We start from the raw sequence: 50,291 nt of genomic DNA on the forward strand, positions 1-50,291 counted from the left end.
CGGCCGGGCGCAGCAGCAGGTCGCGGGGCTCGCCGACGGAGAGGATCGCGACCATCGTGTCCTCCCGGGAGCCCCGGCCGATCCGGTCGCCGTGCCAGGCGACGCTGTCCCGGCCGTCCCGGTAGTAGCACAGCCCGGCGGTGGTGAACGGCTCGCCCAGTTCGTCGGCGTAGTGCCGGGACAGGGCGGTGCGGGCCTCGTCGAGGACGGGGTGGGGGAGGGGGTCCCCGGCCTGGTAGAAGGCGAGCAGGCGCGGCACGGCCACCACGTTGTCGTACATCTTGCGCTGTTCGGCCCGCCACGGGACCTCGGCCGCCAGGTGTTCGAACAGGTCGTCCGCACCGCTCAGCCAGCCCGGCAGGACGTCGATCCAGGCGCCCGATCCCAGTCCGGTCCGGCGCAGGGCGTCGAGCGGGCCGAGCCGCGGCTCGTCGGTCTGGTCGAACAGGGAGCCCTGGAGGTGCGTGGACATGGGTCCAGCGTACTCCTTAATCGAAAACTTGTTCCCCTTGATCGTGTGGCCCGGAGTCAAGGGGATCAAGGGGATCAAGAGGGCGGTCCGCGAGGCTTTCGATACATCGGTGTATCGGATACATTCGCGTATCGAACCGACCGGAGGGGGCAGCCATGGACACGGCCAAGCGCGTCACCCGGCGCCGCGTCCGCACCCGCGCCCGGCTGCTCGAGGCCGCGTTCGCGGTGTTCGCGGCCAAGGGCTTCGGGCGGGTCTCCATCGAGGAGGTCTGCGAGGCGGCCGGGTTCAGCCGGGGCGCCTTCTACTCGAACTTCGCCACCCTGGACGAGCTGTTCTTTGCCCTCTACCAGGAACGCGCCGACCTCATCGCCGGCCAGGTGGCCGACGCCCTCGCCCAGGACGGGCCCGACCTGGACGTGCCCGCCTCCGTGGACCGGGTCACCGAGGTGCTGCTGCTCGACGTCGACTGGCTGCTGGTGAAGACCGACTTCCTGGTGCACGCCGCCCGGGACCCGGCCGTCGGCCGGGCCCTCCTCGACCACCGCGCGCGGCTCCGCCGGGCCATCGCCGACCGGCTCTCCCGGGCCCGCGGCCACACCGAACTGCCCGCCGTGCTCGGCGACGCCGACGGCGCCGCGCACGCCGTGGTCGCCGCGTACGACGGGGTCACCACCCAACTGCTGCTGGACCGGGACGTCGAGGCCGCCCGGGTCTGGCTGGGGCAACTGCTCACGGCGCTGCTCACGGACGGCAGCCGCACCCCCGCCTGAGCACCGGCACGGCCCCCTCCCCGCACCGTCAGGAAGGACACCCTCGCCATGGACGCGGACGTCATCGTCGTAGGAGCCGGACTCGCCGGGCTCGTCGCGGCGCACGAGCTGAACCGCCGGGGCCGCCGGGTCGCCCTGGTCGACCAGGAGAACGCCGCCAACCTCGGCGGCCAGGCGTTCTGGTCCTTCGGCGGCCTCTTCCTCGTCGACTCGCCCGAGCAGCGCCGCCTCGGCATCAAGGACTCCTTCGCCCTCGCCTGGAGCGACTGGCAGGGCAGCGCGCAGTTCGACCGGCGGGCCGACGAGGACGCCTGGGCGGTGCGCTGGGCCCGCGCCTACGTGGAGTGGGCGGCCGGCGAGAAGCGGTCCTGGCTCCAGGGGCACGGCATCGAGCTGCTGCCCACCGTCGGCTGGGCCGAGCGCGGCGACCTGCGCGCGGACGGCCACGGCAACTCGGTGCCCCGCTTCCACGTCGCCTGGGGCACCGGCACCGGCGTGGTCGAACCGTTCGTCCGGTACGCCCGGCAGGCCGCCCGGGACGGGCTGCTGACCTTCCACCACCGCCACCGGGTGGACGAGCTGGTCATCGAGGACGGCACGGCACGCGGCGTACGCGGCACCGTCCTCGCCCCCGACGACTCCCCGCGCGGTGTCGCCTCCAGCCGCGACCGCGCCGGCGACTTCGAACTCACCGCCCAGGCCGTCGTCGTCACCACCGGCGGCATCGGCGCCGACCACGACATCGTCCGCCGCTACTGGCCCGAGCGGCTCGGCACGCCCCCCGCCGAGATGGTCACCGGCGTCCCGGCCTACGTCGACGGCCGCATGCTCGACATCAGCGCCGAGGCCGGCGTACGGCTCGTGAACCGCGACCGCATGTGGCACTACACCGAGGGCCTGCAGAACTGGGACCCGATATGGCCCGGCCACGGCATCCGGGTCCTGCCCGGCCCGTCCTCCATCTGGCTCGACGCCCTCGGCCGCCGGCTGCCCGACCCCTGCCTGCCCGGCTACGACACCCTCAACACACTGAAGTACCTGCGCACCACCGAGGACATCGCCGGGTACGACCACTCCTGGTTCATCCTCACCCGGAAGATCATCGAGAAGGAGTTCGCGCTCTCCGGCTCCGAGCAGAACCCCGACATCACCGCCAAGGACCGGGGGGCCGTGCTGCGCGACCGGCTGCTCGGCAAGGGCGCCCCCGGCCCGGTGCAGGCCTTCCTCGACCACGGCGCCGACTTCGTCACCGCAGGCACCCTGGAGCAGCTGGTCGACAGGATGAACGCGCTGACCGGCAAGCCGCTGCTGGAGGCGGCCGAGGTGCGCCGCCAGATCGAGGCCCGCGACCTGCAGATCGCCAACCCCTACAGCAAGGACGCCCAGGTGCAGGGCATCCGCAACGCCCGCCGCTACATCGGCGACCGCCTCGGCCGGGTCGCCACCCCGCACCGCATCCTCGACCCGGCCGCGGGCCCCCTGATCGGGGTCCGGCTGCACGTGCTGACCCGCAAGACCCTCGGCGGCATCCAGACCGACCTGGACTCCCGCGCCCTCGGCACCGACGGCACGCCGATCGAGGGACTGTACGCGGCCGGTGAGGTCGCCGGGTTCGGCGGCGGCGGTGTCCACGGCTACAACGCCCTGGAGGGCACCTTCCTCGGCGGCTGCCTGTTCTCGGGGCGGGCCGCCGGCCGGCACGCGGCCCGGCACACCGGCTGACCTCAGCCCTCCAACAGCTCCGCGAGGACGTGCGCGTGGCTCTCCTCCGGCTTCTTCGACGCCGTGAGGAGGGTCACCCTGCCCTTGCGGGCCGACTTCCTGAGGCGGTCCAGCAGTTCGGCGGCCCCGGGGGCGTCCAGCTCCTGCTCGTACCGGCTCCTGAACTCCTCGTAGGCGCCCCCGCCGTGATACCACTTCCGCAGCTCGCTGGAGGGGGTCAGTTCCTTCGGCCACTCGTCCACATGGGCCTCGTCCTTGGCGAGGCCGCGCGGCCACAGCCGGTCGACCAGCACGCGCAGGCCGTCGTCGGGCTCGGGCGGTTCGTAGATCCGGCGCACACGCACGCTCACGGTCGGGCCCCTCTCGGGTCGTGGACGGTTCCGCGAGCGTACTGCGCCGGCCCGCGTCCGCCCGGCGGCGACGCGGCACGTCCTGAGCGGACCACACGACTTGACCGGAACAAGGGGGAAACCGGGCCCGCGCGGCGCCTAGTCTGACGGCCAGTCGATCACCGACCGGCCCGAGGAGCGCATGTGACGCCACCCCGCAGACAGCCCGCACGACGCCGTACCGCCACGCTCGCCACCGTCCCCGTCGCCGTGGCGGCGCTCCTCGGCGCCGCCGGACCCACCGCGCCGGGCACCACCGGCGCGCCCGGCGCGGGCGACCCCTACTTCCCGCTCAGCGGCAACGGCGGCTACGACGTCCGCCACTACGACCTGACGCTGCGTTACGACACCGGCTCCCGCCGCCTGGACGGCACGGCCGTGCTCACCGCCCGCGCCACGCAGAAGCTCACCCGGTTCGACCTCGACCTGAAAGGCCTGAAGGTCACCGCCGTCACCGTCGACCGCACCGAGGCGGCCTTCCGGCGCGACGGCCAGGAACTGATCGTCACCCCGCGCCACGCCCTGCGCCGGGGACAGGAGTTCCGCGTCACCGTCGCCTACCACGGCATCCCGAAGCCGGTCACCGACCCCGACGGCTCGGCGGACGGCTGGATCCCCACCGACGACGGCGCCTTCGTCGCGGGCGAGCCGCAGGGCGCCATGACATGGTTCCCCGCCAACGGCCACCCGAAGGACAAGGCGTCGTACGACTTCACGATCACCGTGCCGAAGGGGCGTACCGCCGTCGCCAACGGCGTCCTGCTCGGCGAGCGCACCGCCCACGGGCGGACCACCTTCCGCTGGCGCGAGACCCAGCCCATGGCCGCCTACCTCGCCACCGCCACCATCGGCACGTTCCAGGTCGAGCGGTACACCACCCGCGACGGCCTGCAGGTGTACAACGCCGTGGACGCCCGCGAGGCGCGCGCCGCCGCACCCGTCCTGAAGAAGCTGCCCTCCGTCCTGGAGTGGGAGAGCAAGCTGTTCGGGCCGTACCCGTTCCGGGCCGCCGGCTCGGTCGTCGACCACGCCCCGGACGTCGGCTACGCCCTGGAGACCCAGACCCGGCCGCTGTACGACTCCGCACCCGACCTCGGCACCCTCGTCCACGAGAGCGCCCACCAGTGGTTCGGCGACTCCGTCTCCCTCACCGCCTGGAAGGACATCTGGCTCAACGAGGGCTTCGCCACCTACGCCGAGTGGCTCTACGACGAGCAGCACGGCGGCCGCAGCGCCCAGAAGACCTTCGACGCCCTCTACGCCCGGCCCGTGAGCGATGAGTTGTGGGCCTACCCGCCGGGCGACCCGGGCAGCGGCAAGAACATCTTCGGCACACCCGTCTACGCCCGCGGCGCCATGGCCCTGCACGAGCTGCGCCGGGCCGTCGGCGACCGGGACTTCTTCCGGATCCTGCGCGCCTGGACGGCCGGGCACCGCGGCGGGCACGGGACGACCGCACAGTTCGTGAGGCTTGCCGAGGAGACGTCGGGGAAGCAGCTGAAGGGGCTGTTCCACACCTGGCTGTACGCGCCGGGCAAGCCGAACAGCGCCTGATCCCTGACCAGTTCCAAACAACTACCGGTCACGATCGGCTCATGATCCGACGCAGAACCGCTCTCGCCGTCCTCGCCTCCCCGCCGCTGCTCACCGGCTGCGGCGGCGGAGCCGAGGCGACCGAGCGCCGGCCCGCGGTCCGCCCTCCGGCGCCGGCGCCCACCCCCGGGACCGCCACGCCGCCGGCACCGCGGGGCATACCAGGACTCGGACCCCGGCGGACCGCGGCGATACCGGAACGCTGCGCGCAGGCCGTCGTCGTCACCGGACGCGGCGAGAACTCCCCGCTCTGCACCGTCGTCCTGCACCAGCGGACCGCCACCGGCTGGCAGGCGGGCCCCGCCTGGCCCGCGCACAACGCCCTGCGCGGCTGGAGCGCCCACCACGTGAGCGGCGACCTGCGTTCCCCGCTCGGCGTCCACACCCTCTCCGACGCCGGCGGTCTGCTCCCCGACCCGGGCAGCAGGCTCCCGTACCACCGCTCCGGCGGATTCCGCTCGCCCGGCACCGGCTTCGAGGGCGAGCCGCTGGAGGGCTCCTTCGACTACGTCATCGCCATCGACTACAACCGCAGGCCCGGCACCTCGCCCCTGGACTGGACCCGGCCGCTCGGACCGGAGCGCGGCGGCGGAGTGTGGCTGCACGTCGACCACGGCGGGCCCACCCACGGCTGCGTCAGCGTCGCCAAGGCGCACATGAAGGACCTCCTGCGCACCCTGGACCCCGGGCGCCACCCGGTCGTCGTCATGGGTCACGCCGGCTGGCTCGCGCGCTGAGCCGCCCGGACAGCCCCTAGGATCCGAACTCGTGTGCGCACATGTGCTGGTCGCCGAGGACGACGAGAAGCAGGCCGAACTGATCCGCCGCTCACTGCTGGCCGAGGGCCACACCGCCACGGTGGTGCACGACGGCGCGGCGGCACTGGACGCCGCCCGCCGCCTCAGGCCCGACCTCCTCGTCCTGGACCTGATGCTCCCCGTCGTCGACGGCCTCGACGTGTGCCGGGCACTGCGCGGCGGCGCCGAACAGCCCGACCTCCCGGTGGTGATGCTCACCGCCCGCGCCGCCGAGGACGACGTGCTGCTCGGCCTCGACGCCGGCGCCGACGACTACCTGACCAAGCCGTACAGCCCCCGTGAGCTGATGGCCCGTATCCGCACGGTCCTGCGGCGCAGCGGGCGGGGCGTCGGAGCCCGGGGCGAGGATCCCGTCGTACGGGCGGCCGGGATCAGCGTCGACCCGGTACGGCACGAGGTGCGCCGCGACGGCGCACCGGTGGAGTGCACCCCGGCCGAGTTCCAGATCCTGCTGGCCATGGCCGGCGAACCGGAGCGGGTCTTCACGCGGCGCCAGCTGCTGCACTGCACCCGCGGCTTCGACCGGGCCTCCACCGAGCGGGCCGTCGACGTCCACATCATGAACCTGCGCCGCAAGATCGAGCCCGACCCACGGCGTCCGGTACGGCTGGTCACCGTGTTCGGCGTCGGCTACAAGCTGACCGGCACCCGGCCGTGAGGCGCCGCATCCCGGTGCGCAAGCGGCTGGTCGTCCGGCTGCTGTTCGTCTCCGCGCTGATCGCCGTCTGTTCGGTGGCGGCCACCGCCTGGCTCGCGGTGACCACCACCACCCGCGCCCTGCAGGAGGAACAGGGCCAGGACCTCGCGGCCGACAACCGCATCCTCGCCCAGCTCAGCGGGTACGCCGCCACCCACCCGGACTGGACGGGGGTCCGGCACGCCCTGCGGGAGCTGGCCGCCCGCACCGGACGCCGGATCGCGCTCACCACCGCCGACCGCACCCCGCTCGCCGACTCCGCGCCCCGCGGCACCCCGCTGCCGCCCCGGCCCGCCGCCACCGTCGACCCGCTGCGCACCGACACCTACACCGAGACCGGCGCCCAGCTCAGCGGCATCGACCCGCGCGTGGTGGGCCCCTACCGGCTCCCGGCGAGGGAACGCGCCGAGCTGGACGCGCTGGCCGCACGGCGCCGGCAGTGCTACGAGCGCTACGGCCTGCAGGCCGACGTCACCCGGACCGCGAGCGGGCGGCCGGTGGTCACCACGGCGGACGGCGCCGACCCCTCCGGCTACGGCGCCACGGTCTGCGAGGACGGTCGGCTCGACACACCCACGCCGACCGAGCAGAAGGCCCTGGACACTCTGGCCGACCTGACCCGGCCCTGCCTGCGCCAGGCCGGCCTGGACCTCGGCGGGCGCCTCCTCCTCACCTTCGACCCCAGCGGCAAGGACCCCTTCGGCGGCGGCCGCCTCCTCGCCAAGTACGCCAAGCTCGGTACCGGCGAGGCCGCGCGGGCGGCCCAGCGCTGCGTCCAGACCGCCCGCCGCACCCAGCTGGAGCCCTATGCCGCCCCGCCGGCCGAGCTGTTCCTCGGCATCGGCGACCGGAACCCGGCCCGCTTCGACATGTCACCGGCCAACAAGGCCAAGGTGGTCGGCGTGGCCGGGCTGGTCCTCGCCGTCACCGTCGCCGTGACCGCCGTCGTCGCCGTACGGCTGGTACGGCCGCTGCGCGCGCTCACCCTGGCCGCGCAAGCGCCGCCCGAGCGGCATGTGCGGGTGCCGGTGACCACTCGCGACGAGACCGGCATCCTCGCCGAGGCCTTCAACGACCTGACCGAGCGCCGCGAGCGCCTGGAGGCGCAGCGCAAGGCCATGGTCAGCGACATCGCGCACGAGCTGCGCAGCCCGCTCACCAACATCCGGGGCTGGCTGGAGGTGGTCCGGGACGGTGTGGTCGAACCCGACCCGGCGCTGCTGGGCTCGCTGCACGAGGAGGCGCTGGTCCTCCAGCGGATCATCGACGACCTGCAGGACCTCGCGGCGGCCGACGCCGGCACCCTGCGCCTGCACCGCGAGCCGCTCAGGGCCGGCGACCTACTGGACCAGGTCGCCGCGGCCCACCGGGTCGCCGCCGACGCGGCCGGGGTCACCCTGCGCACCGGGGCCGACGGCACCGCCTGGCTGGACGCCGACCCGGTGCGGATGCGGCAGGCTCTCGGGAACCTGGTCTCCAACGGGCTGCGGCACACCCCGGCCGGCGGCACCGTCACGCTCGCCGCCCGCCGGGACGGCGACGACGTCGTGCTCACCGTCACCGACACCGGCGCGGGCATCGCGCCCGAGGACCTGCCGCACGTCTTCGAGCGGTTCTGGCGCGCGGAGAAGTCCCGCAGCCGCCGCACCGGCGGCAGCGGCCTCGGCCTGCCGATCGTCCGCCACCTGGTCGCCGCCCACGGCGGCACGGCCGGGGTGGCGAGCGAGCCGGGGGCGGGCGCGGTGTTCACCCTGCGGCTGCCCGCCGTGCCGCCGCCCGGCGACGAGCCCTGAGCGCCCTGGAGCCCTGGGAGCAATGTGAGCCCGGAGAGCGGAACACCGAGATCCGATTTCCGGCGCGCGCCGGGGGTACTCCGGTCGCGCGACACGCAGCACAGGGAGGTCATGCCATGAGCGCACCGGAGGACCTGCCGGTCGTCTCCACGCTCGCCGAAGCGGCCCGCCTGGTCGAACGGCAGCGGGGCCTGTACGTGCGCTGGTCCAAGGGGCCGGGCGCCGACCTCCAGAAGGTCTCCAGCACCGACGAGCTGACCGGCGTCCCCATGCCGGGGCTGTCCGCGAACCCGCTCGACGTGGAGGACTGGTGGGAGGGCCGGTCGGTCGAGCTGTGGGTGGCGCGCCGGCTCTACGACTACGCGCACCTGCCGCACGACAAGGGCCCCGGCGTCCGCCCCTGGGTCCTGCGGGGCCGGGAGACCGGCCGGGGCCCCGACAACGAGCCGCTCGTGGCCGACGTCGAGCCGCTGTGCTGGATCGCCGACGAGGTGATCGAGGCGGCCCGCAAGGAGGTGGCCCGGCAGGAGCGGGAGTGGGGGACCCTGCGCCGCGGCGGCCGCTGAGCCCCTGCCCGCCGCCGAGCCCCTGCCCGCCGCTGAGCCCCTGCCCGCCGCCGAGCCCCTGCGTGCCGGTCAGCCGGAGCGCGGCCGGGAGCGGGCGCGGCGGCGGAGGGCCCGGCGTTCCAGCTCGGTCGTACCGCCCCAGATGCCGATGATCTGCTCCGTACCCAGCGCCCACTCCAGGCACTGCTCCCGGACCGGGCAGCGCCCGCACACCGCCTTGGCCTGCTCGCTCTGCACCTGCGCCGGCCCGGTGGTGCCGATCGGGAAGAACAGATCGGGGTCCTCGTGACGGCACGCGGCATGGTCGCGCCAATTCTCCATCGGAGTCTCCTGCTCGGATCGAAGTCGTCCGTGCCCTGTCGCATCGCGTTCCGACCGCGTTCCGCACGCGTTCCGGACGCGTTCTCCGGGTTCGGGTCACCGGTCGGGACGGCGTGAAACGGCAGAACCGGTGGGGAATCGGAACGGGCACGCGATGACCCCACCCGTCCAACAGCCCGGCAGACGGGGCACGGAGGACACCGCGTCCCCAACTGGATTGTGCCCCTGGGGAGTTCGAGCAGACTGACGTCACTGCCGGACCACAGCGCCACTGTCCGGCTCAGCCGCGCAGCGCTCGCTTCGCCGTTGTCGTCACCGCGTCGGCCAAGGCCGCCAGTGCGGGCGAGTCGAGTTTCCACTGCTGCCAGTGGAGCGTGACATCCATCCACTCGCCGGGCGCGAGTACGACCAGCCGCCCCCGCTCCAGCAGTGGTTCCGCCTGTACCTCCGGGACCATGCCCCAGCCGAGCCCGGCCGCGACCGTGTCCAGGAACCCCTCCGAGGTGGGCACATGGTGCCGGAACGGGCCGGCGGATCCGCGGCCGAGCCGGCGCGCGAAGGCGTCCTGGAAGTCGTCCTTGCGGTCGAAGGCCACCACGGGCGCCCGGGACAGCGCCTCCGGCAGGAGCCGCCCGTCCAGGTGGGCCGCGGCGAACTCGGGCGCGGCCACCGGCAGATACCGCATCCTGCCGAGGGCACGCACCGTACAGCCGGGCACCGGGTCGGGCGAGGAGGTCACCGCCGCCATCACCAGGCCCTCGCGCAGCAGCGCCGCCGTGTGGTCCTCGTCCTCCCGGTGCAGCTCGAAGCAGAGGCCCGGGGCGAGGCCGAGCGCCGGCAGGAACCAGGTCGCCAGCGAGTCCGCGTTCACCGCGACCGAGACCCGCCTGGGCTCCCCGCTGCCGCTCAGCCCCAGTTCGCCCCAGGCGTCCCGCTCCAGCCGGGCGAGCTGCCGGGCGAACCGGACCAGCACCGCGCCGGACTCCGTGGGCCGCACCGGTTTGGTGCGCTGGAGCAGCACCCGGCCGGTGCGCTGTTCGAGCGCCTTGACCCGCTGGCTGACCGCCGAGGGCGTCACGTGCAGCGCAGCGGCCGCCGCGTCGAACGTGCCCTCGTCCACCACGGCCAGCAGCGTCCGTACCTGTTCCAGGGGCAGCTCTGACATCACGAGCACTAAGGATACGTAAAAATCTTTAGCTGTACTTGAGAGCGGCGTTTTCCTAGCGTCGACGGCATGAACCACGCCCTGACCGCCGCGGCCGCCGGATTCGGCACCGGCCTCTCCCTGATCGTCGCCATCGGCGCCCAGAACGCCTTCGTCCTCAGGCAGGGGGTGCGCCGGGACGCCGTCCTCGCCGTCGTCGGCATCTGCGCCCTGTCCGACGCGGTGCTCATCGCGCTGGGCGTCGGCGGGGTCGGCGCCGTGGTGGTGGCCTGGCCGGGCGCGGTGCGGGCGGTCGGGATCGTCGGCGGTGTCTTCCTGCTCTGCTACGGCGCCCTGGCCGCCCGCCGGGTGCTCAGGCCCGGCACCGGGCTGCGCGCGGAGGGCGAGGCGGCCGGGTCGCGCCGCCGGGCGGTGCTCACCTGCCTGGCGATGACGTGGCTGAACCCGCACGTCTACCTGGACACCGTGTTCCTGCTGGGCTCCCTGGCCGCCGACCGGGGCCCGCTGCGCTGGACCTTCGGGCTCGGTGCCGCGCTCGCCAGCCTGTGCTGGTTCGCCGCCCTCGGCTTCGGCGCCCGGCTGCTCGGCCGCCACCTGGCCCGCCCGGGTGCCTGGCGGGTGCTGGACGGCCTGGTCGCCGTCACCATGCTCGCCCTGGGCGCCACCCTGATCGCCGGCTCCTGAGGCACACTCGTTCGTCGCGCACAGCAGATCCTGGGACAGTTAGGCTCTCGAAAAGAAAAGATGTAACGAGCAACCAGGACATCCGTGGACACGAGCGAGAGCAGCAGCACCGAGATCACGACCGGCGCGCCGGCGGCCGAGGACCCGCCGCACCGCGGCTGGCGCCGCTGGGCGATGGACACCCGCCCGCTGCGGATCCCCGCCTACCGGCGCCTGTGGTCGTCGACCATCGTCACCGCCGTCGGCAGCCAGCTCACCGCCGTCGCCGTACCCAAGCAGATCTACGACATCACGCACTCCTCCGCCTGGGTCGGCTACGCGAGCCTCGCCGGCCTGCTGCCGATGGTGGCCTTCGCGCTGTGGGGCGGGGCGGTCGCCGACACCGTGGACCGGCGCAAGCTGCTGCTGGTCACCAACACCGGCATCGCGGTGACCTCGCTGCTGTTCTGGGCGCAGGCCGTCACCGGTACGGAGTCGGTCGTCGTCCTCATGGTCCTGCTCGCGCTGCAACAGGCGTTCTTCGGGCTCAACTCGCCCGCCCGCACCGCCTCCATCGCCCGGCTGGTCCCCGCGGAGCAGCTGCCGGCCGCCAACGCCCTCGGCTCGACGGTGATGCAGACCGGTCTGGTGGCCGGCCCGCTGCTCGCCGGCGCGCTCATCCCGGTCATCGGGCTGCCCGAGCTGTACCTGATCGACGCGCTGGCGCTGTGCGTGACGGTGTGGGCCGTCTTCCGGCTGCCCGCGCTGCCGCCGCTCGGCGCCACCGCCCGCCGGGCCGGACTGCGCGAGATAGCGGCCGGCTTCCGGTACATCTCCCGGCACAAGGTGCTGCTGCTGTCCTTCCTCGCCGATATCGTCGCCATGGTGTTCGGCATGCCCCGCGCCCTGTTCCCGGAGCTGGCCGCGCACACCTACGGCTCCTGGGGCGAGGGTCTCGCGCTCGGTGTGCTGTTCGCCGGCATCCCGGTCGGCGCGGTGCTCGGCGGACTGTTCTCCGGCGTGTTCTCGCGGGCCCGCCGGCACGGCTGGATGGTGATCGGGGCGGTCGTCGGCTGGGGTGCGGCCGTCGCCGGGTCCGGGCTGAGCGGGAACCTGTGGGTCGCCGTGGCCTTCCTCGCGGCGGCCGGTGTCGCCGACATGGTCTCGATGGTCTTCCGCGGCGCCATCCTGCTGTCGGCCGCGACCGACGAGATGCGCGGCCGGATGCAGGGGGTGTTCACGGTGGTCGTCGCGGGCGGGCCGCGCCTGGCCGACGTGCTGCACGGCACCGCCGGCTCGGCGTTCGGCCCGCGGGCCGCCGTCGCGGGCGGCGGTGCCCTGGTCGTCGTGGTGATGCTGGCCCTGGCCGCCGCCGTCCCGGCACTGCGCCGCTACCGCATCTGACGGGACGGCCTAGGGGTTTCGTTCGGATCGGCCCGGGTCCGCGACGCCCGGCACGGCACCTCGCCGCGTTGTCGGATCACCCGAGTACGCCCCGTACGCGGGTCGTCCTCCGCCTTGCGACGCACCGCACCGGACGCCGCGGCCTGATCCGACCTGATCCAAACGAAACCCCCTAGAGCGGGCCGCTGCGCCGTCGCATCGTGTACTGCTCCATCAGCTTTCCCCGGGTCGTCTCCAGCCGGTGGGCGAGGACCTCGGCCACCGTCCGCACCAGCGACAGCCCGAGCAGCGGGTCCTCCACGCACAGCCCGAGCACCGACGGCCCGTCGAACTCGTAGGCGCGTACGTCGGTGAAGGCCACCGCGCCGAAGTCCCACTGGTACGGCGGGAAGAGCCAGGACCAGCCGAGCATGTCCCCCGCGCCGAGCGAGGCCACGGTGACCCGCTGCCGGGAGGTGACCTGCGTGTCCAGGTGGACCGCGCCCGAGCGGATCACCCAGAACCGGTCAGCGGTGCCGCCCGCCTCGAAGATGCGGGTGTCCTCCGGGAAGGAGACCTCCTTCGCCAGCTCCATCAGGCGCTCGCGCTGCGCCTGGGGGAGGGCGGTGAGCAGTTTGATCGCTTTGGTCATGGCGCATGGCTCCTCGCCGGCGGCGGTTGCGGTTCGGGTGCTGTGCTCTCAGGCAGGCCCATTTCGGACTCTCAAGCCCATTTCAGCCGCTGTGACCGCCCGGAGCACGTCGAGGGGAGCGGATCTTTGCCCGCGTGTCGCGCTCGGGACAGCAAAAAGCCCTGGCTGGACGGGGGAAACCAGCCAGGGCCGTATGCGGTGACGCGGGGAGGGGGGGAAGGACGGTTCCGCGCCGCTCCGGCATCACGTATGTGTGAACGATAAACCACCTGCCGTACTTTTGGGTAACCGAAAACCGGGTCAGGTGACCTGTTTCACTCCTTCCGCCTGCGCCGGACTCCTGCCCGGGCAGACGATCTCGTCCAGGACCCGCAGTACCGCCTCGAAGGCCCGGGCCCGGTCCGCCGCCTCCCGGGCGCCCTCCGGATCCGTCGCGGTCAGACTCAGGGCCCGCTCCCGCCAGGCCCGCTCCTCCTCGGCCGCGCGTTCGCAGCCCCGCCGGATCCTCCGCAACAACTCGTCCGCGTCCACGACATCGGTCATGCCCGTCGGGTACCCGCCCGGTCCGCCGTGATGACACCGGCACCGAGGGTGTTTGAGGGCGCCCGGAAGGGTCAGCCGAAAGAAGGAGAAACCCCTGTCATCCGGGCACCGCTCAGGGAGGAAGGGATGCTCGACAAGCACCGGACCCGCTCCGCCACGACCCTGCCGGAAGCCTGCCGCCGGATACCGAGCCGGCCGGCCGACGCCCGCAGAACGGTGGAGCGGGTCATGACCGAACGGTGCCGGGCCCGCGCCCTGCCGTGCCCGGCCGAGGCCGTCGAGGACGCCCTGCTGGTGACCTCGGAACTCACCACCAACGCCCTGCTGCACGGCGGCGGCATCACCGGATTCGACGTCGACGTCGACTCCGGCGGCGTCCGCGTCTCGGTGAGCGACCGCAGCGACGAACTCCCCGTGGCCCACCGGTCCGGCGACGAGCGCGGCGGCCGCCCCGGCGGCCGGGGCTGGCCCATCGTCTGCCGGCTGTCCCGGGACGTCCGGGTGGCCGAGCTGCCCTGCGGCGGCAAGTGCATCACGGCCGTCGTGCCGCTGCGCTGAAGCGGTTTTCGAAGTTCCGCCCAGCCGCGTTTGCCCGCTGGGCCGAGGGGCAGACGGAATCTCGTGCTTCGGACCGGAGGCGCGCGTCCCGCGGGTGACACCACCGCTGCCTGGGCCCCTCCCGGCGGGCCCCGGAGGCTCATCCGCGGCGAACCCTGACACCACCGTTCGGGCCAGGACCCGGAACCGACGTTCCGGCCGTGCCCTGAAACCACGTTCAGGAGCGATTCCGCATGCTGACCGACATGTCGACAAGCCGTCCCGGCACGACCGCCACCGCCGCAGCGGCGCCCACCCGGCGCAACCATGACGACGCCCCGGACACCGCGGAGCTGTTCGCCCGGCTGGCGGAGCTGGACGACGGCCCCGAGCGGGACGCCGTACGCGACGAACTCGTCACCGCCTGGCTGCCCATGGCCCACCGGATCGCCGGCCGGTTCCGCGACCGCGGCGAGTCCGTCGAGGACCTGCGCCAGGTGGCCGCGCTCGGTCTGGTCAAGGCCATCGACCGCTTCGACCCCTCCCGGGGCGCCTTCGAGAGCTACGCCGTGCCGACCATCACCGGAGAGGTCAAGCGGCACTTCCGCGACCGGATGTGGGCCCTCAGGGTGCCGCGCCGGGTGCAGGAACTGCGCAACCGGGTCCGGGTGGCGCGGCGGGAACTCACCCAGAACCCCGGCAGCCCCGAGCCCACCGTCGCCGACATCGCCGCCCACACCGGCCTCAGCGAGGAGGAGGTGACCGCAGGCCTGGAGGCGCTGGAGAGCTTCAGCACCCTCTCGCTGGACGCCGAACTCTCCGCCGGCGACGACGGCTACAGCCTCGCCGACACCCTCGGCGCCACGGACACCTCCTACGATGTCGTGGTCGACCGCGAGGCCGCCAAGGAGGGACTGCGCCGGCTGCCCGAACGCGAGCGGGCCATCCTCTACATGCGCTTCTTCGAGGACATGACCCAGAGCCGCATCGCCGACCGGCTCGGCATCTCCCAGATGCACGTCTCCCGGCTGATCAGCCGCAGCTGCGCCCGGGTCCGCGACGAGGTGCTCGGCAGCCACCGCCCCGGCCCCGCCGACCAGCGGTGAACCAGCGGTGAGGGGTCACCTCGGCGGCTGGGCCGGCCCGCCGGCGACGCCCAGCGGCCGGGCCAGACCGGAGACGGCCTCGTCCAGGCGCTGCAGATGGCGCAGCACCCGGTCGGTCACGCGGCCGTAGCGCGGGGTGCGCAGGGTGCCCGGCTCCAGCATCGACGCGATGCTGGGGCCGGTCTCGATCTCCGCGTCGGCCCGCGGGTCCGTGACATGCGCGGCGATCGCCTCGATGTTGTGCACGATCCGCCCGCACGCCCCGCGCAGCCGCGGGTCCGCCGCGATCGACGGATGCGTCGGCAGCAGCTCGGCCGTGGCCGCGAGGGACCGCCCGTGGTAGGCGCAGGTCTCCAGCAGCGCCACCACGTACCGGGCCGTGTTCCGGCGTGAGCGCAGCGGCGTGATCGGATGCGTCAGCGGCTGGGTCGCCGCGCGCAGGTCGGCCAGCGCCTGGTCCAGCTCGCGCGCCTGCTCCACCAGGTCACCGCCCGCCCCGCCGCTCAGCTGGTCGACGGCGCCCCGCGTCACCTCGGCGAGCCGGTCGAGGACCGCCACGAGAAGGTCGTTGGTCCGGCGGTCGGTGTGGATCGGCAGCACGACGGCCGCCGCGATCACCCCGCAGGCCGCACCCAGCGCCGTCTCCTCGATCCGCAGCACCAGCACCGACATGCTGTAGGTGTTCAGCAGGGTGTACAGCAGCCCGAGCATGGCCGTCACGAAGAACGACATCAGCGTGTACGACAGGGGAGCGGTGTAGAACATCGCGAAGATGAACAGCAGCACCAGCGCGAACGCCGTCCACGTGTGGTGCCCGACCAGCGCGGCCAGCCCGATGCCGGCCACCACTCCCAGCACCGTGCCCAGCAGCCGCCGGTAGCCCTTCACCAGGATCTCGCCGGTGGAGGCGGTGTTGAGGAACACGATCCAGCAGGTCAACACCGCCCAGTACCAGCGTTGGGTGGACAGCAGCTCGCCGCCGGCGATGGCCAGCGAGGAGCCGACGGCGACCTGGACGGCGGCCCGGGTGGTGGGCCGTTGCAGACCGGCCGGCTCCGGCTCCTCCGGTTCGTTCTCCTCGCTGCTCTCGATCGCGGCGTCCTCCGCGTCCAGCTCCTCGCGCGAGCGGGCGGTCGCCGGGGTGTCGTCGGACTCGTCCTGCGGCCCCTCCAGGGCGACCCGCAGGCCGAGCGCGGCCCGGGCGGCCTCGCCGAGGCCCCGGAAGACGTCCTGCACGGCCGGGGAGGCCGGGGGCAGGTTCTCCTCCTCCCGGTAGCCGAGGAGCCGGTTGCGCACCTGGGCGAGCGCTGTTCCCGACGCCTCCCCGGCCGGCCGCAGCATCAGCAGCCGCAGCGCCCCCAGATCCCGGCGCAGCGCGTCCGTCGCCTCGTCCCGTACCGGCAGCTCGCCGCCGGAGGGCAGCGGGGCGCCCGGCAGATGCAGGGTGAGGGTGTCGGTCCGCCGGGCGCTGCGCGCGGTGAGCAGCAGCAGACCGAGCCGCTCGGCGGCGATCTCGGCGTCCGCGATCCGCCGCTGGAGCAGCCGGGCCGCCGCCGGGTCCGAGACGCCGTCCTCCAGCCGGCCCTGGATCATCAGCGCCGCCTCGTGCAGCCGCGCGGTGCCCTCGCGCAGGTCCTCCAGCACCTTCTCCGCGTCCTCGGGACCGGCGTCCGGCAACTCGGCCTGGGTGGCGAGCAGCTGGGCGAGCCGGGCGCGGAAGGCCCGCCGCAGCCGGTCCAGGGTGCCCGCCGGGGTCTGCGGCAGCAGCGCGAACCGGGCGGTGGCGCTGCACGCGAACGCCACGCAGATCACGCCGTACAGCGCGGGCAGCGCGGACGGGGCCGCGCCCACGAACAGCGACAGGAAGTAGATCTGGAAGCCGATCAGCCCCAGCGCCGTACCGCGGTCGCCGAACCGGCGGCCGTAGACGGCGCAGAAGATGAGGACGACGAAGAACAGGTCGCCTGCGACCACCCGCTGGTTGAGCAGCGCGCCCAGCGACACCGAGGCCAGCGCCACCGGCAGGCCGAGCGCGAGGGTGACGGCCTGCGGTCCGCGCTGCTTCTCCCGGACGGCGAAGGTGGCGACCATCGCCGCCATGGCCCCGGCGACCAGCTGGGGCACCGGGACGCGCAGCGCGGCCAGGACGGCGAGGGTCAGGGCGATCGCGGTGACCGTGCGCAGGCCCGCGGTGAGCCGGAGCAGCCCGGGGTCCGACGCCGCGAGCCGGTCCCACATCCGTACCCGTCCCGACCGTCCCGCTGCCCTCACGCCGCCGTGCTCTCTCCCGTGTCGGAAATCGATCTACGACCCAGCATCGCACGCCGGTGCGGACTACCGGCTCTCGGCAAGGGTGGCGGCCACCAGCGCGTTCGCGTGCCCGTGGCCGAGCCCGTGCTCCGACTTGAGCCAGGCGACGAGTTCCATGTGCTTCGTCAGCGGCGAGCAGCGGATCAGCTCCTGCCACTCGCCGACGGGGCGGCCGTACTTCTTCTCGATCGACGGGAAGTAGCTCGCCGGGCCCTTCACGGCCTTCTCGGTCATACCGGGTGTCCTTCCGTGTGACGTTTCCTGGTCACCGGAGAAGACCGCCGATCGGATGCGGAATGATCGACGGTCTTCCGGTGATCCGCGTCACATCAGGAGGGGGTGGCGTTCGTGCCCTCCACCCGGGCCCGTACCTGTTCCGGCGTCAGATACGCGTCCGTGAACTCGAAGTCCTTCAGCCGGGCCGGCTTGCGGGCCTGGAAGCCGGTGCGGACGAAATCGTCGCCCGCGACCGCGTTCAGCAGCCAGTTGGTCATCACCCGGGTCTTGGCGACGTTGGTGCGCAGCGCCGACCAGTGGTAGCCGCGGGCCACCGCCTGCGCGGGCACCCCGCGCAGCTCGACCCCCAGCGGCTTGGACACCGCGTCCTTGCCGCCGAGGTCGACGACGAGTCCCAGGTCCTTGTGCACGTACGGCTGCATGGGCTGCCCCCGCAGCGTCGCGATGACGTTGTCGGCGACCTTCTTCCCCTGCCGCATGGCGTGCTGCGCGGTGGGCGGGCAGACCGCGCCCTCCTGCCCCTTGGCCAGGTCCGGCACGGCCGCCGAGTCGCCGAGTGCGAACACCCCGTCGTTGCCCGGCAGGCACATCTCCGGGGTGACCGCCAGCCGGCCCTTGACCGTCTCCGCGCCGAGCGTGGCGATCAGCGGGCTGGCGACCACACCGGCCGTCCAGATCAGGGTGTGCGTGGGCACCACCCGGCCGTCGGTGAAGGTGACCTCCTCCGGGCCGGCCTTGTCGATCGACACGCCCAGCGAGACCTCGATGCCGCGCCGCTTCAGGATCTCCTGCGCGCTGCGGCCCAGCTTGTCGCCCAGCTCCGGCATGAGCTTGGGTGCGATGTCGATCAGATGCCACTTGATCAGGCCCGGGTCCAGCCGCGGATAACGCTGCACGGCCGCGTGCGTCAGCCGCTGCAGGCAGGCCGCCGTCTCGGTGCCCGCGTAGCCGCCGCCGACCACCACGAACTGCAGCCGCGCGGCCCGCTCGGCCGGGTCGTCGCTGGCGTCCGCCAGGTCGAGCTGCGAGATGACGTGGTCGCGGATGTAGGCGGCCTCGGCGAGGGTCTTCATCCCGAAGGCGTGCTCGGTCAGCCCCGGGATGTCGAAGGTCCGGGTCACGCTGCCCGGTGCCAGCACGATGTAGTCGTAGCGCTCGTTGACGATCTTGTCGGTGATGGTGCGGATGACGCACACCTTCGCCTTGAGGTCCACGCCGATCGCGCCGCCCGGGATGATCCGGGTGCGGTACTTCTTGCTGCGGCGCAGGGACAGGGCGATCGACTGCGGCGTCAGCACGCCGGAGGCGACCTGGGGCAGCAACGGCAGATAGAGCTGATAGGCGAACGGCGTCACCAGCGTGACGTCGGCCTCGTCCGGGGCGAGTTTCCGCTCCAGGCGGCGGACGCACTCGACTCCGGCGAAGCCGGCGCCCACCACCAGGATCCTGGGTCGTGTCACGGTGTCCATCCCTTTCTGCGGCTCCAGGCGGTCCGGCTCCACGCCGTTCGCCTGCCCCGGATCTCTGTGCCGACTCCGATCCCACCGCGCCGCCGGCCGTTGCGCCAGCCGGGTACGGCAGGAAGACGAACCTGGGGGGACCAGCATGCCCCCACCGCGGCGCGGACCGACCGGTCGCCACACACCTGTACGTCGAACATGGTCACCAGGGCAGGAACGCGTGGATGTCCTTGCCGCGCTCGTGCACGACGACGCTGACCTGCGTGCACAGCGTGTGCACCAGATGCCAGCCGATACCGCCACCACCCGTGCGCGGATGGAACGGCCGCGGCTCCGGCCTGGTCGTGCTCGTGTCCCGCATCGTCACGTGCACCCCGTCGAAGGTGCGGCGCATCCGCAGGTCGAACGGGCCGGGCGCGTACTGGATCGCGTTCGCGGCCAGCTCGGTCACGACCAGCAGGATGTCGTCCCAGTACTCGTGCGCGCCCGGCGGTGCCTCCCGGGCGAGCGCACAGAGGAACTCCTCCGCCGCGAGCCGCGCCCCCGTGACATTGCGCAGCTCCCCCGGGAAGGAGAACGTACGCTCGTACCTCTCCTCCGAGGGCGGTGTGTCGTCCCAGCGCGGCTCCGTCACCATCTCGCATTCCCCGGCCCCGACTGGCGAGGGACCGGGTGCGGTCCCTACGACCAGGACGGTCGTCGTTGCTGATCTCTCTCGCTGCGCTGCGGGTTCCCCCAGCCGCGCAGGCTATCCGTCTCCCCTCGGCCCGGCCGCCCGAACGGCGCGCCTCCTCAGCGGAAGACGTCGTCCGGTTCGTCCCACTCGGCCGGCTCCTGCAGGGCCGGCCGCGACCGGGACCGCGCCTGGTACATCGCCTCGATCTCGGCGGCGTAGTGCCGCACGACGGCGTCCCGGCGCAGTTTCAAGGACGGGGTGAGCAGCCCGTTGTCCGGTGCGAACGGTTCCTGGAGGACACGGTAGACCCTGATGGACTCCGCACGGGACACCGCGCTGTTGGCGGATGCCACGGCCCGTGCGATCTCCTCCCGCAGCGCGTTCTCCTCCCGGGTCTCCCGGGCCCGGGCGTCGCCCGGCACCGCCAGGGTGCCCCGCCAGTGCGCGAGGAACTCCGGGTCCAGGGTGAGCAGGGCGCCGACGCAGGGCCGGTCGTCGCCGATCACCACCGCCTGGTGGATGAGCGGATGCATGCGCAGCCGCTGCTCCAGCAGGGCCGGCGCCACGCTCTTGCCGCCGCTGGTGACGATGATGTCCTTCTTGCGCCCGGTGATCGTCAGATAGCCCTCGGAGTCCAGCCGCCCGATGTCCCCGGTGGCCAGCCAGCCGCCGCGCAGCGCGGCCCGGGTCGCCCGCTCGTCGCTGATGTAGCCCTGGAACACCGACGGCCCGCGCACCAGGATCTCCCCGTCGTCGGCCACCTGGACCTCGGTGCCCGGCAGCGGCAGCCCCACGCTCCCGGACTTCTCCCGGCCCAGCGGCTGCATGGTGATCCCGCCGGAGGACTCGGTGAGTCCGTAGCCGTCGTGCACGAACACGCCGATGCCCTCGTAGAACAGGCACAGTTCGCGGCCCAGCGCACTGCCGCCGGAGGTGCCGCGCACCACCCGGCCACCGAGGGCGGCCCGCAGCCTGCGGTACACCGTCCGCTCGTACAGGGCGTGCTGCAGCCTCAGTTCGAGCCCGGGGCCCGGTCCGGTGCCCAGCCGCCGGCGCTCCTCGGCCGCGGCGAACTCCCGCGCGGTCTGCGCGGCCCGCTCGAACAGGGCGTCCCGGCCCGCCTGTCGGGCGGTGCGCAGAAACGTCTTGTAGAGCCTCTCGAACACCGACGGCACCCCGTACAGGTACGTCGGCCGGAAGGTGGCCAGGGCGGAGGCCAGCGCCGCCTCGGTCAGCTCCGGCTCGTGCGCCATCAGCACCCCGCCGCGCACGCACATCAACATGATCATGATGCCGTAGACGTGGGAGAACGGCAGGAAGGCCAGCACGGACGGCTGTTCGCCCGGCGGCGCCGCGGTGTGCCCCCAGCCGGCCAGCAGGGTGTCACAGGGGTAGGCCAGGCCGCGATGGCTGAGCGCGCAGCCCATCGGCCGGCCCGAGGTGCCGGAGGTGTACACGACGGCCGCCGTGGAGTCCGGCAGCACGATCCGCCGCAGTGACTCCACGGTGGTGTACGAGACGACCGCGCCCCGTTCCACGAGGTCCGGCAGCGCGCCCGCGTCCAGCTGCCAGACGTGCCGCAGCCGCGGCAGCCGGGTGCACACGGTGCCGACGGTCATCACGCCCTGCTCGTCCTCCACGACCACGGCCACACAGCCGGCGTCCCGCAGGATCCACTCCACCTGCTCGCGCGAGGAGGCCGGATGGATCGGCACGACCTCGGCGCCCACGGCCCACAGCGCGAGGGCGAGCACCGTCCACTCGTAGCGGGTCCGGGCCATCACGGCCACCCGGTGGCCGGGCGAGATCCCGGCGGCGACCAGGCCCTTGGCCAGGTCCACCACCTCGTCCCGCAGCTCGACCGCCGTCACCTCCTCCCATCCGGCCGCGGGCGGACCGGCACGGCGCGCCAGCACCGGCAGCGCCGGATCGCGCTCCGCCCGCTCGAAGACGCTGTCGGCGAGACCGCCGGTGAGCGGCGGGGTAACGGCTGGAGCGAGGGCGACGTCCCGCATGCGCTGCTCCTGGAGTACGGAGGGTCACTCCGCCGACCGGCTCGGTGTCGGCGGTGCTCGAATGTAGCCCAGGGAACCGCGTTCGGTGACGGGAACGGGGAAGTCGTGATCGGCTGATGATGTGGCCGTGTCCTGGGGACTCGGGAGGCATGAGCCATGTGAACCCCGATCCGGAACCCGAGCGCACGACCGGTCTGGAACCAGGTGGGGGAGTTCCGCCCGGAGAGACCCCGCCCGCCGAGAGCAGCATGCCCGAGGCCGGGCCCCGCGAGCCGCAAGCCCGCAGCAGAGGCTGGGCCAAGGCGCCGCTGACCCTGATCCTGCTGCTGGTCGTGGTGATCGCGGCCTTCTTCCTGGTGTACGCCCTGATACTGATCCTCTGACCGGACCGCTCACCCCTGCGTGCGCCGCACGCACTCGGTGACGACCTCCCGCAGGCTGCCGGTGCGCTCCAGCAGCCCGCGCTGCTCGCGTGCGCCGTTGCCCGTCCGCAGCAGGTCTTCGACGGCCCGCTCGGTCCGGGCCGCGTCACCGCTCTCTTCGAGCGCGTCCCCGGCGTACTCCAGCAGGGAGCGCAGCACCCGCGGGGCGGGCCGGGGCCGCAGGGTGAAGGGGTCGAGGAGGTCCGTCTCCAGACCGAACCGGGCGGCCTGCCAGTCGGCCAGCCGCAGCAGGCTCACCCCGGGCTCGGGCGCCGGCCGGCCCGCCCGCCACTCCCGGGCGGCCGTCTCCACGAGGGCACGGCAGAGCGTCGCGATCAGTACGGCGCTCTCCGCGGACAGGCACACGTCCGCGACCCGGATCTCCACCGTCGGGTAGTGCGCGGACAGCCGCGCGTCGAAGTAGGCCATGCCCTCGTCCAGGATGACCCCGGTGGCCACCATGTCGGCCACCCGCCGGTGGTACCGCTCGGCGGACCCGAAGGGCTCGGTCGGCCCGGCCGACGGCCACCGGTTCCACACCCGGCTGCGGTAGCTGGCGTACTCGGTGTCCCTGCCCTGCCAGAACGGGGAGTTCCCGCTGATCGCCCGCAGCACCGGCAGCCACGGAGCGAGCCGGTCGAGGACCGCGACGCCCTCCTCGTCGGAGTCCACGGATACATGGACATGACAGCCACACACCAGTTGGTCCCAGGTGGGTATCCCGAACCGGTCGGCGAGCCACTGGTACCGGTCGTTCACGCTGAGGGAGGGGCTGATCGGCAGGGGAGAGGTGGCCAGCGCCGCGACCCCGCAGCCGATCTGCCCGGCGTGCCGGGCCGCCTCCTTGCGGCAGCGCACGATCTCGTCGCCGAGAGCCGTCATGTCCGACTGCGGATGTGTGGCGAACTCCAGCATCTGCCCGAACAGTTCCTTCTCGAACACGTCCTGCCCGGGATCGTCCTGGGCGGCACGGGCGAGGACGGCCGCCGCCAGCGCCCTCGGGTCGCCGGTGTCCGGATCGACCAGAAGGAGTTCCTCCTCCACTCCGACGGTGCGCACCTGGTGCCGCCCTTCTGTCCGTGCCACATGGGGCAGTCGCGGGTCTGTACGACCCCGACTGCCCCCCGGACGGCCGCCGACACCTGCGGCCTTCAGGTCAGCTCTCGGGCACCAGCCAGACGGTGGCGAGCGGCGGCAGGGCAAGCCTCAGGTACCCGTCCTCGGGCTTGACCGGCCCCTCGGTGCGCACGCCGCTGCCGCCGTAGCGGACGTCGTCGGTGTTCAGCTCCTCCCGCCAGGCGGCGATCCCGTCCGGGACCCACAGCCGGTAGTCGTGCCGGACGACCGGGGAGAAGTTCGACACGGCCAGCAGCGGGCCGCCGTCGGCGGCGAACCGCAGGAACGCCAGGACGTTGTCGTCCGCCGCGTCGCACAGCACCCACTGGAAACCGCCCGGGTCGGTGTCCCGTTGCCACAGCGCAGGCGTCGCCCGGTACACCGTGTTCAGCTCCCGTACCAGCTCCTGGACGCCCCGGTGATCGCCGGCCGAGTGGTAGTCGTCGCCGAGCAGCCACCACTCCGGGCCGTGCGCATGGGACCACTCCGCCCCCTGGGCGAACTCCTGCCCCATGAACAACAGCTGTTTGCCCGGGTGGGCCCACATGAAGCCGAGATAGGCCCGGTGGTTGGCCCGCCGCTGCCACCAGTCGCCGGGCATCTTCGACACCAGCGCCTGCTTGCCGTGCACCACCTCGTCGTGGGAGATCGGCAGGACGTAGTTCTCGCTGTAGGCGTACACCATCGAGAAGGTCATCTCGTTGTGGTGGTACTTGCGGTGCACCGGCTCCTTCTGGATGTACTGGAGCGAGTCGTGCATCCAGCCCATGTTCCACTTCAGCCCGAACCCGAGCCCGCCGCTGTCCGTCGGCCGGGTGACCCCGTCCCACGCGGTGGACTCCTCGGCGATGGTGACCACGCCCGGGCAGCGCCGGTACACGGTGGCGTTCATCTCCTGCAGGAAGGCCACCGCGTCCAGGTCCTCCCGGCCGCCGAACACGTTCGGCTCCCACTGCCCGGAGTCTCGCGAGTAGTCCAGGTAGAGCATGGAGGCGACGGCATCCACGCGCAGCCCGTCGATGTGGAACTCCTCGCACCAGTACACCGCGTTGGCGACGAGGAAGTTGCGCACCTCGGTGCGGCCGTAGTCGAACTCGTACGTCCCCCAGTCCGGGTGCTCCGCGCGCAGGGCGTTCCCGGGCTCGTACAGCGGGTCCCCGTCGAACCGGGCCAGCGCCCAGTCGTCCTTGGGGAAGTGCGCCGGCACCCAGTCCATGATCACCCCGAGGCCCGCCCGGTGACAGGCGTCCACGAAGTACCGGAAGTCGTCCGGGGAACCGAGCCGGGGCATCGGCGCGTAGTAGGAGGTGACCTGGTACCCCCACGAGCCGCTGAAGGGGTGCCCGGCCACCGGCATCAGCTCCACGTGCGTGAAGCCCATCCCCTTGGCGTACGCGGGAAGCTCCTCCGCCAGCTCGCGGTAGGTCGCCCCCGGCCGCCAGGACGGCAGGTGCACCTCGTACACCGAGAACGGCGCCCGGTGCACGGGGGTGTCGCCGCGGTGCGCCATCCACTGGGCGTCACCCCACTCGTACCGCGAGGCCGTCACGACCGACGCCGTGTCCGGCGGCACCTCCGTGCACCGGGCCATCGGGTCGGCCTTCAGGAACCGGTGGCCGTACCGGGAGGTGATCTCGAACTTGTACCGGGTGCCCTCGCCGATCCCGGGCAGGAACAGCTCCCACACCCCGGACGCGCCGAGCGAGCGCATCGGGTACTGGGTGCCGTCCCAGTAGGTGAAGTCCCCGGCCACCCGCACCCCCTGGGCGTTGGGCGCCCACACGGTGAAGCGGGTGCCGGCCACGCCCTGGTGGACCATCGGCTCGGCCCCGAGCGCCCGCCACAGCTGCTCGTGCCGGCCCTCCCGGATCAGATGCAGGTCCAGCTCGCCGAGGGCGGGCAGGAACCGGTACGGGTCGTGCACCTCCTGCTCGCCGTCGTCGTACGCCACCAGCAGCGTGTACGACGGGATCTGAGCGCAGGGCAGCACGCCGGCGAACAGACCGTCGCCCTCCGAGCGCAGCTCGGTGCGCGCCCCGTCGATCACGACGCTCACCGCCCGCGCGTTCGGGCGCAGCGCCCGGAACAGGGTGCCGCCCGGCACCGGGTGGGCGCCCAGCAGGGCGTGTGGATCATGGTGCGCGCCGGCCAGCAGCCGGCCGCGGTCGGCGGGGTCCAGGGTGACGGCCGCGGGGAGCTTGGGTCCCGCGGCCTCGGGACGCGTGGTGCGCAGTGCCATGGGTCAGCCTCCCCACACCGCGAGCCGCTTGATCGCCGCCATCGGAACCGGCAGCCAGTCCGGCCGGTGTCTCGCCTCGTACAGCACCTCGTAGACCGCCCTGTCCGTCTCGTGCGCGCGCAGCAGCGCGTGCTTCTTGCGTGGATCCCAGCCCGCGCGGGCCGCGTAGCCCGCGCAGAACGCCTCCCGGCAGCGGCGCGCCCATTCGGGTCGCCAGGGGCGGCGCTGCCGGGCCGCGTAGTCGAAGGAGCGCAGCATCCCGGCGACGTCCCGCACCGGGGACTGCGGGGCGCACCGCTCGGCGAGCGGACGGGACGGCTCGCCCTCGAAGTCGATCACGAACCAGTCGCGGCCGGCCCGCAGCACCTGCCCCAGGTGCAGATCGCCGTGGATGCGCTGGGCGGGCGGCCCGGTGTCGCACGTGGCGAGCGCCCCGAACGCGGCCCGCAGGCCGGGCACGAAGGGCAACAGCCCCGGTACGGCGTGCGCGGCGGCGTCCAGCCGCGCGCACATCGCCTCGGCCGTACGGCCGTTCTCGCCCGGCCCGGCCGGCGGGAAGGCCTCGGCCAGCGCCAGGTGCACCTCGGCCATGGCCCGGCCCAGCGCGCGGGCCTCGGCGGTGAAGTGGTCGCCCGCGGCGAGCGCCCGCAGCGCCAGCGTCCAGCCGTCGGTGGCGTCCGGCAGGAACGGCTGCAGCACCCCGAGGGTGGCCGGGCGGGGGGCGGTCGTGGTGAACCAGGCCACCGGCGCGGGCACCCGGGCGCAGCCCTGCGCGGCCAGCGCCGCCGGCACCTCCAGGTCCGGGTTGACGCCCGGCTGGATCCGGCGGAACAGCTTCAGGATGTACGCGTCGCCGTACACGATCGAGGAGTTGGACTGCTCGGCGTCCAGCAGCCGCGGCGGCAGCCCGCCGGGCACATGGGCGCCCGGGTCCGCCTCGAAGCGCAGCGGGCCCGCCGCGCCGGGCTGCCGCAGCCGCTCCAGCAGCAGATGCGCCGACCGCGGGTCGTGCAGCGCGTCGTACACCGCGAGCCCGGCCAGCGGACCCTCCTCGGCGCGCCCGATGAACGCCCGCTCCAGCCGCGGGGCGAGGTGCGGGCGCAGACCCAGCAGCAGCTGGTAGCAGTCCCCGGCCGGTGCGGTGCCACCGGGGGTGGGCACCGGCACGTGCGAGGCGTGGACCAGCAGGTGCAGACACCCCGGGAACAGTTCCGTCACGGACAGCACCGTCAGATCGGTGACGGGCCGGTCCTTGCCCGCGAACCAGCGTTGCCTCGGCAGCCAGTCGCGCAGCAGCCCGCCCAGTGAGGCCAGGGGCCCGTCGAGGCCGGCCGCGGTGCGCGGTCGGGGGGTGATGGTCTTCGGCATGGTGACGCGTCCTTTCCTCGGCGCCGGGCGGGTCAGCGGCGGCGGCCGATGCGGGATGCGACTCGGGTGAGCCGGAACCAGTAGAAGCCGTGGCCCTGCAGGGTGAGCAGGTACGGCAGTTCACCGATGGCGGGGAAGCGGACCCCGCCGATCAGCTCGACCGGGTGCCGTCCGTCATAGGCCCTGAGGTCGAGTTCGGTGGGCTGGGCGAAGCGGGAGAAGTTGTTGACGCACAGCACGAGGTCGTCGCCGTACTCGCGCAGGAACGCGAGCACCGCCGGGTTGGAGGAGGTCAGTTCCGTGAACGAGCCGAGTCCGAAGGCCGGGTTCTGCTTGCGGATCTCGATCATGCGGCGGGTCCAGTGCAGCAGGCTGGACGGGGAGGACATGGAGGCTTCCACGTTGGTGACCTGGTAGCCGTAGACCGGGTCCATGATGGTGGGGAGGTAGAGGCGTCCCGGGTCGCACGTGGAGAAGCCGGCGTTGCGGTCGGGGGTCCACTGCATGGGGGTGCGGACGGCGTCGCGGTCGCCGAGCCAGATGTTGTCGCCCATGCCGATCTCGTCGCCGTAGTAGAGGATCGGCGAGCCGGGCAGGGACAGCAGCAGGGCCGTGAACAGCTCGATCTGGTTGCGGTCGTTGTCGAGCAGGGGCGCCAGGCGCCGGCGGATGCCGATGTTCGCGCGCATCCGCGGGTCCTTGGCGTACTCGGCCCACATGTAGTCGCGTTCCTCGTCGGTGACCATTTCGAGGGTCAGCTCGTCGTGGTTGCGCAGGAAGATGCCCCACTGGCAGCCGGACGGGATCGCGGGGGTCTTGGCGAGGATCTCGGAGACCGGGTGACGGGATTCCCGCCGTACGGCCATGAAGATGCGCGGCATCACCGGGAAGTGGAACGCCATGTGGCACTCGTCGCCGCCGGTGCGGAAGTCACCGAAGTAGTCGACCACGTCCTCGGGCCACTGGTTGGCCTCCGCCAGCAGCACGGTGTCCGGGTACATCGCGTCGATCTCGCGGCGGACCCGCTTCAGGAAGGCGTGGGTGGCGGGCAGGTTCTCGCAGTTGGTGCCCTCCTCGGCGTAGAGGTAGGGGACCGCGTCCAGGCGGTAGCCGTCGATGCCCAGGTCGAGCCAGAAGCGCAGGGCGGCCAGGATCTCCTCCTGCACGGCCGGGTTCTCGTAGTTGAGGTCCGGCTGGTGCGAGAAGAAGCGGTGGAAGTAGTACTGGCCGCGGACCGGGTCGAAGGTCCAGTTGGAGGCCTCGGTGTCGACGAAGATGATCCGCGCGTCCTCGTACTGCTTGTCGTCGTCGGCCCACATGTAGTAGTCCCCGTACGGGCCGTCGGGGTTCTTGCGGGACTCCTGGAACCACGGGTGCTGGTCGCTGGTGTGGTTCATGACGAAGTCGATGATGACCCGCATGCCGCGCTGGTGGGCGGCGTCCACGAACTCCACGAAGTCGGCGAGGTCACCGAACTCCGGGAGGACGGCGGTGTAGTCGGAGACGTCGTAACCGCCGTCCCGCAGGGGCGACTTGAAGAACGGCGGCAGCCACAGGCAGTCGACTCCCAGCCACTGGAGATAGTCGAGCTTGGCGGTCAGGCCCTTCAGGTCGCCGATGCCGTCGCCGTTGCTGTCCTGGAAGGAGCGGACCAGGACCTCGTAGAAGACGGCGCGTTTGAACCACTCCGGGTCCCGGTCCCTGGCGGGGGTGTCCTCGAAGGTGTCCAGTACGGGGTCGTTGACGGTCATGACGCTGCGGGCCCTCCGATCTGGGGCGTCGATCGCCCGACGTGGAGCACGTGCGCCGGCGTCCGGCCGGGCGTGAGGCGCACGTAGTTGGTCCTGCCCCAGTGGTACGTCTCGCCCGTCAGTTCGTCGTGCACGGACAGGGCGGCGTGCCAGTCCAGGCCGAGTTGCGGCATGTCCAACGAGACCGTGGCCTCCTGGGTGTGGTGCGGGTCGAGGTTGACGACCACGATGACCGTGTCCGTACCCGTGCTCTTGCTGTAGGCGAGCACGGCATCGTTGTCGGTCTGATGGAAGCGGAGGTTCCGCAGGCGCTGTAGCGCCGGGTGCTGCCGTCGGATGGTGTTGAGCCGGGTGATGAGCGGAGCGATGGTCCGCCCGTCACGCTCGGCGGCCGCCCAGTCCCGCGGCCGGAGCTGGTACTTCTCCGAGTTCAGGTACTCCTCGCCGCCCTGGCGCAGCGGGGTGTTCTCGCACAGCTCGTAGCCGCTGTAGATGCCCCACGCGGGGGAGAGGGTGGCGGCCAGCACGGCCCGGACCTCGAAGGCGGGCCGCCCGCCGTGCTGGAGGTAGGCGTGCAGGATGTCCGGGGTGTTGGCGAAGAGGTTGGGCCGCATGTAGGCCGCCGCCTCGCCCGACAGCTCGGTCAGGTACTCGGTCAGCTCCTGCTTGCTGTTGCGCCAGGTGAAGTACGTGTACGACTGCTGGAAACCGATCTGGGCGAGGGTGTGCATCATCGCGGGCCGGGTGAACGCCTCCGCCAGGAAGATCACGTCCGGGTCCTTGCGGTTGACCTCGGCGATGACCCGCTCCCAGAACACGACCGGCTTGGTGTGCGGGTTGTCCACGCGGAAGATGCGGACGCCATGGCTCATCCAGTGCCGCAGGACGCGAACCGTTTCCGCGACCAGGCCGTCCATGTCGGCGTCGAAGGCGATCGGGTAGATGTCCTGGTACTTCTTCGGCGGGTTCTCGGCGTAGGCGATGCTCCCGTCCGGGCGATGGCGGAACCACTCCGGGTGCTTCTGCACCCAGGGATGGTCGGGGGAGCACTGCAACGCGAAGTCCAGGGCCACTTCCAGGCCCAGCTTCTCCGCCTCGGCCACGAAGAAGTCGAAGTCCTCGATCGTGCCCAGCTCCGGGTGGACGGCGTCGTGGCCGCCCTCGGGGGAACCGATCGCCCAGGGCACGCCGACGTCGTCCGGACCGGCCGAGAGCGTGTTGTCGGGGCCCTTGCGGAAGGTCGTACCGATGGGGTGGATCGGCGGCAGGTAGACGACGTCGAAGCCCATGTCCGCGATCGGCTTCAGCCGGCGGGCGGCCGTCCGGAACGTGCCGTGCGGCTGCTGTGCGGTCCCCTCCGAGCGGGGGAAGAACTCGTACCAGGAGCCGTACAGGGCGCGTTCGCGTTCCACCAGCAGCGGCATCGGGTCCGAGGCGGTGACCAGCTCCCGCAGCGGGTACCGGGCGAGCAGCGCCTCCACCTCCGGGGCCAGCGCCGCCTTCAGCCGGTCGTGCACGGACAGGGAGTCGTCGCCGAGGGCGTGCGCGGCGGCCAGGACCAGATTGCGCTCCGGGCCCTTCGGCACTCCGGCGGCGGCCCGCTCGTACAGCTCGGCGCCCTCCTCCAGCACCAGACCGGTGTCGATCCCGGCCGGCACCTTCACGGACGCGGTGTGCCGCCAGGTCGCCAGCGGATGGCTCCACGCCTCCACCCGGAACGTCCAACGGCCCGTCGAGTCCGGGGTGATCTCGGCACCCCAGCGGTCGCTGCCCGGGGACATCTCCCGCATCGGTGTCCAGGGGCCGCGGCGGCCCTTGGGATCGCGCAGGACCACGTTGGCGCCCACGGCGTCGTGCCCTTCGCGGAACACGGTGGCGGTGACCTCGAAGGTCTCCCCGGCCACCGCCTTCGCCGGGCGCCTGCCGCACTCCACGGCCGGCCGGACGTCGCGTACCGGTACACGGCCGATGGCCGGGGTCCTGCGCATGTATCTCACCTCCGCCGTGCGCGAAGCCGGGCACCCGGCCCGGCTTCGCGATCCAAGAGTCGGGCCGGCGAGTGCCGGTCCGAGAGGAACGCCTTGTACGGTGCCAGGTCAGGGGCTTGGCGCCGTGGAACGCCGCTCCGGTGGCGGCGCTCTTCTGGCCGCCCGGCGCGGCTGCGGCCGTCCGTCCTGCTCGCGCAGGTAGGTGACCAGGTTGGTGCGGAGATAGCGCTCGGCTGCGTCCGCGGCCTCGCGGGCGCAGCGTTTGCCCATCAGAACGCACAGCGTGTACCCCGAGTCCTCGAAGGTGGCCCGGACCGTGCGGTCGTAGGGCGAGGCGAGCATGACGCGCTCCCACGCCCGGTAACGCCGCAACTGCCGGGCCACTTCGGCCTTGGCGGGTAGCAGCATGGCCCTCATTCACCTTCCACGCTCTCGACTGGGCGCGTTCCCGACGGTCGGGTGGTGTCCGCGCAGGGGAAAGCACGGCACCGTTACGGCGATCGAGGCTTTCACTTATGGTGCACGCGCGACGACGCAGCGTCTTGTTGGAGCTTCAACCAGTGGGGTTGTCGGCCGCTCCTGTTGCACGAATGGCGTAGTGCCCGCACCGTGGAGGTGACTCAGAAGCGATGAACGCTCACGCTAGGTGTCCGGGATCCCTCCCGGACGGGGCGAGGGGAGCGAGAGCTTCGCCGGTGAGGAGCAAGCGACGATGAAGACCGCAGTGCCCTGCTACTACCACCTCGACGTGGAAGTCAGCCCGGAACGGGTGGGACAGGTCAGCCGCATCCTGGCCGCCCATCTCCGCTACTGGGACCTCGAGAACCTCGTGGACCCCGTCTGCCGCGGCGCCGAACTGCTGCTGCGGGCGATCGACGAGCACGCGACGGACAAGCACACCTCGATCGAGATGTGGTGGAACGGCCAGCACCTCATCACCGCCTTCGGCGACGACGACCCGGATCTGCGCCCGGACCAGGACCTGCGGGCCTGCCTGGCGGACATCGCCGCCATGAGCGACGGCTGGGGCTGCTGCGCCTCCGACACCGGCAGCAAGATCATCTGGTTCTCGCAGCGTGCCCGCGCCGGCCAGCGCGTCCCACTGGTGCCCGTCGCCCCCGCCCCCACCCTGCGGACGGGTCTCAAGGTGCCCCGCGAAGAACCCGTGGCCGTACTGGCCGCGCCGGCGCCCGCCGGTGACGACGCCCTGGAGGGCCGCCTGTGAGCCGCCGCAAGACCCGCAAAGGGGTGCCCGTGTGGAGCGGGCACCCCTACCCGTTGGGTGCCTCCTTCGACGGCCAGGGCACCAACTTCGCCCTGTTCAGCGAGGTCGCCGAGCGTGTCGAGCTGATCCTGGTGGACGACGCCGGCACCGCGACCCCCGTCCCGCTGCACGAGGTCGACGGCTTCGTCTGGCACGCGTACCTCCCCGGCATCGGCCCCGGACAGCGCTACGGCTACCGGGTGCACGGCCCCTGGCAGCCGGCGCTCGGCCACCGCTGCAACCCGGCCAAGCTGCTGCTCGATCCGTACGCCCGCGCCGTCGACGGCCAGATCGACAACCACCCCTCGCTGTACGAACGCGCCCCGGACGGACCCGCCCCGGCGGACAGCGCCGGCCACTCCATGCTGGGCGTGGTCACCGACCCCTTCTTCGACTGGGGCGACGACCGTCCGCCCAGGACGCCGTACGCGGACTCGGTGATCTACGAGGCCCACGTCCGCGGCCTGACCATGACCCACCCGGACGTCCCCGAACGGCTGCGCGGCACCTACGCCGGCCTCGCGCACCCCGCCGTGATCGAGCACCTCACCTCGCTCGGCGTGACCGCGGTGGAACTGATGCCGGTGCACCAGTTCGTGCACGACGGTGTGCTCCAGGACCGCGGCCTGTCCAACTACTGGGGCTACAACACCATCGGCTTCTTCGCCCCGCACAACGCCTACGCCGCCTTCGGCACCCGCGGCCAGCAGGTCAACGAGTTCAAGGCCATGGTGAAGGCGCTGCACGCGGCCGGCCTCGAAGTCATCCTCGACGTGGTCTACAACCACACCGCCGAGGGCAACGAGCGGGGCCCCACCCTGTCCTTCCGCGGCATCGACAACGCCTCCTACTACCGCCTGGTCGACGGCGACTGGGCGCACTACTACGACACCACCGGCACCGGCAACAGCCTGCTGATGCGCCACCCCTACGTGCTCCAGCTGATCATGGACTCGCTGCGGTACTGGGTCACCGAGATGCACGTCGACGGCTTCCGCTTCGACCTCGCGGCCACCCTGGCCCGGCAGTTCCACGAGGTGGACCGGCTCTCGGCGTTCTTCGACCTGATCCAGCAGGACCCCGTGATCAGCCGCGTCAAGCTCATCGCCGAGCCGTGGGACGTGGGCGAGGGCGGCTACCAGGTGGGCAACTTCCCGCCGCTGTGGTCGGAGTGGAACGGCAAGTACCGGGACGCCGTACGGGACTTCTGGCGCGCCGAGCCCGGCTCGCTCGGCGAGTTCGCCTCCCGGCTCACCGGCTCCTCCGACCTGTACCAGCACAGTAGGCGCCGACCGCGCGCGAGCGTCAACTTCGTCACCGCGCACGACGGTTTCACCCTGCGCGACCTCGTGTCGTACAACGACAAGCACAACGAGGCGAACGGCGAGGACAACCGGGACGGTGAGAGCCACAACCGGTCCTGGAACTGCGGCGTGGAGGGCGAGACCGAGGACCTGGCCGTCCTCGAACTCCGCGCCCGCCAGCAGCGCAACCTGCTGGCCACGCTGCTGCTCTCGCAGGGCATCCCGATGCTCAGCCACGGCGACGAACTCGGGCGCACCCAGCAGGGCAACAACAACGCCTACTGCCAGGACAACGAGACCTCCTGGATCGACTGGGACCTCACCGACGAGCAGCGCTCCCTGGCCGACTTCACCCGGCACCTCATCGCGCTGCGCGCCGCGCATCCGGTGCTGCGCCGGCGCCGCTTCTTCCGCGGCGAGACCCCGACCCACGCCAGGCAGCCGCTGCCCGACCTGATGTGGCTGCGGCCCGACGCCCGCGAGATGACCGCCCGGGACTGGCAGCGCGGCGACGCCCACTCGGTCGGCGTGTTCCTCAACGGCGACGCCATCGCCGAACCCGACCCCTACGGCCGCCGTATGGTCGACGACTCTTTCCTGCTGCTCGTCAACGGCTACTGGGAGCCGGTCGACTTCCGCCTGCCCGACACCTCCTTCGGTGAGCGCTGGACCACCCTGGTCGACACCGCCGACCTCGACGGCATTCCCGACGAACGCGAACGCAAGGCGGGCACGAGGCTCCGTGTGGAGGCCCGGAGTCTCGTCCTCCTGTCACGTCCGTCGCGGACAACGCCCCAGGGACGCGGGGAACCGCGCGAGCGGCCACGACGGACCCGCCGACAAGCACGGTAACGGTGGACGCGCCCCCTCAAAGGCTCCGCCTCGAAGGCCCGCCTCACAAGCTCCGCCTCAAGGGTTCCGGCGTGCCGTCACCGTGAACTGTGCCCCGTCGGCGTCGCGCAGGATCGCCTCCGTCTCGTCCTCGCGCAGCACGCTGCCGCCGTGCTTCTCCGCCGCGCGGGCGCAGCCGGCCACGTCGGTCACCGTGAAGTGGATCTGCCAGTGCGGCCGGACCGAGGGGTCCGGCGCCGCCTCCACCGCGCCCGAGTCGATGCGCGCCACCACGTCACCCCGGCTGCGCAGCACCACCTCGCCGCCCTCGTACTCCACCTGGCAGCAGCCCGGCAGCCCGCTCGCCCAGTCCAGGACCTCGCCGTAGAACAGCGCGGCGTCGAAGGCGTCCCGGGTGTGCAGCCGGACGAAGGTCGGCGCCGCCTGCCGCCACGCCTCCCAGTTGGTGACCAGCTCGCCCTGCCAGATCCCGAACGTCGCCCCGTCCCGGTCGGCGAGCAGCGCCGCCCGGCCCGGCGGGAAGGACAGCGGCCCGACCGCCGCCGTACCGCCGCGCTCCCGGACCCGGGACACGGCCACGTCCGCGTCCGGCACGGCGAAGTACGGCGTCCAGGCCACCGCCATCTGCCACATCGAGGCGACCGCGGCGATCCCGGCCACCGGGACCCCGTTCGCCAGCGCGATCCGGAAGTGCTCGCCGAGCTTCACGCCGCGCCAGCGCCAGCCGAGCACGGCCGAGTAGAAGTCCTGGGTGGCCTCCAGATCGCGGCTGGTCAGACTCACCCAGCACGGCGCGCCGAACACGGAGTGGGTCGAGACGACTTCTTTTCGGCGCGGTCCGCCGCCGGCGGGGGTGTCGTGGTTCATGGCAGTCGCGTCCTGGTCTCGGGGCCGGGCGGCCACCGGTCTGCACCGGTGTCCGGCCGGAACGGGGTGGGATGCCTCCCGAATACCCCGGGTGGCGGGGGTCCAGGCCCCTGCCACCATGGAGGGATGGGAGAGAGTGAGCCGGAGCGGATCGCCGCGCTGCAGGCCGAGGTCGACCAGATGAAGGAGGCCATGGCCTCCCACGCGGTCATCGACCAGGCGATCGGGATGATGGTCGCCCTCGGCCGGGTCGCCCCGGACGAGGGGTGGCAGGTGCTGAGGGACGTCTCCCAGCACACCAACATCAAGCTGCGCCACATCGCGGAGCTGATCCTGATCTGGGGGCGGCGCGGCGACATCCCGGCCGAGATCGGCGCCGCGCTGGAGGACGCCCTGGACCGGTACGGCCCCACGCAGGTCCCGGGGACCGAGGAGAGCTGAGCGGAGGCGGCTTTCAGCGGACCTCCGCGAGCAGCTCCTCGCGCAGCCGGTCGAAACAGCCGCTGAGCAGCCGCGAGACGTGCATCTGCGAGATGCCGAGCTGCTGGGCGATCCGGCTCTGGGTCATACCGCCGAAGAAGCGCAGGTAGAGGATGGTGCGTTCGCGTTCGGGCAGGGCCGCGAGACAGGGCTTGACCGCGGCGCGGTCCACGACGAGGTCGAACCCCGGGTCGGGGCCGCCCAGGGAGTCGCCGAGGGCGTAGCCGTCCGTGCCGGCCACCTCGGCGTCCAGGGACAGCGCGGAGAAGCACTCCAGGGCCTCCATTCCGGCGCGCACCTCGTCCTCGCTGAGCCGCGTGTGCGCGGCGATCTCGGCGACGGTGGGTGCCCGGCCCGGCGTGGTCTGCGCCAGCTCCTTCACGGCGGCGCGGACCCGGTTGCGCAGGTCCTGCACCCGGCGCGGCACGTGCAGGGTCCACATGTGGTCCCGGAAGTGGCGCTTGATCTCGCCGGTGATGGTGGGCACGGCGTACGCCTCGAAGGCGCGGCCGCGGGTGGGGTCGTAGTGGTCGACCGCCTTGACCAGGCCGAGTGCGGCCACCTGGTACAGGTCCTCCAGGGCCTCGCCACGGCCGCGGAACCGTACGGCGATCCGCTCGGCCATGGGCAGCCACAACTGGATCAGCTCGTCCCTGAGCGCCTGACGCTCGGGACCCTCGGGGAGCTGCGCGAGCCGCTCGAAGGAGTCGCCGGTGTCCGGGGCGTCGTCATGGGGATGGGGCTTCGTGCTGCCAGTGACACGCATTGCGCGCACCTCTCTCAGCAGGTGCTGGGTGGACAGACACCGTGGGAGGTGCGCTCGGACCATCGAAAGGACACCGGGGCGTCCGGCGGTGCCGGCTCCCACGGACGTGCCTCCTGTCCGAAGCACTGCTCTGCCCTTTCCCGCTGGCGGGCATATCCAAACAAACAGAACAAACCGACCTTGTCGGATGAGCCCGGGGGCGGGGTGGGACCGATGGCCCGCGGGGGGCCGCTGATCTTGTCGGGGGACGTGATGTGCCACACGCGCGCGCGGCCGGCCGGAAGGCGCGGTGGACGAGTTCTTCCTGGGCAGCGCTTGATCACTGATCAAAGGGGGTGAATTCCCTGGCCACAGCGCATTCTGCTCATTTGACAGTGCACTCGGCCCACAGATAGACAGCAGCTCTCGAAGGTCGAGAGGGGCACTGTGTACGAGCCGAACGTGGTCGGGGACTGGCACGAGTACGAGGAGCATGCCGGTCTGCGGGTTCGCGTCCACCGCCTGGAGCCGGCCGAGCCGCCGCGCGGACGGGACGACGCCGCCGCCGGGCTGACGTACTTCTGTGTCCGGGCCACCGTCGAGAACCGCGGTACGCGGCACTACGGCATCCATCTGGAGGACGGCCAGATCGACGTCCGGGTCGGCCCGGACGGCGAGGGCGCCTTCATCGACTGGCGCAACTCCCAGTTCATCGAGGGCTTCGACGTCTACCCGCTGCGCCGGGCCACCGCCGTGCTGTACGCCGCCGCACCCGAGGCCGCCCTCACCCATGTGGACGTACAGGTGCAGCTGCGGGTGGACGACGAGTGGGCCGGCCGCCGGCTGTGGACGGGCGGCATCGGCGTCCTGGAGCCGGCCCCGGCGGCCGCCCCCACGGCGACCGGGCAGGGCAGTCTGGCCCACCAGGTCAGCGCCTTCCTGAGGGACCAGACGGAGCCCGGTTCCGCCTGAGCGTGGCCCGACGGGCTCAGTGCGGGATGCCGTCGATGATCTCGCGCGCCCCCTGACGGAGCAGCGCCACCGCGACCGACGTGCCGAGCGTGGCCGGATCGAGCCGGCCCGCCCACTCGTGAGCGTTCAGCCGGGTCTTGCCGTCCGGGGTGAAGACGCAGGCCCGCAGGGAGAGTTCACCGCTGCGGTCCACGCGCGCGTACCCGGCGATGGGGCTGTTGCAGTGGCCCTGCAGCACATGCAGGAACATCCGCTCGGCCGTCGCCTCCCGGTGGGTGTCCGGGTCGCCGAGCCCGCTGACCGCGTCGATCAGGTCGGTGTCGTCCTCCCGGCACTGCAGGGCGAGGATGCCCGCGCCGATCGGCGGCATCATCGTCTCGGGCGACAGCACCTCGCTGATCACATCCGTCCGGCCGATGCGCTCCAGGCCGGACACGGCCAGCAGCAGCGCGTCCGCCTCGCCGGCGGCCAGCTTCTCCAGCCGGCGGTTGGCGTTGCCGCGGAACGGGACGCACTCCAGATGCGGGTGGGTGGCGGCCAGTTGGGCGATCCGGCGCACCGAGGAGGTGCCGATGCGGGTGCCGGCCGGCAGCTCGTCCAGGGTGAGCCCGCCCGGGTGCACCAGCGCGTCCCGGATGTCGTCCCGCTTCAGGAACGCGGCGAACACCGTCCCGGCCGGCAGCGGCCGGTCGGCGGGCACGTCCTTGACGCAGTGCACCGCGAGGTCCGCCTCCCCGGCCAGCAGGGCGGCGTCCACCTCCTTGGTGAACGCCCCCTTGCCCTCGACCTGGGACAGATCGCCGAGCCACTTGTCGCCGGTGGTCTTCACCGGTACGACCGTGGTGCGCACGCCCGGGTGCAGCACCGCCAACTCGGCGCGGACCCGCTCGACTTGGGCCAGGGCCATGGGCGAGTCGCGGGAGACGATTCGGATCAGTTCGGGAACCGGCATGCGCACACGATAGACCCCCCGGCGCTCACTCGTAGGCCTCGGGCAGGTCCGCCGCCGACTCCTCCGGGCCGAGATCGGGGCGCAGCCGCAGCCAGGAGGGCTGGCGCAGCATGCCGTTGCGGGTACGGGTGCTGTAGCTGACCTCGCCCACCAGCCTGGGCAGCACCCAGCGGGCGCCGGGGACGCGCGGCACGGGGTCGAAGGGGCACCGGTCGCTCGCCGCGTCCCGCAGCAGCTCCGCCAGTTCGGTGCGCTCGGCCCCGCTCCAGCCGGTGCCCACCCCGCCGACGTACCGCAGCCGGCCCTCCGGGTCGCGCTGGCCGACCAGGACCGCGCCGGGCAGTCCGGTCAGCCGCCCCTTGCCGGGCAGCCAGCCGCCGACGATCACGTCCTCCGCCCGCATGTTCCGGATCTTGATCCAGGCGCGGGAGCGCACCCCGGGCTCGTACACCGAGTCCAGGCGCTTGCACACCAGCCCCTCCAGGCCGTGCTCCCGGGTGGCGCGCAGCGCCTCGGCGCCGTGCCCGGTCACGGCGGCCGGCGTCGACCAGTACGGCCCGGCGAGCCCCAGCTCCTCCAGCCGCGCCCGCCGCCGGACGTACGGCAGCCGCAGCAGCGGTTCCGTCAGGTACGGCACGTCGAACAGGACCAGGTGCACCGGCACCCGGGCGGCCCGGCGCGCCGCCAGGGCGGGGGCGTGCGCGAGGCCCATCCGGCTCTGCAGCAGCTGGAAGTTCGCGCGCCCCCGCTCGTCCAGGGCCAGCACCTCGCCGTCCAGCACAGCGGGTGTGGTGCCCAGCGCCCCGCCGAGCGGCCGGAGTTCGGGGTAGGCCGCGGTGATGTCCTCGCCCGAGCGGGCACGCAGCAGCACGGTGCCGTCGCCGGGCAGGTACACCATCACCCGCTGGCCGTCCTGCTTGGTCTCGTAGGCCCACCGCGCGTCCTGGGCGGCCGGCGGCAGGGTGCCGGGGGTCGCGAGCATCGGCGGGATGAGCGGCAGGGTCACGGCGGTCACGGCAGAAGGTCTCGACCGGGCCCAGCACCCTCACGCGCCTTTCGGCGCGGGTTCCCCTGAACGGGCCCGCCGTACCCGGGGATTCCCCGAGGAGGCGGGGACGAAGGAGGCGAGGACGAAGGCGAGGGCCGCCGCGACCGCGCGCTCATCAGCACGATGTCGCCGTCAGGAGGTGCGTGGGGGTCTGATCCAGCCCAGGGAGCGTTCGACCGCCCGTTGCCAGTTCTCGTACTCCGTCGCCCGGCGCTCGGGGTCCATCGCGGGGAGCCACTGGGCGGCTCGGTGCCAGTTGCGGCGCAGGACCTCCAGGCCGGGCCAGTAGCCGGCGGCGAGCCCGGCCGCGTAGGCCGCGCCGAGGGAGACCGTCTCGGCGACCATGGGCCGTACCACGGGCACGTCGAGGACGTCGGCCACGAACTGCATGAGCAGGTTGTCCGCGGTCATGCCGCCGTCCACCTTGAGCTGCTGGAGGGTGATGGAGGAGTCGGCGTTCATGGCGTCGACGACCTCGCGGGTCTGCCATCCGGTGGCCTCCAGGACGGCACGCGCCAGGTGTCCCTTGGTGATGTACGAGGTGAGGCCGACGATCACCCCGCGCGCGTCGCTCCGCCAGCGCGGGGCGAACAGGCCCGAGAAGGCGGGGACGATGTAACAGCCGCCGTTGTCCTCCACCGTGCGCGCGAGGGTCTCGATCTCCGGGGCGCTGCTGATCAGGCCCAGGCGGTCGCGGAACCACTGGACGAGGGCGCCGGTGACGGCGATCGACCCCTCCAGGGCGTAGACCGGCGGCTGGTCCCCGATCTGGTACGCGACCGTCGTGAGCAGTCCGTGCCGGGAGCGTACGAGGTCTTCACCGGTGTTGAGCAGCAGGAAGCTGCCCGTGCCGTACGTGCACTTGGCCTCGCCGGGGGAGAAGCAGGTCTGCCCGAACAGCGCGGCCTGCTGGTCACCGAGCGCGGCCGTGATGGTGACGCCCGGCAGCAGCGCGCGGGCCTCGCCGTACGTCTCGGCGGACGATCTGATCTCGGGCAGCATCGAGCGCGGCACCCCGAAGAAGTCCAGCAGCTCGTCGTCCCAGGCGAGCGTGCGGATGTTCATCAGCATCGTACGGCTGGCGTTGGTCGCGTCGGTGATGTGCAGGCCGCCGTCGGCACCCCCGGTGAGATTCCAGATCAGCCAGCTCTCCATCGTCCCGAACAGCACCTCGCCGTCCTTCGCGCGCTGCTCGACGCCCTTGACGTGGTCGAACAGCCACCGGATCCGCAGCGCCGAGAAGTAGGTCGAGGGCGGCAGCGCACACCGGTCCAGGAAGAACGCCTCTCCGGGCCGCTCCCGCAGCTCCTCCACGAGCGGTGCCGTGCGGGTGTCCTGCCAGACGATCGCCCGGCCCAGCGGGGCGCCGGTCCGCCGGTCCCACAGCACCGTCGTCTCACGCTGGTTGGCCAGCCCGATCGCGGCGACCTGCTCCTGGCCCGCACCGGCGTCGGAGAGCGCCTCGGGCACGACGCGCCGCAGGTTCTGCCAGATCTCGACGGCGTCGTGCTCGACCCAGCCCGGCCGGGGGAAGTGCTGCTGATGCTCCTTCTGCGCGACCGAGACCAGCCGCCCCCGGTGGTCGAACAGGATGCAGCGGGTCGAGTTGGTGCCCTGATCGATGGACATCACATACCGTTCCACCATGATCGGGTCTGCCTTCCGACGGGTCGAGGGGCGGCTGTCCTGGCCTACCAGCGGGCGGCTCCCAGGTCTCGGGAGATCGCCCGCGCGGCTTCCCGGATCAGACTGATCAGATGCGCGCGGGGCCGGCCCTGGCTGTCGCAGATCCGCTCGACCGGCCCGGACAGCCCGATGGCGCCGACGACGAGGCCGCCGTGCCCCCGGATCGGTGCGGCGAGCCCGGCCTCGCCCATGCTCATCTCCTGGATCTCCGCGGCCCAGCCGACCTCCCTGACCTCGGTGAGCGCCCGGGCGAGCCGCTCGGGATCGGCCAGGGTGTGCCGGGTGTAGGCCTCGAGACCCGGCTCCCGGTCCGGCTCGACCGCCGCGGTCCCGTAGGCCAGCAGGACCTTGCCGAGCGAGGAGGCGTGCAGCGGCAGCAGGGAGCCCACGTCCAGCGTCTGGAAGGTGTCGTCCGGCCGGAACACGTGGTGGACGATGAGCACCCTGCCCTCCAGCGGAGTGCCGAGGCGTACCGCCTCACCGCTGCGGGCGGCCAGGGCGTCGGCCCAGTTGAGGGAGCGCGAGCGCAGCTCGTTGACGTCCAGATAGCTGGTGCCGAGGTGCAGCAGGGCGGCTCCGAGCTGGTACTTGCCGGTCGCCGCGTCCTGTTCCACGAAGTCCACGTGCTGCAGCGTGCGCAGGATGCCGTGGGCGGTGCCCTTGGCGAGGCCGAGTGACGCCGCGACCTCTCCGAGCCCGAGTCGGCGGGGCCCACCGGCGAGCAGGCGGAGAATCGCCGCCGCCCGTTCGATCGACTGGACCGGTCCGGCCATGAGGCGAGCCTATTACCGCCGCGGACGCTTCGCTCCGCGGGCGGGACGACGGCCGCGGTCGCGCGCGTTCGGTAATGCCGACCGCCGTTCATTGACCAGACCGATTTGTCTCCATAGCGTGCATGGGAGTCCCGAAAGGCGCGCGAGCGTCCCGCCGGGCGGTCCAGATCATCGGGAGAGAACATGGCGGCACAGCTCAACACGCTGCTCCGGGCGGCACGCGACCACGTGTGTCCGGTGCCGCCCGTCGCCGGCGCGGTCTCGACCGTACGCCGACGGGTGGCGGCCGTCCTCGCGGACTGGAGGGTGTGCCCGCAGATCGTCGAGGACGCGCTGCTCGTCGTGTCGGAGCTGGTCACCAACGCGATCATCCACGCCCTGCCGCCGGCCGAGCTGCGGCTGTCGTGGACGGACCGTGACGGCGACGGGGTCCTGCGGGTCGAGGTCACCGACGCGGGAGCCGCGCGTGCGGCGGGTCAGCCGCTCGGCGGCATCGACCCGGACGAGCACGGCCGGGGCGAGTCGATCGTCCACGCCCTGGCGACCCGTCACGGCATACGGCTCCATTCCGGCGGGGTCACGCGCTGGGCGGAGCTGGTCGCGGTCTGAACCGCGCTGTCCGCGCCCGACCGCGCGGGGACGGACTCCTCCGCGGACTTCCTCCGGAGCAGCAGCAGCGCGGCGTCGTCGTGCAGCCGGCCGCCCACATGCGCCAGCAGCTCGTCATGGAGCGCGGTGAGGGTGCGGGCCGGCTCGTCGCACACATGCCGGGCCACACCGTCGGCCAGCGGGTAGAACGCGCGGGCGCCGTCGCGGGCCTCGGTGACCCCGTCGGTGTACAGCAAGAGCTGATCGCCCACCCCGAAGGGCAGGCGCTGCAGCCGGGGAGCCTGGCCCGAGAGGGCGCGCAGGCCGAGGGGCGGCGCGGGGCGGGCCGTCTCCACCGCCTCGATCTCCCCGGACGCCGATATCAGCAGCGGGGGCGCGTGTCCGCAGTTGACCATCTCCAGGTGCCCCGACCGGGGGCAGCCCGCGACCACGGCGGTGACGAAGTCGTCCGGGCCGAGGTTGCGCGCCAGGCTCCGCTCGATCCGGCCGACGACGGCGAGCAGGTCGGGCTCGTCGTGGGCGGCCTCGCGGAACACCCCGAGCACGAGCGCGGCGGTCCCGACGGCGGGCAGGCCCTTGCCGCGTACGTCGCCGACGATCAGCCGGACGCCGTGCGGGGTGGGAACCAGCGCGTACAGGTCGCCGCCGATGCGGGCCTCGGCCGCCGCGGCGCTGTAGCGGACGGCGACCTGGAACGGGCCGACGGTCTCCGGGACGGGCTGGAGCAGCGCCTGCTGGGCGGCCTCGGCGACCGAGCGGACGGCCGCGAGGACCCGCTCCCGACGGCCGCGCAGCACGCCGGCCAGGCCGCTCGCCGCGGTGACCGCCAGCAGGGCGCACAGTACGGCCGCCAGGTCGTGGGCGGGGACCTCGTGCCCGACGCCCAGGGCCGTGCTCGTCGCCGCGGCGAGGAGACCGGCGCCGAGCACGCCGCGCGGGCCGTTGGTGGTGGCCGCCAGCGCGGGGCCGGCCGCCAGCAGCGGCAGCCACACCATCCCCGCCCCTCCGGCCAGGTCGACCAGCACGACGACGGCGACGACCAGCACCGGCAGTACGCGCATGCCGGCGGCCAGCGGCCCGGCGACACGCCGGCGGACCGGGCCGCAGGCGCCGGTCACACGGTTCCTGCACAGCCGCGTCGGTGCGGGGTCGCCACCAGGGTGTCGGGCCTCGCTCATGATCTCGTCCGCAGTCCTCGCGCGTAGGGGGTGCACACCCGGAATGTCCGTTTCGTCAAGCAAACGGGCCGGGGGCGGGCCGCCACAAGGAGCGGGTTTTCAGATAGTGAGCGAGAGGCTCCTGGTCACGCGGCTCGCGATCGGGAGCAGGCGGGCCCGGATCTCCTGGAGGCGGTCCCGGCGTTCCACCGGCAGGGAGACGCCCAGTGAGCCGAGGGTGTTCCCGCGGTAGACGGGCACCGCCACGCACACGGTGCCGAGGGAGTACTCCTCCAGGTCCGTGACGGCCGGGGCCAGCGGGGGCGACTCGATCCTGCGGAGCAGCTCCGGGACGCTGGTGATCGTCCGTGGCGTGAGATCGGGGAGGTGGTGCCGGGAGAGGTACTCCCGGCGGGCGTCCTCGTCCAGCTCCCGCAGCACGGACTTGCCCAGTGCGGTGGCGTGTCCCGCGTCCTCGAACCCCACCCAGAGGTCCACCCGTGGGGTACGGGGGCTGTCCACGATCTCGGCGACCCTGATCTCGCCGTCCTCGTAGAACGTGAGGTACGCGGCGGAGGACAGCTCGTCCCGCAGGGCGTTCAGCGTCGGGCGCACCCGGCTGAGCAGCGTCTGGGTGCGGCCCGCGGTGTGCAGGGACTTCAGCCGGTCGCCCAGGATGAATCCGCCGTCGTCCAGCTTCCGCACGTAGCCGTCGTGCACAAGGGTGCGCAGCAGGTGGTAGGCGGTGGCCAGGGGCAGCCCGGTCTCCCGCGCCAGCTGTTTCGCCGGCGCGCCGTTCTCGTGCTCGCTCACCGCCTCCAACAGCCGGAACGCCCGCTGCACGGAGGTGATGAGGGTGGGCCCGTCCGGAGCACCCATAGCCCTAGGCTGCCCCGGGCGCCCGGCAGGGGCAAGGCCGGGATCGCTGCACCGGCGAGCGGCCCGGAGTCGTGCGGACAAAATTGTTGACAATCTTGTTTGGCTAGATTTAGGTTCGACAGGCACTCACTCAGGGAGGGCACATGCCGAAGGAAGCCCGTCCGAGCACCGGAGAGCAGGCCAAGCAGCACGCGCTCGCGCAGCTGCGGCAGGCGATCCTGCACGGCGAGATGGCGCCGGCCCAGCGGCTGGTGGAGAACGAACTCGCCGAGCAGTTCGGTGTGACGCGGGCCAGCATCCGGGCGGCACTGATCGATCTGGAGGCGCAGGGACTGGTCGAACGGATCCGCAACCGCGGTTCGCGGGTGCGGGTGGTGACCGTGGAGGAAGCGGTCGCCATCACGGAGTGCCGCATGGTCCTGGAAGGACTGTGCGCGGCCAAGGCGGCCGTCGCGGCCAGTGACGAGCAGCTGACGGAACTGGCCGACCTCGGCGCGGCGATGGAGAAGGCCGTAGCCGACGGCGAGCCGGTGACGTACTCCGATCTCAACCACCAGCTCCACGACCGGATCCGGGAGATCTCCGGGCAGCAGACCGCGGTCGAGCTGCTGGAGCGGCTGAACGCCCAACTGGTCCGCCACCGCTTCCAGCTGGCGCTCCGGCCGGGGCGTCCGCAGCAATCCTTGAACGAGCACCTGGCGATGATCGAGGCGATCAGGGCCAGGGACCCGCAGGCGGCCGAAGCGGCCGTCCGCGCCCACCTCGCCGGCGTGATCGAGGCGCTGCGCGACTGATCGCCGCACCGGCGCGTCGACCGGGACGGGGCGGGCGCACCCCTGTCGACCAAGGAGAACCGAGCAATGACGCACGCCAACGCGCCGGCCCCACCCGCCCGATCCACCCTCGTCGTCACCGCGCACGCCGGCGACTTCGTGTGGCGCGCCGGCGGGGCCATCGCCCTGGCCGCTTCCCGCGGCGAGAAGGTCACCATCGCCTGCCTGACCTTCGGCGAGCGCGGTGAGTCCGCCAAGGCGTGGCGCGAGGGAAAGACCCTGGACGAGATCAAGGGGATCCGCCGGGAGGAGGCGGAGCGGGCCGCCGCCACCCTCGGCGCCGAGGTCCGCTTCTTCGACGCCGGCGACTACCCCCTCGTCGCCACCGCCGAGCTGACCGACCGGCTTGTCGCCGTCTACCGCGAGACGCAGCCCGACGTCGTCCTCACCCACCCGGTGCAGGACCCGTACAACGGCGACCACCCAGCCGCCAACCGGATGGCCCTCGAAGCCCGCGTCCTCGCCCAGGCCATCGGCTATCCCGGCCCCGGCGAGATCATCGGCGCCCCGCCCGTCTTCTACTTCGAGCCGCACCAGCCCGAGATGAGCGGCTTCACGCCGGAGGTCCTCCTGGACATCACCGAGGTGTGGGAGACCAAGCGCAAGGCCATGGAGTGCCTGGGCGCCCAGCAGCACCTGTGGGACTACTACACCGACCTCGCCGTCCGCCGCGGCGTCCAGCTCAAGCGCAACGCCGGCCCGAACCTCGGCCTGCCGCACAAGACCATGGCCGAGGCCTACATGCGCCCCTACCCGCAGGTCACGAAGGAGCTGGCATGAGCGGCGTGATCGTCACCAACCCGCCCAAGGCCGAGGCGGAGGACGTCGACGCCCTCGCCGGGTACGGCGTCGCCACCGTGCACGAGGCCATGGGCCGCACCGGGCTGCTCCCGGCCCGGCTGCGCCCGGTCCAGCAGGGCGTCCGGGTCGCCGGCACCGCGGTCACCGTGCTGTCCTGGCCCGGCGACAACCTCATGATCCACGCGGCCGTCGAGCAGTGCGGCGAGGGGGACATCCTGGTCGTCACCACCACCTCGCCCTCCACCGACGGCATGTTCGGCGAACTGTTCGCCACCGCCCTGAAGAAGCGCGGGGTGCGCGGGCTGGTCATCGACGCCGGTGTCCGCGACACCCGCGAACTGCGCGAACTCGGCTTCCCCGCCTGGTCGGCGGCCGTCTGCGCGCAGGGCACGGTGAAGGCGACCGGCGGCTCGGTCAACGTACCGGTCGCCCTCGGCGGCCAGGTGGTCCGCCCCGGTGACGTGATCGTCGCCGACGACGACGGTGTGGTGGTCGTCCCGCGCGAGAAGGCCCGCGAGACCGCCGCGGCGTCCGAGGCCCGCGAGGCCAAGGAGGCCGCCTCCCGCGCCGCCTTCCTCGACGGCCGGCTCGGTCTCGACCGGTACGGGCTGCGGGAGAAGCTCGCGCGGCTGGGCGTCACCTACACCTCCTACGAGGAGTACGTGCGGAACGGAGCCGGCGCATGACCGGGCCCGCGGGGGTGCGCTGCGTGCTGATGCGCGGCGGCACCTCCAAGGGCGCCTACTTCCTCGCCGAGGACCTGCCCGCCGACCCGGCCGCCCGCGACGACCTGCTGCTGCGCATCATGGGCAGCCCCGACCCGCGCCAGATCGACGGCCTCGGCGGCTCCCACCCGCTCACCAGCAAGGTGGCCGTGGTCTCCGCCTCCGCCGACCCGGACGCCGACGTCGACTACCTCTTCCTCCAAGTGGCCGTCGACGGGGCCGAGGTGAGCGACCGTCAGAACTGCGGGAACATCCTCGCCGGAGTGGGCCCGTTCGCCGTCGAGCGGGGGCTCGTGGCCCCCGGTCCGACCGAGACTGCCGTCCGCATCCGCATGCTCAACACGGGGGAGCGGGCCGTCGCCACCTTCCCCACACCGGGCGGGCGCGTCGACTACACCGGGGACGCCGAGATCTCCGGGGTGCCCGGGACCGCCGCCCCGGTGGTCATCGAGTTCCCGGGCGGCGACACCCCGCTGCTGCCCACCGGCCGGGTCCGCGACACCGTCGCCGGCACCGAGGTGACCTGCGTCGACAACGGGATGCCGACCGTGCTCGTCCCGGCGACCGCGCTGAAGGTCACCGGGTACGAGCGGCCCGGGGAACTGGAGGAGGACCCCGTGCTCGCCGGCCGGCTCCGCGAGATCCGGCTGGCGGCGGGGGAGCTGATGGGGCTCGGCGACGTCGGCAACACGACCGTTCCCAAGCTCACCCTGCTCGCCCCGCCCCGCTCCGGCGGCACGGTCACCACCCGCACCTTCATCCCCGTCCGCTGCCACACCTCGATCGGCGTCCTCGGCGCCGCGAGCGTGGCGGCGGGGCTGCGCCTGCCCGGGGGAGTGGGGGAGGGCATCGCGCGACTCCCCGCCCACGGCGACCGGCTCCGCATGGAGCACCCCACCGGCTTCCTCGACATCGACACGGACGTCGATCCGGACGTCCCGGCGGTGCGTCGTACGGCCGTCGTGCGCACCGCCCGCAAGATCCTCGACGGCACCGTCTTCCCCCGACCGTCCGCACACCCCCTTGGAGGCACCGATGGCCCCGCCCCTCGGTGACATCGCCCATATCGGCCACGCCCAGCTGTTCACCCCGGACCTGGACGCCAGTGTCGCCTTCTTCACCGACTATCTGGGGCTCACCGTCAACGGCCGGGACGGCGGCACCGTCTACCTGCGCACCTTCGACGACTACGAGCACCACAGCCTGGTCCTCACCGCCCGCGACACCCCCGGCCTCGGCCGGCTCGCCCTGCGCACCTCCGGCGAGGAGGCCCTGCACCGCCGTGTCAAGGCGGTCGAGGAGGCGGGCGGCACCGGCCGCTGGGTGGAGGACGAACCCGGCCTCGGCCGGCTGTACGTCACCACCGACCCGGACGGCCACGAACACGCCCTGTACTGGGAGAGCGAGTACTACCAGGCCCCGGACGAGCTGAAACCGGCGCTGAAGAACCAGCCGCAGGCCAAGCCCAACCGGGGTGTGGGGGTCCGCCGCCTGGACCACGTCAACTTCCTCGCGGCCGACGTGCTCGCCAACGCCGAGTTCCAGCAGCACGTGCTCGGCGCCCGGCCCACCGAGCAGATCCGGCTCGACACCGGCCGGATCGCGGCCCGCTGGCTGACCTTCACCCACAAGTCGTACGACGTGGTGTACACGGAGGACTGGACGGGCTCCGCGGGCCGGCTGCACCACATCGCGTTCGCTACGGACACCCGCGAGGACATCCTGCGCGCCGCCGATCTCGCCATCGACAGCGGGGTGTTCATCGAGACGGGCCCGCACAAGCACGCCATCCAGCAGACGTTCTTCCTGTACGTCTACGAGCCCGGCGGCAACCGCGTCGAGCTGTGCAACCCGCTCACGCGGCTCGTCCTGGCGCCGGACTGGCCGCTCGTCACCTGGACCGAGGCCGAGCGGAAGAAGGGCCAGGCCTGGGGTCTGAGGACCATCGAGTCCTTCCATACCCACGGCACCCCGCCCGTGGGGTGACACCCCGTGAAGCCGCCCCCGTTCCCAGATTGTCACTAAGATTGTTGACAAAAATGTTGACTGAACCGGGGCGGCTTCCTAGCGTCGGGCACACCCCGCACGAGAGGTAACCAACGATGTTCTCCTCCCCCTCCCCGTCCCCCCGCGGCGGCGGACTCGCCCGGCTCGTCGTCGCACTGTGCTGGCTCGCCGTCCTCTTCGACGGCCTCGACATGTTCATCTACGGCTCCGTGCTGCCCCACATGCTCGCCGCCAAGGCCCTCGGCATCACCGCCGACCAGGCCGGCGACCTCGGCAGCTACGCCACCTTCGGCATGCTCGTGGGCGCCCTGACGGCCGGTACCGTCGCCGACCGCATCGGCCGCAAGAAGCTCATGACCGGCTGCGTCACCCTCTTCTCGCTCGCCTCCGGGATCTGCGCCCTGTCCGGCTCCGTCGCCGTCTTCGGTCTCGGCCGGACTCTGGCCGGCGTCGGCCTCGGCGGCCTGCTGCCCACCGCGATCTCGATGGTCTCCGACTACGCCCGCGGCGGCCGGGGCGCCCTGACCATCGGCGCCCTGATGACCGCCCACCACGCCGGCGGCATCCTCTCCGCCTACGTCGCCAAGTGGCTCGTCGAGCCCGTCGGCTGGCGCGCCGCCTTCTGGATCTGCGTCCTCCCCCTGCTCTACGTCCCGGTCCTGCTCAAGGCCATGCCCGAATCGCTGAGCTTCCTGCTCGCCAAGGGCCGCACCGACGAGGCCCGCGCCCTCGCCGCCCGCTACGACGCCGAACTCCCCGCCGCGGCCGCCCCCAAGGCCCCGGCCGACCGCTGGGACGCCCTGCTGAACCTCTTCCGCGGCGGCGAGTGGCTGCAGACCCTGCTGTACTGGCTGGCCTCCTTCGGCGGACTCCTCCTCGTCTACGGCGTCGCCACCTGGCTGCCCACGCTGATGCGCGGCGAGGGCTACAACCTCGGCTCCGCCCTCACCTTCGTGGTCCTGTTCAACCTCGGCGGCATCGTCGGCATGCTGATCGCCGGCCGCGCCTCCGACCGCTTCGGCGCCCCCCGCATCTCCGCGATCTGGTTCGCGCTCACCGCGGCCGGTGTCTTCCTGCTCAGCGTGCACATGCCGCTCGGCCTGACCTTCCTGGTCGTCTTCCTCACCGGCGTGTTCCTCAACAGCGCCCAGACGATGATCTACGCGACCGTCTCCATCCGCTCCGCCCCGGACAGCCGGGCCACCGCCGTCGGCTGGACCTCCGGCATGGGCCGCTTCGGCGCCGTCTTCGGCCCGTGGCTCGGCGGGCAGCTGCTCGCCGCGGGCAACGGCGACTGGGGCTTCACCGCCTTCGCCCTGGCCGGCGTGTCGTCCACGGTGTTCATCGGCATCGCGGCCCTGCGCTCGGCCCGGCGCGCCGAGGCCGGCGAGGCCCGGCAGAAGCTGGTCACCGCCGGCTGACCCCAGGCCCGCGCGCGCCCGGCGCCGCCCCGGTCCACGGGCGCGGCGCCGGGGCGCCTCCCGGCGCCATACCCCCAATTTCGTCCACCCTGTCTTTTGCCCCAGGGGAGGGAGAGCGCGCCTCCCCTTCACCCATCTCCC

The 50,291-nt window shown here is 72.6% G+C and carries 48 protein-coding genes (1 of these 48 cut by a window edge); 23 read left to right on the forward strand and 25 right to left on the reverse strand.

Features of this window, described 5'->3' with window-relative positions; all coding sequences use genetic code 11:
• A protein-coding gene (locus ACZ4U1_RS16540) for an alpha-ketoglutarate-dependent dioxygenase AlkB (protein ID WP_467903794.1) crosses the window boundary here: on the reverse strand, positions 1-472 show its 5' portion. Its footprint begins 158 nt before the window's first position; 472 of the gene's 630 nt are visible here — the first part of the coding sequence; its start codon is at positions 470-472; its stop codon lies off the left edge, out of view.
• Positions 473-627: 155 nt separating this feature from the next.
• Here ACZ4U1_RS16540 and ACZ4U1_RS16545 point away from each other — a divergent pair, with 155 nt between their 5' ends.
• Both ACZ4U1_RS16545 and ACZ4U1_RS16550 read left to right on the forward strand, forming a co-directional pair.
• Positions 628-1,245 carry a TetR/AcrR family transcriptional regulator gene (locus tag ACZ4U1_RS16545; protein WP_467903796.1) on the forward strand — a complete coding sequence of 206 codons (618 nt, stop codon included), beginning with the start codon at positions 628-630 and terminating at the stop codon, positions 1,243-1,245.
• A 48-nt stretch (positions 1,246-1,293) separates the two neighbouring features.
• Positions 1,294-2,967 (forward strand): FAD-binding dehydrogenase, encoded by a 1,674-nt coding sequence (locus tag ACZ4U1_RS16550; protein WP_467903798.1) that lies wholly within the window; start codon positions 1,294-1,296, stop codon positions 2,965-2,967.
• Between the two features lie 2 nt (positions 2,968-2,969).
• Here ACZ4U1_RS16550 and ACZ4U1_RS16555 read toward each other — a convergent pair whose 3' ends face one another.
• Positions 2,970-3,317 (reverse strand): DUF488 domain-containing protein, encoded by a 348-nt coding sequence (locus ACZ4U1_RS16555; protein ID WP_467903799.1) that lies wholly within the window; start codon positions 3,315-3,317, stop codon positions 2,970-2,972.
• A 183-nt stretch (positions 3,318-3,500) separates the two neighbouring features.
• Here ACZ4U1_RS16555 and ACZ4U1_RS16560 point away from each other — a divergent pair, with 183 nt between their 5' ends.
• The 5 genes from ACZ4U1_RS16560 (at position 3,501) to ACZ4U1_RS16580 (ending at position 8,823) form a co-directional block, all read left to right on the forward strand.
• Entirely contained in the window at positions 3,501-4,910 is a 1,410-nt protein-coding gene (locus tag ACZ4U1_RS16560) for a M1 family metallopeptidase (RefSeq protein WP_467903801.1), read from the forward strand.
• Between the two features lie 41 nt (positions 4,911-4,951).
• Positions 4,952-5,686, forward strand: a complete 735-nt coding sequence (locus ACZ4U1_RS16565; protein ID WP_467903803.1) for a L,D-transpeptidase family protein — start codon at positions 4,952-4,954, stop codon at positions 5,684-5,686.
• Between the two features lie 31 nt (positions 5,687-5,717).
• Positions 5,718-6,425: a response regulator transcription factor gene (locus ACZ4U1_RS16570; protein ID WP_467903805.1), complete on the forward strand. Its 708-nt coding sequence runs from the start codon at positions 5,718-5,720 to the stop codon at positions 6,423-6,425.
• Positions 6,422-8,257: a sensor histidine kinase gene (locus ACZ4U1_RS16575; protein WP_467903807.1), complete on the forward strand. Its 1,836-nt coding sequence runs from the start codon at positions 6,422-6,424 to the stop codon at positions 8,255-8,257. The genes ACZ4U1_RS16570 and ACZ4U1_RS16575 overlap by 4 nt, the downstream gene beginning before the upstream one ends.
• Before the next feature lie 116 nt (positions 8,258-8,373).
• Positions 8,374-8,823 carry a DUF6098 family protein gene (locus ACZ4U1_RS16580; RefSeq protein ID WP_467903809.1) on the forward strand — a complete coding sequence of 150 codons (450 nt, stop codon included), beginning with the start codon at positions 8,374-8,376 and terminating at the stop codon, positions 8,821-8,823.
• 69 nt (positions 8,824-8,892) lie between these two features.
• Here the strand turns inward: ACZ4U1_RS16580 and ACZ4U1_RS16585 are convergent, their stop codons facing one another.
• Both ACZ4U1_RS16585 and ACZ4U1_RS16590 read right to left on the reverse strand, forming a co-directional pair.
• Positions 8,893-9,144 (reverse strand): WhiB family transcriptional regulator, encoded by a 252-nt coding sequence (locus tag ACZ4U1_RS16585; protein WP_467903811.1) that lies wholly within the window; start codon positions 9,142-9,144, stop codon positions 8,893-8,895.
• A gap of 280 nt (positions 9,145-9,424) precedes the next feature.
• Positions 9,425-10,309 carry a LysR family transcriptional regulator ArgP gene (locus ACZ4U1_RS16590; protein WP_467903813.1) on the reverse strand — a complete coding sequence of 295 codons (885 nt, stop codon included), beginning with the start codon at positions 10,307-10,309 and terminating at the stop codon, positions 9,425-9,427.
• A gap of 69 nt (positions 10,310-10,378) precedes the next feature.
• Between ACZ4U1_RS16590 and ACZ4U1_RS16595 the strand changes: the two genes are divergently transcribed.
• Together ACZ4U1_RS16595 and ACZ4U1_RS16600 are read left to right on the forward strand one after the other, a co-directional pair.
• On the forward strand, positions 10,379-10,993 hold the full coding sequence (locus ACZ4U1_RS16595; RefSeq protein WP_467903815.1) for a LysE/ArgO family amino acid transporter: 615 nt from the start codon (positions 10,379-10,381) through the stop codon (positions 10,991-10,993).
• 84 nt (positions 10,994-11,077) lie between these two features.
• Positions 11,078-12,376, forward strand: a complete 1,299-nt coding sequence (locus ACZ4U1_RS16600; RefSeq protein ID WP_467903817.1) for an MFS transporter — start codon at positions 11,078-11,080, stop codon at positions 12,374-12,376.
• Positions 12,377-12,548: 172 nt separating this feature from the next.
• Here ACZ4U1_RS16600 and ACZ4U1_RS16605 read toward each other — a convergent pair whose 3' ends face one another.
• Positions 12,549-13,007: a cyclic nucleotide-binding domain-containing protein gene (locus ACZ4U1_RS16605; protein WP_467903819.1), complete on the reverse strand. Its 459-nt coding sequence runs from the start codon at positions 13,005-13,007 to the stop codon at positions 12,549-12,551.
• A gap of 300 nt (positions 13,008-13,307) precedes the next feature.
• A complete protein-coding gene (locus ACZ4U1_RS16610; RefSeq protein ID WP_467903821.1) occupies positions 13,308-13,550 on the reverse strand; it encodes a hypothetical protein in 243 nt (80 codons plus the stop codon).
• A 126-nt stretch (positions 13,551-13,676) separates the two neighbouring features.
• Between ACZ4U1_RS16610 and ACZ4U1_RS16615 the strand changes: the two genes are divergently transcribed.
• Both ACZ4U1_RS16615 and ACZ4U1_RS16620 read left to right on the forward strand, forming a co-directional pair.
• Positions 13,677-14,108, forward strand: a complete 432-nt coding sequence (locus tag ACZ4U1_RS16615) for an ATP-binding protein (RefSeq protein ID WP_467903823.1) — start codon at positions 13,677-13,679, stop codon at positions 14,106-14,108.
• 233 nt (positions 14,109-14,341) lie between these two features.
• The gene (locus ACZ4U1_RS16620; RefSeq protein ID WP_467903825.1) at positions 14,342-15,193 is read left to right on the forward strand and encodes an RNA polymerase sigma factor SigF; all 852 of its coding nucleotides are present in this window, start codon (positions 14,342-14,344) and stop codon (positions 15,191-15,193) included.
• A gap of 15 nt (positions 15,194-15,208) precedes the next feature.
• Here ACZ4U1_RS16620 and ACZ4U1_RS16625 read toward each other — a convergent pair whose 3' ends face one another.
• From ACZ4U1_RS16625 to ACZ4U1_RS16645, 5 genes are all read right to left on the reverse strand, one after another.
• Positions 15,209-17,431, reverse strand: a complete 2,223-nt coding sequence (locus tag ACZ4U1_RS16625) for an FUSC family protein (RefSeq protein ID WP_467904190.1) — start codon at positions 17,429-17,431, stop codon at positions 15,209-15,211.
• Between the two features lie 96 nt (positions 17,432-17,527).
• On the reverse strand, positions 17,528-17,737 hold the full coding sequence (locus ACZ4U1_RS16630; protein WP_467903826.1) for a DUF4287 domain-containing protein: 210 nt from the start codon (positions 17,735-17,737) through the stop codon (positions 17,528-17,530).
• A 95-nt stretch (positions 17,738-17,832) separates the two neighbouring features.
• Positions 17,833-19,209 carry an NAD(P)/FAD-dependent oxidoreductase gene (locus tag ACZ4U1_RS16635; protein WP_467903828.1) on the reverse strand — a complete coding sequence of 459 codons (1,377 nt, stop codon included), beginning with the start codon at positions 19,207-19,209 and terminating at the stop codon, positions 17,833-17,835.
• A gap of 193 nt (positions 19,210-19,402) precedes the next feature.
• Positions 19,403-19,837, reverse strand: coding sequence for an ATP-binding protein (locus tag ACZ4U1_RS16640; RefSeq protein ID WP_467903829.1), 435 nt, complete (start codon positions 19,835-19,837; stop codon positions 19,403-19,405).
• A gap of 155 nt (positions 19,838-19,992) precedes the next feature.
• Positions 19,993-21,891, reverse strand: a complete 1,899-nt coding sequence (locus ACZ4U1_RS16645) for an AMP-dependent synthetase/ligase (protein ID WP_467903831.1) — start codon at positions 21,889-21,891, stop codon at positions 19,993-19,995.
• Between the two features lie 149 nt (positions 21,892-22,040).
• Between ACZ4U1_RS16645 and ACZ4U1_RS16650 the strand changes: the two genes are divergently transcribed.
• Positions 22,041-22,274 (forward strand): DUF6480 family protein, encoded by a 234-nt coding sequence (locus ACZ4U1_RS16650; RefSeq protein ID WP_467903833.1) that lies wholly within the window; start codon positions 22,041-22,043, stop codon positions 22,272-22,274.
• Positions 22,275-22,283: 9 nt separating this feature from the next.
• Here the strand turns inward: ACZ4U1_RS16650 and ACZ4U1_RS16655 are convergent, their stop codons facing one another.
• The 6 genes from ACZ4U1_RS16655 to ACZ4U1_RS16680 all read right to left on the reverse strand — a co-directional run bounded on the left by ACZ4U1_RS16655 (position 22,284) and on the right by ACZ4U1_RS16680 (position 31,183).
• Positions 22,284-23,372: a glutamate--cysteine ligase 2 gene (locus tag ACZ4U1_RS16655; protein ID WP_467903835.1), complete on the reverse strand. Its 1,089-nt coding sequence runs from the start codon at positions 23,370-23,372 to the stop codon at positions 22,284-22,286.
• 97 nt (positions 23,373-23,469) lie between these two features.
• Positions 23,470-25,668: a 1,4-alpha-glucan branching enzyme gene (gene glgB / locus ACZ4U1_RS16660; RefSeq protein WP_467903836.1), complete on the reverse strand. Its 2,199-nt coding sequence runs from the start codon at positions 25,666-25,668 to the stop codon at positions 23,470-23,472.
• Between the two features lie 3 nt (positions 25,669-25,671).
• On the reverse strand, positions 25,672-27,036 hold the full coding sequence (locus ACZ4U1_RS16665; RefSeq protein ID WP_467903837.1) for a maltokinase N-terminal cap-like domain-containing protein: 1,365 nt from the start codon (positions 27,034-27,036) through the stop codon (positions 25,672-25,674).
• Positions 27,037-27,068: 32 nt separating this feature from the next.
• Positions 27,069-28,787, reverse strand: coding sequence for a maltose alpha-D-glucosyltransferase (gene treS / locus ACZ4U1_RS16670; RefSeq protein WP_467903839.1), 1,719 nt, complete (start codon positions 28,785-28,787; stop codon positions 27,069-27,071).
• Positions 28,784-30,775 carry an alpha-1,4-glucan--maltose-1-phosphate maltosyltransferase gene (locus tag ACZ4U1_RS16675; protein ID WP_467903841.1) on the reverse strand — a complete coding sequence of 664 codons (1,992 nt, stop codon included), beginning with the start codon at positions 30,773-30,775 and terminating at the stop codon, positions 28,784-28,786. Before ACZ4U1_RS16675 ends, treS begins: the two co-directional genes overlap by 4 nt.
• Positions 30,776-30,883: 108 nt before the next feature.
• Positions 30,884-31,183 (reverse strand): DUF5133 domain-containing protein, encoded by a 300-nt coding sequence (locus tag ACZ4U1_RS16680; RefSeq protein WP_208030277.1) that lies wholly within the window; start codon positions 31,181-31,183, stop codon positions 30,884-30,886.
• Between the two features lie 304 nt (positions 31,184-31,487).
• Between ACZ4U1_RS16680 and ACZ4U1_RS16685 the strand changes: the two genes are divergently transcribed.
• Complete coding sequence (locus tag ACZ4U1_RS16685; RefSeq protein WP_467903843.1) at positions 31,488-32,000, forward strand: pep a2; 513 nt, start codon at positions 31,488-31,490, stop codon at positions 31,998-32,000.
• Complete coding sequence (glgX, locus tag ACZ4U1_RS16690; protein ID WP_467903844.1) at positions 31,997-34,195, forward strand: glycogen debranching protein GlgX; 2,199 nt, start codon at positions 31,997-31,999, stop codon at positions 34,193-34,195. The genes ACZ4U1_RS16685 and glgX overlap by 4 nt, the downstream gene beginning before the upstream one ends.
• Before the next feature lie 57 nt (positions 34,196-34,252).
• Here glgX and ACZ4U1_RS16695 read toward each other — a convergent pair whose 3' ends face one another.
• Positions 34,253-35,062 carry a VOC family protein gene (locus tag ACZ4U1_RS16695; RefSeq protein WP_467903846.1) on the reverse strand — a complete coding sequence of 270 codons (810 nt, stop codon included), beginning with the start codon at positions 35,060-35,062 and terminating at the stop codon, positions 34,253-34,255.
• A 126-nt stretch (positions 35,063-35,188) separates the two neighbouring features.
• Between ACZ4U1_RS16695 and ACZ4U1_RS16700 the strand changes: the two genes are divergently transcribed.
• Positions 35,189-35,503 (forward strand): ANTAR domain-containing protein, encoded by a 315-nt coding sequence (locus ACZ4U1_RS16700; protein ID WP_467903848.1) that lies wholly within the window; start codon positions 35,189-35,191, stop codon positions 35,501-35,503.
• Positions 35,504-35,516: 13 nt separating this feature from the next.
• Here the strand turns inward: ACZ4U1_RS16700 and ACZ4U1_RS16705 are convergent, their stop codons facing one another.
• On the reverse strand, positions 35,517-36,308 hold the full coding sequence (locus ACZ4U1_RS16705; RefSeq protein WP_467903849.1) for an RNA polymerase sigma factor SigF: 792 nt from the start codon (positions 36,306-36,308) through the stop codon (positions 35,517-35,519).
• Between the two features lie 426 nt (positions 36,309-36,734).
• Here ACZ4U1_RS16705 and ACZ4U1_RS16710 point away from each other — a divergent pair, with 426 nt between their 5' ends.
• A complete protein-coding gene (locus tag ACZ4U1_RS16710) occupies positions 36,735-37,259 on the forward strand; it encodes a hypothetical protein (RefSeq protein ID WP_467903851.1) in 525 nt (174 codons plus the stop codon).
• Between the two features lie 16 nt (positions 37,260-37,275).
• Here ACZ4U1_RS16710 and hemC read toward each other — a convergent pair whose 3' ends face one another.
• The 4 genes from hemC to ACZ4U1_RS16730 all read right to left on the reverse strand — a co-directional run bounded on the left by hemC (position 37,276) and on the right by ACZ4U1_RS16730 (position 41,718).
• Complete coding sequence (gene hemC / locus ACZ4U1_RS16715) at positions 37,276-38,217, reverse strand: hydroxymethylbilane synthase (protein WP_467903853.1); 942 nt, start codon at positions 38,215-38,217, stop codon at positions 37,276-37,278.
• Between the two features lie 19 nt (positions 38,218-38,236).
• Complete coding sequence (locus ACZ4U1_RS16720) at positions 38,237-39,217, reverse strand: ATP-dependent DNA ligase (RefSeq protein WP_467904191.1); 981 nt, start codon at positions 39,215-39,217, stop codon at positions 38,237-38,239.
• A 174-nt stretch (positions 39,218-39,391) separates the two neighbouring features.
• Positions 39,392-40,906, reverse strand: a complete 1,515-nt coding sequence (gene glpK, locus ACZ4U1_RS16725) for a glycerol kinase GlpK (protein ID WP_467903855.1) — start codon at positions 40,904-40,906, stop codon at positions 39,392-39,394.
• Between the two features lie 44 nt (positions 40,907-40,950).
• Entirely contained in the window at positions 40,951-41,718 is a 768-nt protein-coding gene (locus ACZ4U1_RS16730) for an IclR family transcriptional regulator (RefSeq protein ID WP_467903857.1), read from the reverse strand.
• Positions 41,719-41,901: 183 nt separating this feature from the next.
• Between ACZ4U1_RS16730 and ACZ4U1_RS16735 the strand changes: the two genes are divergently transcribed.
• Positions 41,902-42,327: an ATP-binding protein gene (locus tag ACZ4U1_RS16735; protein WP_467903858.1), complete on the forward strand. Its 426-nt coding sequence runs from the start codon at positions 41,902-41,904 to the stop codon at positions 42,325-42,327.
• Here the strand turns inward: ACZ4U1_RS16735 and ACZ4U1_RS16740 are convergent.
• Both ACZ4U1_RS16740 and ACZ4U1_RS16745 read right to left on the reverse strand, forming a co-directional pair.
• On the reverse strand, positions 42,267-43,505 hold the full coding sequence (locus ACZ4U1_RS16740) for a PP2C family protein-serine/threonine phosphatase (RefSeq protein ID WP_467903860.1): 1,239 nt from the start codon (positions 43,503-43,505) through the stop codon (positions 42,267-42,269). The two genes, ACZ4U1_RS16735 and ACZ4U1_RS16740, sit on opposite strands and share 61 nt — an antisense overlap.
• Positions 43,506-43,604: 99 nt before the next feature.
• Positions 43,605-44,363, reverse strand: a complete 759-nt coding sequence (locus ACZ4U1_RS16745; RefSeq protein ID WP_467903862.1) for an IclR family transcriptional regulator — start codon at positions 44,361-44,363, stop codon at positions 43,605-43,607.
• 143 nt (positions 44,364-44,506) lie between these two features.
• Here ACZ4U1_RS16745 and ACZ4U1_RS16750 point away from each other — a divergent pair, with 143 nt between their 5' ends.
• The 6 genes from ACZ4U1_RS16750 (at position 44,507) to ACZ4U1_RS16775 (ending at position 50,150) form a co-directional block, all read left to right on the forward strand.
• A complete protein-coding gene (locus ACZ4U1_RS16750) occupies positions 44,507-45,157 on the forward strand; it encodes a GntR family transcriptional regulator (protein WP_467903864.1) in 651 nt (216 codons plus the stop codon).
• Positions 45,158-45,223: 66 nt separating this feature from the next.
• Entirely contained in the window at positions 45,224-45,976 is a 753-nt protein-coding gene (locus tag ACZ4U1_RS16755) for a PIG-L deacetylase family protein (protein ID WP_467903866.1), read from the forward strand.
• Positions 45,973-46,683 carry a 4-carboxy-4-hydroxy-2-oxoadipate aldolase/oxaloacetate decarboxylase gene (locus ACZ4U1_RS16760; RefSeq protein WP_467903868.1) on the forward strand — a complete coding sequence of 237 codons (711 nt, stop codon included), beginning with the start codon at positions 45,973-45,975 and terminating at the stop codon, positions 46,681-46,683. Before ACZ4U1_RS16755 ends, ACZ4U1_RS16760 begins: the two co-directional genes overlap by 4 nt.
• The gene (locus tag ACZ4U1_RS16765; protein WP_467903870.1) at positions 46,680-47,777 is read left to right on the forward strand and encodes a 4-oxalomesaconate tautomerase; all 1,098 of its coding nucleotides are present in this window, start codon (positions 46,680-46,682) and stop codon (positions 47,775-47,777) included. Before ACZ4U1_RS16760 ends, ACZ4U1_RS16765 begins: the two co-directional genes overlap by 4 nt.
• Positions 47,758-48,708, forward strand: coding sequence for a catechol 2,3-dioxygenase (locus tag ACZ4U1_RS16770; RefSeq protein ID WP_467903871.1), 951 nt, complete (start codon positions 47,758-47,760; stop codon positions 48,706-48,708). The genes ACZ4U1_RS16765 and ACZ4U1_RS16770 overlap by 20 nt, the downstream gene beginning before the upstream one ends.
• A gap of 116 nt (positions 48,709-48,824) precedes the next feature.
• On the forward strand, positions 48,825-50,150 hold the full coding sequence (locus ACZ4U1_RS16775) for an MFS transporter (protein WP_467903873.1): 1,326 nt from the start codon (positions 48,825-48,827) through the stop codon (positions 50,148-50,150).
• The last annotated feature ends 141 nt before the right edge of the window (positions 50,151-50,291 follow it).

The organism is Streptomyces sp. NPDC028928, from assembly GCF_055564915.1.

What these genes read in the sequence shown, in the direction of transcription:
- ACZ4U1_RS16545 (WP_467903796.1), top strand. Translation starts at nt 628, where the DNA reads ATGGACACGGCCAAGCGCGTCACCCGGCGCCGCGTCCGCACCCGCGCC.
- ACZ4U1_RS16550 (WP_467903798.1), top strand. Translation starts at nt 1,294, where the DNA reads ATGGACGCGGACGTCATCGTCGTAGGAGCCGGACTCGCCGGGCTCGTC.
- ACZ4U1_RS16565 (WP_467903803.1), top strand. Translation starts at nt 4,952, where the DNA reads ATGATCCGACGCAGAACCGCTCTCGCCGTCCTCGCCTCCCCGCCGCTG.
- ACZ4U1_RS16580 (WP_467903809.1), top strand. Translation starts at nt 8,374, where the DNA reads ATGAGCGCACCGGAGGACCTGCCGGTCGTCTCCACGCTCGCCGAAGCG.
- ACZ4U1_RS16585 (WP_467903811.1), bottom strand. Translation starts at nt 9,144, where the DNA reads ATGGAGAATTGGCGCGACCATGCCGCGTGCCGTCACGAGGACCCCGAT.
- ACZ4U1_RS16590 (WP_467903813.1), bottom strand. Translation starts at nt 10,309, where the DNA reads ATGTCAGAGCTGCCCCTGGAACAGGTACGGACGCTGCTGGCCGTGGTG.
- ACZ4U1_RS16595 (WP_467903815.1), top strand. Translation starts at nt 10,379, where the DNA reads ATGAACCACGCCCTGACCGCCGCGGCCGCCGGATTCGGCACCGGCCTC.
- ACZ4U1_RS16605 (WP_467903819.1), bottom strand. Translation starts at nt 13,007, where the DNA reads ATGACCAAAGCGATCAAACTGCTCACCGCCCTCCCCCAGGCGCAGCGC.
- ACZ4U1_RS16610 (WP_467903821.1), bottom strand. Translation starts at nt 13,550, where the DNA reads ATGACCGATGTCGTGGACGCGGACGAGTTGTTGCGGAGGATCCGGCGG.
- ACZ4U1_RS16615 (WP_467903823.1), top strand. Translation starts at nt 13,677, where the DNA reads ATGCTCGACAAGCACCGGACCCGCTCCGCCACGACCCTGCCGGAAGCC.
- ACZ4U1_RS16620 (WP_467903825.1), top strand. Translation starts at nt 14,342, where the DNA reads ATGCTGACCGACATGTCGACAAGCCGTCCCGGCACGACCGCCACCGCC.
- ACZ4U1_RS16625 (WP_467904190.1), bottom strand. Translation starts at nt 17,431, where the DNA reads ATGTGGGACCGGCTCGCGGCGTCGGACCCCGGGCTGCTCCGGCTCACC.
- ACZ4U1_RS16630 (WP_467903826.1), bottom strand. Translation starts at nt 17,737, where the DNA reads ATGACCGAGAAGGCCGTGAAGGGCCCGGCGAGCTACTTCCCGTCGATC.
- ACZ4U1_RS16635 (WP_467903828.1), bottom strand. Translation starts at nt 19,209, where the DNA reads ATGGACACCGTGACACGACCCAGGATCCTGGTGGTGGGCGCCGGCTTC.
- ACZ4U1_RS16640 (WP_467903829.1), bottom strand. Translation starts at nt 19,837, where the DNA reads ATGGTGACGGAGCCGCGCTGGGACGACACACCGCCCTCGGAGGAGAGG.
- ACZ4U1_RS16645 (WP_467903831.1), bottom strand. Translation starts at nt 21,891, where the DNA reads ATGCGGGACGTCGCCCTCGCTCCAGCCGTTACCCCGCCGCTCACCGGC.
- ACZ4U1_RS16650 (WP_467903833.1), top strand. Translation starts at nt 22,041, where the DNA reads ATGAGCCATGTGAACCCCGATCCGGAACCCGAGCGCACGACCGGTCTG.
- glgB (WP_467903836.1), bottom strand. Translation starts at nt 25,668, where the DNA reads ATGGCACTGCGCACCACGCGTCCCGAGGCCGCGGGACCCAAGCTCCCC.
- ACZ4U1_RS16665 (WP_467903837.1), bottom strand. Translation starts at nt 27,036, where the DNA reads ATGCCGAAGACCATCACCCCCCGACCGCGCACCGCGGCCGGCCTCGAC.
- treS (WP_467903839.1), bottom strand. Translation starts at nt 28,787, where the DNA reads ATGACCGTCAACGACCCCGTACTGGACACCTTCGAGGACACCCCCGCC.
- ACZ4U1_RS16675 (WP_467903841.1), bottom strand. Translation starts at nt 30,775, where the DNA reads ATGCGCAGGACCCCGGCCATCGGCCGTGTACCGGTACGCGACGTCCGG.
- ACZ4U1_RS16680 (WP_208030277.1), bottom strand. Translation starts at nt 31,183, where the DNA reads ATGCTGCTACCCGCCAAGGCCGAAGTGGCCCGGCAGTTGCGGCGTTAC.
- ACZ4U1_RS16685 (WP_467903843.1), top strand. Translation starts at nt 31,488, where the DNA reads ATGAAGACCGCAGTGCCCTGCTACTACCACCTCGACGTGGAAGTCAGC.
- ACZ4U1_RS16695 (WP_467903846.1), bottom strand. Translation starts at nt 35,062, where the DNA reads ATGAACCACGACACCCCCGCCGGCGGCGGACCGCGCCGAAAAGAAGTC.
- ACZ4U1_RS16700 (WP_467903848.1), top strand. Translation starts at nt 35,189, where the DNA reads ATGGGAGAGAGTGAGCCGGAGCGGATCGCCGCGCTGCAGGCCGAGGTC.
- ACZ4U1_RS16705 (WP_467903849.1), bottom strand. Translation starts at nt 36,308, where the DNA reads ATGCGTGTCACTGGCAGCACGAAGCCCCATCCCCATGACGACGCCCCG.
- glpK (WP_467903855.1), bottom strand. Translation starts at nt 40,906, where the DNA reads ATGGTGGAACGGTATGTGATGTCCATCGATCAGGGCACCAACTCGACC.
- ACZ4U1_RS16730 (WP_467903857.1), bottom strand. Translation starts at nt 41,718, where the DNA reads ATGGCCGGACCGGTCCAGTCGATCGAACGGGCGGCGGCGATTCTCCGC.
- ACZ4U1_RS16735 (WP_467903858.1), top strand. Translation starts at nt 41,902, where the DNA reads ATGGCGGCACAGCTCAACACGCTGCTCCGGGCGGCACGCGACCACGTG.
- ACZ4U1_RS16740 (WP_467903860.1), bottom strand. Translation starts at nt 43,505, where the DNA reads ATGAGCGAGGCCCGACACCCTGGTGGCGACCCCGCACCGACGCGGCTG.
- ACZ4U1_RS16745 (WP_467903862.1), bottom strand. Translation starts at nt 44,363, where the DNA reads ATGGGTGCTCCGGACGGGCCCACCCTCATCACCTCCGTGCAGCGGGCG.
- ACZ4U1_RS16750 (WP_467903864.1), top strand. Translation starts at nt 44,507, where the DNA reads ATGCCGAAGGAAGCCCGTCCGAGCACCGGAGAGCAGGCCAAGCAGCAC.
- ACZ4U1_RS16755 (WP_467903866.1), top strand. Translation starts at nt 45,224, where the DNA reads ATGACGCACGCCAACGCGCCGGCCCCACCCGCCCGATCCACCCTCGTC.
- ACZ4U1_RS16760 (WP_467903868.1), top strand. Translation starts at nt 45,973, where the DNA reads ATGAGCGGCGTGATCGTCACCAACCCGCCCAAGGCCGAGGCGGAGGAC.
- ACZ4U1_RS16765 (WP_467903870.1), top strand. Translation starts at nt 46,680, where the DNA reads ATGACCGGGCCCGCGGGGGTGCGCTGCGTGCTGATGCGCGGCGGCACC.
- ACZ4U1_RS16770 (WP_467903871.1), top strand. Translation starts at nt 47,758, where the DNA reads ATGGCCCCGCCCCTCGGTGACATCGCCCATATCGGCCACGCCCAGCTG.
- ACZ4U1_RS16775 (WP_467903873.1), top strand. Translation starts at nt 48,825, where the DNA reads ATGTTCTCCTCCCCCTCCCCGTCCCCCCGCGGCGGCGGACTCGCCCGG.